The organism is Kitasatospora sp. NPDC054795 (genome assembly GCF_053611565.1).
Genome location: NZ_JBSHAP010000054.1, coordinates 1 through 57671, shown reverse-complemented (window position 1 = coordinate 57671; position 57671 = coordinate 1). Strand labels below are relative to the sequence as shown.

Genomic DNA, 57671 nt, shown 5'->3' with positions numbered 1-57671 from the left:
AGGGCTTCCTCGGCGGACCGGTCGACGGGCGCCGCCACGACGGTGTTGTCCGGCACCAGCGGCGCGTACGGCGGCGCGACCAGCTCCGCGCGTCCGGCGACGGCGGCCTCGGCGAGCAGTTCCTCGTCCGACCGGTCGGCCACGGACGGGTGCGCGGCCGCCCATGCCCGCAGCGCCTCGGCGGCCCGCTGCGCCGCCCCGGCCACCCGTGCCTCCGGGCCGCGCAGCCGCAGCCGCAGGTGCGGTCCGAACCGCCAGTGCCGCTCGACGTGGGCGGCCAGCCCCTCGGCCGCCGCCTGCCGGGCCAGCGGCAGGACGGCTTCGCGCAGCGCGCGGGCCTTGTCGGGCCGGTAGTGGTACAGGACCACGTCCCAGGCGGTCACGGCAGCTCGGCCCTCGGCCGGGTCACTCATCGGGCGCCTCCTCGGCGATGGCGGTGCGGACGGATTCGAAGGCGCCGGCCGCCGGCGGGCCGCCCCGGCCGGGCCGGTACGTCTCCACCACGAGTTCCACGGCCCGGGTCGGCTCCGGCTGCCCCGCGATGGCCGGGAGGGCCTCCTCCAGGACCGCGCCGTGCGGGTGCCGGGTGAGCCACTTGGCGAGGTGGCGCAGGTGCAGCGGATTGCCGAGGTCGACGGGCTGCGGCTTGGGGGCTCGCAGGTGGGCCACGAAGGCGTCGCCGGGCGTGCCCGCGGGGTCGGCCGCGGCCGGTGCGGGGTGGAGGAAGAGCTGCTCGGGCAGGTCGAGCCGGGCCCGCCAGCGGGCGACGGCCGCGGCCGGGACCCCGTCGGGGCCGGGGTCGGCGGCGAGGTCGGCCCGCAGGGCGTCGAGCACTCCGGCCGGCAGGAGCCAGCGGCGGCGGGCGAGGACGACGTGCCGGTGGCGCAGCCGCGGGGTGCGCAGCACGCTGCCGCCGGGCGCGGCGAGGGTGGTGCGCGGCAGCAGCGGGCGGAAGTCGACGACCCCCTCGGGGTGGTCGTTGAGCAGCGGGCCGAGCCGCTGGGGCAGCATGACCGGTGCGAGGAAGCCCAGGTAGAGGACGTCGAGCAGTTCGCCGGTGGTGCGCAGCCGCAGCCGCAGCTGGTCGTCGACCGGGTCGTGCACGAGGTCGAGGTCGGACTCGGCGAGGCCGGTCCACTGTCGGTCGGGGCCGATCTCGTCGGCGAGCAGTCGCGGGTGCAGGTTGGCGTTGAAGCCGCCGACCGGCCGGATCTGGGCGGCGCGGGCGCCGGCGCCGAGTCCGGACCGCAGCTGCCGGGCGACCTCGGTGGCGGCCTGCGGGGCCAGGCCGTCGAGGAAGCGGCTGGTGAAGCGCCCCCAGCCGCCGTAGACGTGGTTGACGCACAACAGGCCGTCCGTGGAGCCGTGTTGGACGAACCAGGAGTAGCTGAGCGGGCGGGCCGCGGTCCAGTGGGGCAGTCGGGCGGCCAGGGCGCGTATCCGCTCGGCGGGGAGCACGAGTTCGCCGTCCTGCTCCGGCAGGTTCGCGAACTCCTCGCGCAGCGCGGCCAGTTCGCCCGGGGGTGTCGGATCCGCCCAGGAGTCCGCCAGGTCGGCAGCGAAGTCCCAGGGGGCGTCGCACACCCCGCCGACGCCGTAGCGGGCGACGAAGCGGTCGCGGGCCGCCCGTCGCATCAGGTGGGCGTGGTCGAACAGCTCGGCGAACACGGTGAGTTCGGCGAGCGCCGCCCGGTCGGTCGCGCCCGGCCGGGGCTGCGGCGGAGCCGGCGCGTGGACGTCCTCGCTGAGGACGCTGAGCGGCGCGGCCTCCTGCGGCACCGGCCGGCCGGCGTCGGCCAGCAGCCGCCGCCAGCGCTCGGCGAGGACGGCCAGCAGTGCGGGGCGGTGCGCGCCCGGGGTCACGGCCAACTCGGCGTTCTGCCGTTCGAGTTGCTCGATCCGGTGGGCCAGCTCGGCGTCCTGCGGCCACTGCCGGAGCCACCCGGCCAGGCTGCGGAGCGGGTGCCGGTCCTGCGGGTCGACCGGTTCGGTGGGCACCAGCAGCCGGGCCGTGACGAGCTGGTCCACGAAGCGGTGCGCGCCCGGGTCGTCGCCCGGCCGCCCGAGGGCCTCGGCGAGCCCGGCGGCGAGCCGGTCCGGCGGGGCCGGGGTGGCCGCGAGCGAGGCGAGCAGCGCCAGCTCGGGCCGGGCGGCGAGTTCGACCTCCTCCTCCCGGGTGACCAGGAAGCGCCCGCCCGCGAACAGCGCCTCCGCGCGGGCGTAGCGGGCCCGGCCGTCGGCGACCCGGGCCGCGCTGCTCATCCGGTGCGGCAGCGTGCGGCTGCGGCGGGGGTCGTCGAGCAGGGCCTGGACGAGCGCGGTGACCAGCGCCCGGTTCTCCCGGACGCAGGCGCGGGGCTCGCCCGCCGCGGCTTCGCCGTCCTCGGAGAACCAGCCGACGGCGGTGAACCAGGACAGCGGGCTGGTCTTGGCGGTGGCCCGCAGGGCGTGCCGCAGCACGGCCGCCTCCTCCTTGCGCGCCCGGCCGCGCGGTTCCCCGGTCGCGCCCGCCGTGTTGGCCACCGCGCGCAGCAGGTCGGCGCTGCTGAGCGCGACGGCCCGGTTGAAGGCGGGCTCCCGGCAGATGTCCGCGAGGGCGGCCCGTTCGGCGGCGAGGGCGGGTGGGACGGCGTCGGCGAGCGCGTCCAGCAGCCGGGCCCGCAGCCGTCGCAGCTCCAGCCACTCGGCGAGCCGCGGGACCCGGCCCGGCAGGTCGGCGAGCCGGTCGAGCAGCGCCGCCCGCGGCGTTCGCCCGTTGTGCAGGTCGCGGCGCAGCGGCAGCACGACCCTGCGGTGGAACTCCTCGTCGTGCCCGGCCCGGCCGGCGTACAGGTCGTCGCAGAGGGCCGGCCGCAGGGCCTCGGCGGCGGCCTCGGCGGCGGCGAGGTCGCGCAGCAGAGCCCGGGTGTGCGCCGTGGCGGCGGACTGGGCGGGTCGGGCGAGCACGGTGGAGCGCACCAGGGCGTGGCGCGCGGCGTACGCGGCCGGAGCCGGTTCGGGGGCCGGCGCCCGGGCGTCCCGGGGCAGGGCGGCGCGGTTGGGCATGGGCGGTTCCCTCCGGCGGGGCCTGGGGCGCGTCTCGTGGGACTGGTCGGTTCCGGCCGCGGCGCCGCCGGCCCGTCCGGGTCCGCGCGACAGGTCCTGCGGACGCGCGGCAGGCGCTGCGGACGCGGAACAGGCACTGCGGACGCGGGACGAACCCGGCGCGTCCGGTGGACGCGCCGGGTCCCTCCTGGCACCGTGGCCGCGGCCCCGAGGGGCCCGGCCGACGGGTTCGGGCTGCTCCTTACATGTCCTGCGGCTGCGCGCAGGAGGACGAGGCCTGGCAGGAACACGAGCCCCAGGAGGCGCCGTTCTCGGGCAGCGCGACGGTGTCGCGCAGCGAGGTGACGGTTAGCTCGCTGAGGTCGAGGTCCTGAAGGTCGAGGCTCTCGATGCGGGACGCGGTGATGTCGGACATGGCGTTCTCCCTCACGTTGGCAGGCCTGCCGGTCGAACCGGAAGGACGGGCCTGCGATCAGATGTTGCGGGATGTGCCGGGCCCCCCGTGGGTGCGCCGCCTGCGGGTCGCTCGGACCCGGGCTTCGCTCCGCCCGACGGCGACTCTAGGCGGCGGGCGGCGGGCGGCGATACGGGCCGCCGTCACCTTGGCCGGAGCCCGCGCCATGTCGGCTCAATACCGTTTCCACTCAAGCGGAACCCCAGCCCTCACGGATCCCCGCCCCGTCGGCGGGTGCGGTCCGCCGGGACGGGGACCCTGCCCGTCACCTCGGCCAGGACCGCCGACGGGATCCTCGAACGGCTCGCGTCATGCTGTGGGCGGGTTCCCGGCGCAGGACATCAGGCGCTCCGGCCGGCGCAGGCCGCGGCGGTCACCAGGCGGGTGAAGGCGGCCTCGGAGGAGGGCAGCCCGGCGGGGTGCCGTCAACGTGGGCCTCGTGGTCGCCGAGGAGGACCCCGGCGCCGGACCGGGAGTCGACGCCCGGGACGGTCACGGGGGCGCCGAGGCAGAGAACGGCCCGGACCGACGGCCCACGTATCCCTTTGCGGCACAGCGAAATTGACGAAGTGTCACTATCCGGACCCGACCGGACGGGCCTCCGTCCGGTCGGGTCCGGTCAGCGCAGCGGCAGCAGTCCCGGCACCGGGCCGCCGCGCCGGGCGAGGCGGCGCAGGAAGGTGGTGACGCCGGGCGTGCCGACCGCCCAGGCCCGGGCCTCCGCATCCGGCCGGCGGCCGGGCAGCAGCGGCCGGTCGGGCGGGCCGCCGGCCCGGGTGAGGATCAGGGCCGCCAGTTCCTCGGCGGCCGCCCAGTGCCGGGCCTCGCCGGTGGCCACTGCGAGGTCGACGAAGAGGTCCCCGACGCCCGCGAGACCGCAGCAGCGGAACACCTGCGCGGTCCTCGGGGCGAGCGTCCGGCAGGTGTCGGCCGCCTCGGCGGCCAGGGCGATCAGCGCGTCGTCGCCGTCCCGCCGTCCGGCCTGGACCAGCAGGGTGCCGAGCCCGGCCAGACCCCGGCACCAGGACAGGTAGCGGCGCGTCGCCCCGGGCGCGCGAGCGGCGGCGACGATGCGCGGGAGGTCGGCCGCGAGTCCGTCCACGATCTGCCGGGCGGCGTGCCGGGACGCCTCGTCGGGCATCGCGAGCAGGAAGTGGGCGACGCCCGCGCGTCCGTGGGCGAAGCCCTCGGCCAGGGCCGCGGTGCCGGGGTTGGGCTCCTCCCCGAGGTCGTCCAGTGACCGGCCGGCCAGGTCGGCGGCGCAGTCGGCCGCCGCCGCGCGGTGTGCGCCGGCCACCGGGCCGAGGGCGGCGAGCAGCAGGTGCCCGGTGCCGATGCCGGCGGTGCCGCCGATCTGGTCCACGCCCGTCCCCTCGTACCGGCGGTGCCGCGGGGGCTCGGTGCCCAGCGCGGCGGCCGCCTCGGCGAGGAACAGGTCGACGCCCGTACGGCCCTGGTACAGCGAACCGTCGAGGTGGTCGAGGGCCGGGTGGGCGGCCGTCCAGCGGGCCAGTTCGGCGGCGGCGGCCCGGGCGTCCGGGCGCTCGGGGTGCTGGAGCAGTTCGAGGCCGAGGCCGGCCGCGCCGTCGTACAGCGAGAGCAGGGTCCGGGCGCGCTCCGCGCCGGGGTCGGCGGCGACCAGTTCGCGGGCCATCCGGACACAGGTGGTGACGGTGTGGTCGAGGGCCTCGGCCGGTCGGCCGCCGCCCCGTCCGCCCCGTCCGCCGGGGACACCGGGGACACCGGGGACACCGGGGACGCCGGGGACGCCGGGGACACCGGGGACGCCGCGCCGGACCGGGCGGGGTCCCTCCCGCAGCCGGGCCGCCGCGGCGGCGCGGCGTACCGGGTCGAAGCTCAGCAGGCCCTCGACCAGGTCCGCCGCCGGGTGCCCGGGCTCCGGGAGGGCGGCGCGCAGGCAGGCCAGGGTACGGTCGCGGTTGGTCGCCGGGTCCTGGTCGATCACCACCGGGTCGAGGCCGGTGAGGGCGTGGTGCAGGGTGGCGCCCAGAGCGTAGTGGTCCTCGGTCGGGTCCTCGCCGGTGGCGCCCGGCAGGCCGTACCCGGCGGTGGCGCCCGGGGGGCGGTCGCCGGCCAGGGCGCTCACGCCGAAGTCGACCAGCGCGGGCCGGCCGTCCGGGTCGAGCACCACGTTGGCGGGCTTGAGGTCGCAGACCACCACGCCGCGGGCGTGCACCGCGTCCAGCACCCGCAGCAGCCGGCGCGCCAGTGTCCACCAGTCCCGTCCGCCCGCTGTCCCGGCGGCACCGGCACCGGGGTCGGCGTCGGCGTCGTACGGACCGGCGGTGAGCACCTCGCGGCGCAGGTCGATCCGGCCGCGGGCGGCACTGACCAGGTACTCGTCGGTGCCGTGCCGGAAGTAGTCGACCAGTGCGGGCACGCCGGAGATCCCGGCCAGCGCGTCGAGCACCCGCTGCTCGTGCCGCAGCCGGCCGCGCGCGTCGGTGCCCGTGCCGTCCTCGGCGACGAAGGCCCGGGCCTGCTTGACCACCACCTCGCGCCCGGTGGCGAGTTCGACCGCGCGGTAGACGTGGCCGCTGGGCGCCCGGGTGATGCCGGCGGTGATCCGGTAGCGGCCGGCCCCGACCCGGGTGGTCGCCGGACGGGCGAGGGCGCCGGCCGCCTCGAAGGGGTCGTCCGCCCAGGGCGGCCGGCGGTAGCGGGCCTCGGCCAGTCCGGGGAACAGCGAGCCGTCCGGCCCCGCCATGCCGGCCTGCGCCTCGTCGTCGGTGACGCGGAACGGCCCGTAGCGGTAGTGCACCGGGGCGTCGGGCCGGACAGGACGGTCGCTCACCACGGCGGGGCCTTCCCGGCCGACCAGTGCCTGCGCCAACTCCAGCCCCAGGGCGCGGACTTCCTCCGGCCGGGGGTAGACCGTGACGGCCTTGCCGACGGCGGCCGCGCCGTTCCGGCCGCTGTTGAGTTCCCACAGTGCCGCGGTGCTCACCGCGAACTTCACGTCGCAGACGCGGCCGAGCAGGATCGGGAGGGCGGTGTCCAGCAGGTCCGCGAAGCCCTCCGGGCGGGCGGACAGGTGGAGTTTCCAGCCGTGGGCCAGCTCCGGCATCCGGGGGTCCGGGAGGTACCACCACTGGCCGTCGGTGCGCAGCGGGCGGTGCGGGCCGGGCGCCCGGGCGGCCAGTTCCTCGGCCCGGCGCCGCAGTTGCTCATGTCCCAGGACCGCCGAGGACTGCCCCAGGACCGCGGCGGAGCCGGGGTCGGGCGGTGTGCTCATCGTTCCGTCCTTTCCCGGTCCGCCGTGGTCCGCCGTGCTTCGGGATCCGAAGGGATCAGGAGTTGAACTCACAGGGGAAGCGGGTCGGGACGTAGGTCACCCACGGGTCGTCGATGCAGGCGACGGGGGTGAGGTCGGCGTCGAGCTCGTCCTCGAAGACGATGGCGTCCTCGTCGATGTCCAGCAGGCCGGCGTCGCGAACGTCGGTCATCAGGGCACTCATGGGGGTCCTCCCAATGATTGGGGTCTTTGGGTCCTGCTTGCTGAGCGCGCTCATGCTAGCCAGACCGCCCCACCCGGGACAGGGCGCCGACCGACCTGCCGGATCGCCTACGACAAAGGGAGGTTCCGTTTGTGGACGCCGGCTCCGACGGCTCTCACCGGGGCCGCACACACCGGATCGGCACCTCCGGGACCGGAGGCGTTCGCCGACCGGCGGGCGATCAGCCGCGCACGCGACCGGTCAGCCGCGCAGGCGGCGGGCCCGGAGGTACTCGCGGGCCAGCAGGCGCAGCGCGGCGGGCTTGGCCGGCCCGGCCGAACGGCGCAGCAGGGCGCCGAGGTCGGCGCGGGCGGCGGCGCTGGTGAGCTCCTCCACGCCGACGATGCAGCGGACCATCGGCCGGTGGGCGGGCGGCACCCGGTCGATGACGGCCCTGCCGTCGGCGAGCGTGCGGTCGGCGCGGTCGAGCAGGGCGGCGAGCAGGGCCCGGACGGCGGGCAGGTCGCGGGCCCGCTCCAGGTCGGCGCGGGTGACGCCGTGTTCCTTCAGGGTCTCTTCGGGGATGGTCAGCCGGCCGTCGGCGAGGTCCTCGGCGAGGTCGTTGACGCAGTCGAGCCGCTGACTGCCGTCGATGAAGGTGCGGCAGGCGGCGCGGTAGCCGGCCTGGTCGCCGTCCGGGCCGATCAGGCCGGCGACCACCATGAAGCCGGGCAGCGAGTACCCGTCCACGTAGGCCTGGTAGTCCTCCTCGGTGGCGAATCCGGTGAAGTCCAGGTCGGCCCCGGTCGCGGCGAGGAAGTCCAGCACCCGGTCCCGCAGGACGGGGTGGGCGGCGACGCTGTGCAGCAGCGGGCGCAGCTCGGGGTCGTCGGTGCGGCCGGCGGCGAGGCCGTCGGTGACCTGCTGCCGCCAGTGGGCGGACGCGGCCCGGCGTTCGGCGAGCGGGCCGCTGTCGAGCAGGGTGTCGGTGCGGTGCATGAAGGCGGCGGCGGTGATCACGTGCGGGACCATCCGCGCGGGCAGCAGCAGCTCGGTGGCGAGCGCGGCCTCCCGCCGGTAGCGGGCCATCTGCTGCCGCTGCCGGCCGTAGTCGGCCCGCAGGCCGGCCTCCCGCACCCCGGCCGCGTCCAGCGCCCGCTCCCACCTGCCCACTCGGTCCACCCCATCGTTCGTTCGACGGGGCCGAGCGTAGTCGGTGGGAGCGGGAGGACCTATTCGGGGGCCCTGCGGCCCCGGGGTCGCGGCGGCGGCGGTCAGCGCTGGCGGATCGTGGCGAAACCGCAGGCCGGGGTGCAGAGGGTGACGATGCCGCTGTAGCGGTGGGTGGTCCGGCCCCGGGTGACGCTGTGCACGGTGTGCTTCTCCCGCAGGTTGAGTTCCCGGCAGCGCGGGCACGCGGCGCCGACCGGATCGCCCCAGGGGCGGTTGGGGTTGAGCTTGGCGATGGAGACGACCATCAGGACGGCGGCCACGCCCGCGCCGCCGAAGCCGATCACCCGCCACACCCCGTTGCCGGACTCCCGACGGTCGATCATCTCGTCGTAGGAATAGGTGCCCCCGCCCCCGCGGCTGGACCAGATCCGGCACTCGCTGTGCCGGGTCATCGTCTTGCCGTCGCAGGTCGGCGGGGTGTCAGGGTCCGCCTTCCCGACCACCAGGGCCAGGAAGAAGCCGAGTGCGATCAGCAGGCCGAAGACGACCACGGCGACGGTCCGGCTGCGGCCGGTGTGCCGCCGCTTGCGTTCGTTGTACGCCGTATCGATCACAGCCTGGGCCATGTTGCCCCCGTCGACCGCCACTGGTCTTCTCCCGTAGTCCACGTCGCCCGCCGGGCCCGGGTGCCGGGCCGGACGGGGCCCCCGTCCGGGGGCGAGAAGAACCCACCACGAACGACGCCGACTTGTCCGGGACTTGGGAAGATCTTGACCCTTCGGCGGTCCGCCCGGCCGTCCGCTCAGTCGCCGACGGCGACCGAGGTCAGGTAGGAGCCCGCCCGGGCCGGGTCGAAGTACCACTCCTCCAGGTCCGCCGGCTCGTCGAAGGCGTTGGCGAACCGGTGAGCCACGGCGGGCGACCGGCCCCCGGCGCCCAGGATCTGGAGGACGTGCGGGGGCGGTGGGGCGAGCAGTTCGTTGCTCCAGGTGGTGGCGGGGGCGGCGAGGTGCCAGAACCTGTCGAAGGCCTCCTGCTGGAAGGCCCGGTCGAAGGGCCTGTCGCCGTGCTCGAGGATCGCCGCGAGGTAGACGGCGGCGCACTTGGCGGCGTTGTTGGAGCCCTGGCCGGCGATCGGGTCGTTGAGGACGACCACGTCCGCGACGCCCAGCACCGAGCCGCCGCCGGGCAGTTCGCCGATCGGGTGGCGCACCGCCGGGGTGAAGCGGCCGGCCAGGGTGCCGCCCGCGTCGGTGAGTTCGACGCCGGAGCGGGTGCGGTCGTACTCCCAGGGTGTGAAGGTCTTCATCAACTCCAGGGTCACCCGCAGGTGTTCGGCCGGATCGCGGATCCCGTCGAAGGCGTCCGCCGGGCCGCCCGGGCGGGCCTCCCAGATCATGATGTCGCAGGGCCCGGCCTCGGTCAGGGCGGGCACCATGAACAGCTCGCCGACACCGGGCACCAGGTTGCAGCGCACCGCCGGGTAGTCGTGCTCGGGGCGCGGCCCGAGCCCGTGCACATAGCTGGCGGCCAGCGCGCGCTGCGGCCGCTCGTACGGGGAGCGCGCGTGGTCGCGCTCGAACAGCGAGGCCAGCGCGCCCTTTCCGGAGGCGACCAGCACCAGGTCGTAGGAGCCGGCCAGGTTCTGCAGGTCGGCCGCGGTCACCTGGCGCAGCTCCACCCGGCCGCCGCGCCCGGCGAACAGCTCCAGCCAGGTGGACATCTTCAGTCGCTGGTCGACGGACTGCGCGCGGGCGTCCAGCCGGGCGACCCAGTCGATCGCCCGCTCCGCCTCCGGCCCGGCGACCGACACCCCGAGGCCCTCGATCCGGGGCGCCCGGTCGGCCCACAGGTCGAGACCGAGGGCGCGCTCGGTGCGCAGCGCGGAGTCGAACATGCACTGGCTGGACATCACCCGCCCGCCGCGCACCTCCTCCGGGCCGCGGTCGGTCAGCACCGTCACGTCGTAGCCGTGGGCCTGCAGCCCCAGGGCCAGTTGGAGTCCGGCCTGCCCGGCGCCGACGATCAGAATTCTGCGCATCGCCCCTGCTCTCCTGGTGGTACGTCCCGGACGGCGGCCCGCACGGCCCGGCCGCCACCGGACTGCTTACCAGTCATCGGCACGCCCGTCCACGGGCCGTGCCGTGCCTGTCCCCCGCCCTCCTGCCGGAGCTCCCGGGCCCGGCGGGACGGCAGGGCGTCACCCCGTGACCAGCTGCCGTCCGCTGACCTCCTCCGGGCGGATCCGCACCCAGCGCGGCCGGTCCCCGCCCGCCCAGGGGGCCGCGCCGGGCAGGCCGGCCAGACGCTCCAGTTCCGCGGGGTCGTCCACGTAGTGCGCGGGGCCGAGGGCGAGCACGCTCCAGCCGCGCCCGAGGTACTCGTCGATGTGGTCGACCTGGAAGGAGACCGCGGCCCCCTCCTCCGGGGAGGCGGCGCCCTGCTCGCCGGTGCGGTAGGCGAAGGAGCCCCGGTCCACCACGTAGTTGACCGGCAGCACCACCGGCCCCGGCTCGACCGGCAGGGCGATCCGGCCGATGCCGTGGTCGCCGACCAGCTGCCAGCACTCCTGCTCGGTGAGGTCGAGCAGCCGGGGGCGCGGGCCGGGGCCGCCCTGGCCGGGCGGGGCGTCGGCGCGGCCGGAAACCAGCTCCTCGGGGGTGCTGTCGAGGGCGGCGGCGATCCGGACGAAACCCCCGGGGTCGAAGGAGGGACCGGCCTCCAGCAGGCACCGCAGGTAACGGGGAGCCATCGAGGCCCGGTGGGCCAGGGCCTCCTCGCCGAGGCCCAGTTGCTCGCGCCGTTCGGCGATCCGACGGGCCACGGCGGCGGGGTCGGGGGTGTCGTTCACAGGGGTGACTCCTCGGCTTGCCGGGGGCCGTCCGGCCGCGTCCGGGCGTTGACCAGGCCGGATCCATCCAAGCGCCCGGCCTGCGGCAAGTCGAGCAACAGCACGGCCCCGTGCGTGTCGGTCCGCGCCCGGGGCCCGCCGCCGCCGGCGTGCGGTCGGCCGGCCGGCCGGTGCCACCCGACCGAGGCGCCGCACCCCGACGCCGCCGGGCGGGCCCGGGTCGCCGCGCTCGTCGGGGCGCTGCCGGAGTGAGCCGGACCGGGCCGTTCAGCGGCGGGCGGGCGGGCTCGCGCCGGCCCGGCGGCGGTCCCACCGGGCCGGGGCGAGCGCGGCGAGCATCACCGCCGCCGTGAGCACGAACGCCCACGGGTAGCCCGTCCCGCCCGCGACCGCCCCGAAGGCGACCGCGCCGATCCCCATGCCGCCGTCGTACGCGACGTTCCACAGCGCCGTCACGGTGCCGTAGCCGGCCGGCGGCACCCGCGCGTACATCAGCGCCAGCGTCGCGTTCTGCGCGACGCCGAACCCCGCGCCGAACCCCGCGGCCCCGGCCACCACCGCGACCGGGCTGCCTGTGGCGGCCAGCAGCAGCACCCCGCCCGCCGAGACCAGCAGCGCGGGCAGCACCAGCCCGGCCGAGCCCCGGCGGTCCCCGTACCGCCCGGCCAGCCAGCGGGTCAGCGTCGCGGCACCGGGCTGGACCAGCAGCGCCACCGCGACGGCGGCGGCGGACGGCACGGCGAGCGGCAGGAAGGTGACCAGGATCCCGGCCGCCAGCGCCGTCGCGCCGAACGCCGCGGCCGGTCGCAGCAGCGCGCCGCTGCGCAGCCCCTCCCGCACCCCCACCGCCGGCCCGCCGGCCCGGGTGCGGTCCGGCAGCGCCGGGACGGAGGCGACGGCGGCCAGCGGCGCCGCCGCCCCGATCACGAACACCCAGCCCCAGCCGAGGTGCTGGCCCAGCCAGACGCCGAGCGGCAGGCAGGCCAGGGCGGGCAGCCCGGAGACCAGGCCGACCAGCGCGAGTCCCTCCCCGCGCCGCTCGGCCGGGATCAGCGCGGCGGTCAGCGCCCCGCCCGCCACCAGCGCGACCGCGAAGCCGAGCCCGCGCAGCAGGCAGACCGCCACCACCGCCGCCATGCCCCCGGTCCACGCCAGGACCGGCGTGGGTGCGCCGAGCAGCACCAACCCGGCCGCCAGCACCGGGCGGTAGCCGAAGCGCGCGGTCAGCCACGGGGTGGCCAGTTCGCCGACCACGGTGGCCAGCATCAGCGCGCCGGTGGCCAGGCCCGCCGCGTGCTCGCCGCCGCCGGACTCCTGGGCGTACAGCGGCACGGCGGAGAGCAGCAGGTTGAACCCGACGGAGGTGCCGAGCAGGGAGACGAAGCGCAGCAGCAGTGCCCGCGTCAGCAGTGGCGGCCGGGCGCAGCCGGAGCCCGCCGCGGAGTCGATCGTCGTGGTCACCCAGCGACGCTACCGGCCCGAACAGCCTGCCGGTAGGGCTTACTTCGGGCCCGCGGCACCCACCCCGCCGACGCTCCGTCGGAATCCCCGCGCACGACGCTGTCCACCGCCCCGGCCCGAGCGCATACTGGCCAGCGCGGCTCGCACCGGGCGACGGGGCCATTCCGGTCCCCGGCCCGGCCGCGCCGCGACGGGGGAGGCCGGAATCGTGGCAGTTGTCGTGATCGTCGCCGTGGTGCTCCTGCTCTGGCTGGCGACCGGTGTGCGGGTGGTCCAGCAGTACGAGCGCGGTGTGGTGTTCCGGCTCGGCCGGGTGAGCGGGCAGGTCCGCCAGCCGGGACCGAGCCTGCTGCTGCCGGTGCTGGACCGGATGCGCAAGGTCAACGTCCAGGTGGTCACCATGCCGGTGCCGGCGCAGGAGGGCATCACCAAGGACAACGTCTCGGTGAGCGTCGACGCGGTGCTGTACTTCCGGGTGGTGGACCCGGTCAGGGCCACCGTGGACGTCCAGAACTACTCCTTCGCCATGCTCCAGGTCGCCCAGACCTCGCTGCGCTCCGTCATCGGCAAGAGCGAGCTGGACGACCTGCTCTCCGGCCGGGAGAACCTCCACCAGGGGCTGGAGGTGATGCTGGAGAGCCCGGCCACCGGCTGGGGCGTACAGATCGACCGGGTGGAGATCAAGGACGTCAGCCTGCCGGACTCGATGAAGCGCTCGATGGCCCGCCAGGCCGAGGCGGACCGCGAGCGCCGGGCCCGGATCATCACCGCCGACGGCGAGTTCCAGGCCGCCACCAAGCTCGCCGAGGCGGCGGGCAGGATGAGCGAGACCCCGGCGGCGATGCAGCTGCGGCTGCTCCAGACCGTGGTCGAGGTCGCGGCGGAGAAGAACTCGACGCTGGTGCTGCCGTTCCCGGTGGAGCTGCTGCGCTTCTTCGAGGCCTCCGCCGCCGCCCGGGCCGCCGACCCCGGGGCATAGGCCGGACCTATGGCCCCATAGATCACCACCGCCTACTTCGCAGGTCATCCGTAGGGTTTGCTACAAAGGTTCGGCTAACCTTTGTTGCATCGCGCCCGACCGGAGGACCACTCGTCATGCCCCGCCCGATCCGAGTCGCGATCGTCGGAGCCGGCCCCGCCGGCATCTACGCCGCGGACGCCCTGCTGAAGTCCGACGCCGCCCAGGACCCCGGTGTCTCGATCGACCTGTTCGAGCGGATGCCCGCTCCGTTCGGCCTGATCCGCTACGGGGTCGCGCCCGACCACCCACGTATCAAGGGCATCGTCACCGCCCTGAACCAGGTGCTCGACAAGCCCCAGGTCCGGCTGTTCGGCAACGTCGACTACCCGAACGACCTCGCCCTGGACGACCTGCACCGCTTCTACGACGCCGTGGTGTTCTCCACCGGCGCGACGGCCGACCGCGCCCTGGACATACCCGGCATCCACCTCGACGGCTCCTACGGCGCGGCCGACTTCGTCTCCTGGTACGACGGCCACCCGGACGTGCCCCGGACCTGGCCGCTGGAGGCCGAGAAGGTCGCCGTCCTCGGCGTCGGCAACGTCGCCCTGGACGTCGCCCGGGTGCTCGCCAAGACCGCCGACGAACTGCTGCCCACCGAGATCCCGCCGAACGTGTACGAGGGACTGAAGCGCAACCGGGCCGTCGAGGTGCACGTCTTCGGCCGCCGCGGCCCCGCCCAGGCCAAGTTCAGCCCGATGGAGCTGCGCGAGCTGGACCACTCCCCCACGATCGAGGTGATCGTCGCCCCCGAGGACATCGAGTACGACGAGGGCTCGATCGCCGAGCGCCGCTCGGTCAAGCACGTGGACCTGGTCGCCTCGACACTGGAGAACTGGGCGATCCGCGACGTCGGCGACCGCCCCCACCGGGTGTACCTGCACTTCTTCGAGTCCCCGGTGGAGGTGCTCGGCGAGGACGGCCGGGTGGTCGGCCTGCGCACCGAGCGCACCGAGCTGGACGGCACCGGCAATGTGCGCGGCACCGGCGGCTTCACCGACTGGGACGTGCAGTCGGTCTACCGGGCGGTCGGCTACTACTCCGACGAGCTGCCCAAGCTGCCCTTCGACCCGGCCTCGGGCACCGTTCCGCACCAGGCCGGACGGGTCCTGGACGGCGACGGCTCGCACCGCACCGCCACGTACGTCACCGGCTGGATCAAGCGCGGCCCGGTCGGCCTGATCGGCCACACCAAGGGCGACGCCAACGAGACCGTCGCCTGCCTGCTGGACGACCACGCCGCCGACCGCCTGCCCGGCGCCGTCGAGCCGGAACCGGCGGCCGTCGAGGAGCACCTGCGCGCCCAGGGCGTGCGCTTCACCACCTGGGACGGCTGGAAGCTGCTGGACGCCCACGAGCGCGCGCTCGGCGAGGCCGAGCAGCGCGAGCGGGTCAAGGTCGTCGAGCGCGAGGACATGCTCCGCCACAGCGGGGCCTGAGCCCCCGCGGGGCCCGGGCCCGGACGTCCGAGGGCCCGGGCGGCGCCCGACGGGATCGCGGACGCTGTCGGTGATTCGCGGTCCTGATCATGTCGCCCCGCCGAGCCGGTGCTCGGCGGGGCGATCCGGAGTGGGCGATCCGGAGTGCCGGCACAAGGGCCGCCGGGGACGGCTCACAGACCCGGCACGTGGTAGCCGTTGAGGCGCCAGAGCGCGGCGCTGTACCAGAGCAGGGCGATCAGGACGAGCAGGGCGCCGCCTGCCGTGGGCAGGGCCCAGCCGGGCAGCCGGCGGTGGCGAACCACGATGACCTTGGCGACGAACGCGCCGTAGAGGAAGCATCCGGCGAACGAGTGCACGGCGATCCGGCCGTCCGTCAGCTGCACGCCGTAGGCCGTGAGGCAGTGATAGGCGATCGGGAGGGACAGCAGGAACGCGGCCAGGCCGACCAGCCGGTGCCCGGTCCGGACCGACCGGGGTGCGGTGGGCAGGCCGGGCAGCCGGCCGTACATCCGGAGCGCCAGCAGGAGCTGGACCAGCGCGAGGCCCAGCAGGGCGGTGCCGAGCTGGGCCTTGAGCTGGTTGGCGTCGTCGAACCGGCGGCCGAAGAGGCTGCTCGCGTAGTCGGGTGTGTGCGCCCGGCCGTACCAGAAGAGGCCGGCCGTCACGACCACCGGCAGCGCTGCCCACAGGAGGCCGGAGGCCCGCCGAGGCCGGGACGACCGTTCGACGCCGGTCATCCGCTCAGCCGCCCTCGACCTTGTTGCCCGAGGTGTTGACCACGTACCACGTGGCACCGAAGGCGCTGGACTCCTCGCCGTTGGTGTCGCCCTGCGCCGTGTCGCCCTCGAAGTAGTAGAGCGGGTGGCCGTTGTAGACGATCTGGGTCGTGCCGTCCTTGCGGGTGCTCGTGGAGAGCTTGGCCTGGTCGACGCCGTTGGCGGCGGTGGGGGTGCCGGTGGTCAGGGCGGGGGGCCAGGCGGTGGCGCAGGCGTCGTAGCAGGTCGAGGTGGGCGAGGTGTCCGCCTCGAACAGGTAGAGCGTCTTGCCTCGGGCGTCGACCAGGATGTTCTGGTACTTGCCGACGGTGGTCGCCGAGACCGTGGCGGCAGCACCGCCGGCTCCGGCGGAGGGGCTCGGGCTCGCGCTCCCCGTCGGGGTCGCTTCGGCGGGCTGACTGCCGGAGGGGCTCGCCGCGGAGGTCGCCGCGGAGGTCGGGCTTTCCGCGGGCGTCGACTTCTTGCTGCTGGAGCAGCCGCTGCACACCACGGTGATCAGGGCGACGACGGCGGCCGTGGCGGTCACCGTACGGGAAATTCTCATGGGCTTCTCTCCGGCCGGGGTGGGAACTGGTGCCACCACTTCAGCGCGAACAGGCCCGGTCGCTTCACCAGGCACGCCAGCAGGCGGACAGGGCGAGGGAACCGTTGACCCTGATGGCCGACAGCAGCGGCTCGCGGCCCGGTCCGCCCGCCCGTCAGGGACGGACGATCGGCAGCAGCAGCTCGTCCACGATCTCCGCCGGATCGAGCCGCACCGCGTCCCCGCCGCACATCTTGATCCGGTACAGCATCAGCGCCGGCACCAGGTCGGTGACCAGCGGGGTGACCGCCCCGGGGCGGACCTCGCCGCGGGTGGTGCCGCGGTCCAGCACCTCGGCGATCAGCGCGGTCGTCGGCTGGACGACCCGCTCCAGCACGATCTCCAGGAAGGCGTGCGCCCGCTGGTGGTCGAGTTCGCTCATGACGGCCCGCACGGCGGAGCCGATCTCGCTGACCATCGCGGCGCGCAGCCTGGTGACCACCTCCAGCAGGTCCCCCCGCAGGCTGCCGGTGTCGGGGGCCGGGCCGGACGGCGGCAGGCTGGCCCGCAGCGCGTCCTTGACCAGCTCCTCCTTGGAGGACCAGCGGCGGTAGAGCGCGGCCTTGCCGGTCTGCGCGGCGGCGGCCACCCCCTCCATGGTCAGCCGGGCGTAGCCGTCGGTGGTGAGCTGCTGGAGGACCGCCTCGTAGATGGCGCTCTCCAGCGCCTCGCCGCGCCGCCGCAGCGGGGCGGCCGTCACCGGCCCGTGCCCGGTGTCCGTCTCAGCGGTCATGGTTGCGCACCTTCTTAAGTCGCCTTTCCTCGGTCCCGTCGCTCCGCGCGTTCGGCCGCGGTTCCCGGGGAGGTCCCGGGCCGGCCGCGCGAACGGTGAAGCAGTTCCCCTGTCGCGGAGATCACCTGGACTCCACTGTCGATGTTAGTGAACGAACCCGTTCCCGGCGTCGCCCCCGGCGCACGATCCGCTCTGGTGTTCGAGTTACGATGGGTTCCCCCCTCGATACGCTTCGAGAAGAGGCTCCCCGAGCCCGGACCCGCGCCGCCCCCGGCGCACCCCTTCCGCACGACAGGACCGGGACAGGACCGTGGCCCCATGCGGCTGGGGCGGGACCGGCGGTGGCATGGAGGAGCAGGTCGAAGTGGACCCGCCTGCGGAACCCCGTGGAGGACCCTATGACCGAGAGAACGGCCGGCATGGCGCTGGCAGCCGCGGGCGCCGCCGCGGTCTTCGCCGTGGTGAGCATCGTCGCCGCCGCCAGGGCGTGCAGGTGCCGGATCTCCGGCGCCGAGAGCGCCCCGGAAGCGAAACGGCCCCACGGCCCCAGCTCCGGCACGACCGCCACCAGCCACGGTCGCTGCACACCCCCGAACGTCTGTTGACCCCTCTCTTCCCCGTTTCCCCTATCCCTGGAATTCCCGTCCCGCCCCCGGCCGTCACCCGTCGCGCCGGGGGCCCTTTCACGTGCCGGGCACCCTCCCCCGGGTGCACGCGGTGCCCCCACCGCACCGGACGGCTGCGGACGACGGGCCACTCGCCGTCACCGGCCCGCGGGCCGGCGCGGGAGCACCGCGTGCACCCGGGTACCGCGCCGCAGGGCGTCCACGGTGCAGCTGCCGCCGATCTCCGCGGCCCGCTCGGACATCGACTGCAGTCCCACTCCCGGGTGCACGGGAAGCCCGTGGCCCGGGCCCTGCCCGTCGTCCTCGACGTCGAGCACCAGCCGCCCGGTCTCCGCCCGGACGGACACCGTGGCGCGGGCCGCCTGCGCGTGGCGCAGCACGTTGTTGAGCGCCTCGGCGGTGATCCGGTAGACCGCGACCTCGACGGCGGCGGGCAGCGCCGGCAGCGGGTCGGGCTCGAGCCGGGTGGTGACGGCGAGGTCCGGGCCGCTGAAGGTCTCGGCGAGGCGGCTCAGCGCCAGGGACAGGCCGTAGTCGCCCAGGGCGGTGGGCCCGAGCCGGTCGGTGATCCGCCGGACCTCCCGGACCGCCGAGGCGAGGTCGTCCGCGACCCGGTCCAGCACGCTGGAGAAGAGCGCCGGGTCGTCCACCGCGGCGGCGGCCTGCAGCCGCAGCCGCAGGCCGGCCAGCATCGGGCCGAGGCCGTCGTGGATGTCCCGGCGCAGCTGGCGGCGCTCCTCCTCGCGGGCCGCGACGATCCGCTCGCGGCTGGCCCGCAGGTCCTCCATCAGCTGGAGCGAGGCGACGGCGGGCGCGGCCTGGTCCGCGAGCGAGCGCAGGATGTCGCGGTCGCTGTCGTCGAGCACGCGCTGGCCCTGCCGCGGGGCGACGGTGAGTCGTCCGATCTGGTCCCCCCGGTGCACCAGCGGGAAGCCCTCGCCACTGCCGGAGAGCTCCCCAACGGCGGCCAGCGGGCGTTCGCCACTACGCGTGGATACGGTCAACTCCACGCCGGGCAGCCGAAGTTCGTCGCTGACGGTACGGCACAGCACGGCCGGCACCTCCTGCGGGTCGACGGTCTGGCTGACCCTCCCGGCGAGACTGCGCAGCACCTGGTAGGGCTGCGCGCGCGAGCCGTAGTACCAGCGGTCGACGAGGCCGGAGGCCCCGCGCACGCCCCGGGGCAGGCCGATCGCGAGCAGGAAGACCGCGGCGACCACCACCAGGGCCCCGAGGCCGCGGCCGGGCATCAGCATGGTGGAGAGCAGACAGGCCACCACCACGAACACCATCGCCAGCCCGGCGGCCACCAGCAGGCCGACCAGGACCCGCCGAGCCGCCCGGTCGAGCCGCCAGGAGCCGTCCCGGACCACGACGGCGGCCAGGGTGATCGTCCACAGCGCCGACGTGACGGCGAACGCGATGTACGCGGGCGTGCTCTGGTCGAAGAAGTAGCCGAGTTCGGCTCCGCCCCACAGCAGGTAGACGCCGAGGGCGATCAGGACGTTCTGCCGGCGCCGCCGCGACACCCCGCGGATGCGGGCGAGCGGGACGAGCACCACCAGGACGGTCAGCACGACGTACACCACGAGCTGGGCGTCGAGCAGCCGGTCGTTGAGCGCCCCCAGCCAGTTCGCGAAGGCGCTGCCGGCGAACGGGTTGGGCCGGCCGAACACGGTGGCGTCGGAGAAGGAGTAGCCCGCCGGGGCCAGCCTCCACAGTCCCACGGCGGCGATCGCGAACCACCACCACCTGCTCGGCAGCGTCCCGTTCGGCAACCACAGCGGCAGCGCGTGCCACAGGGTGGCACTGACCGCGTAGCCCACCGACACCAGGACCACCACGGCCCCGACCACCTTGGGGGTGCCCCCCTCCACCCACAGCGGCGCCTCGGCTGCGAGCGGGACGATCAGCGTCGCCCCGTACGCGAGCAGCACCCAGCCGAGCTGGTTCCCGGGCCGGTGGGCGTGCAGCAGCACCCCGCCGGCGACGGACGCCAGGCCGTAGCCGAGAACCGGTAGGAGACGGGCGGGCGTGGAGATCCCGGGCGTTCCGAGGTGGCTCACCACGTACCCGGCCCACAGACCGCCGGCCACGAGGCAGACGAGCGCGCACAGCCCGGCCGCGGCCAGCTGCCGCTCCGCCGGACCGGACCGTGGCCGCCACCAGGCTCTGTGTGTGCTGTCCGCAGCCATGTCCGCCCTCTCTTCGCCGGGCACCTCCGGATCTCTGCAGTCTGCGCCACCTGTTGTCCCGGGCGCATGAGGCAGCAGCCCCGCCGGCCCCGTGTCGGCCCCGCAGGCGCGGCGGCGGGCCCGCAGGCACGGCGGCGGGCCCCCGGGCCGGTCAGACGGGCGGGTTGGGGCGGGTCAGGCCACGGTCGTAGGCGAAGATCACGGCCTGGACGCGGTCCCGGGCCCCGATCTTCGACAGCACCCGGCTGACGTGCGTCTTGACGGTCGACTCCGCCAGCACCAGGCGCTGGGCGATCTCGTTGTTGGACCAGCCGTGGGCGATGGCAACCAGGATCTCGCGCTCGCGATCGGTCAGGGCGTCCAGCCGCGGATCCGCGACGGGCTCGGCGCCGGGCGGGCGGACCGGCAGGCGGTGGGCGTAGGCGTCGAGCAGCCGCCGGGTGATCGCGGGGGCGACCACGGCGTCGCCCCCGGAGACGGCGCGGATACCGGCCAGCAGTTCCTCCGGACGGGCGTCCTTGAGCAGGAAACCGCTGGCACCGGCGCGCAGCGCGGCGTGCGCGTACTCGTCGAGGTCGAAGGTGGTCAGCACCAGGATGCGGGAGCGCCCGCCGGTCGCGACGATGCGGCGGGTGGCCTCGATCCCGTCCATGCCGGGCATCCGGATGTCCATCAGGACGACGTCGGGGCGCAGGTCGGCGGCCAGCCGGACGGCCTCGCCGCCGTGCGCCGCCTCGCCGACCACCTCGGTGTCGGGCTGGCTCTCCAGCAGCATCCGGAAGCCGTAACGCTGCAAGGGCTGGTCGTCCACGATGAGGACGGTGGTCACGTCGGGCCGCCTGTCGGGTCGGGGGTGAGGTCCGGGTCCGCTCCGGGGCCAGGGTCCGCGGTGGGGCCAGGGTCCGCGGTGGGGTCCGCGCCGGTCGGGTCCGCGCCGGAGGTGGGGTCCGGCCCGGGGGTGAGGTCCAGAACGGCCTCCACGGTCCATCCTGCACCGGGGACGGGACCTGCCGTGACGGTGCCGCCGTACAGGGCCGCGCGTTCGCGCATCCCGGCCAGGCCGTGGCCGTACCCGTCCGTACGACCGTGCCAGCGGGGGCCGCCGGGCCGGCCGGTGTCCTCGACGCGGATCCGCAGCCGCTCGGCGTCGACGGTCAGCGTCACATGGGCGCGGGTCTCGGGCCCCGCGTGCTTGAGGGCGTTGGTGAGCGCCTCCTGGACGATGCGGTAGGCCATCAGCTGGACGCCGCGGTCCGGTCGGTCCAGGGCGCCGGCGGCCGTGTACACCACCTGTGGCCCGGCGGCGCGGATGCGGGCGCACAGCCCGTCGAGGTCGGCGATGCCGGGCTGGGGCGTGTACTCGGCGGCCTGGTCCCCCTGGTCGCGCAGCACGCCGAGCATCCGCCGCAGTTCGCCGAGCGCCTGCCGACTGGTGTCCCCGATCAGCAGCAGGGCCTCCCTGCCGCGTTCGGGGTTGGCCTGCGCCGCGTACGCGCCGCCGTCGGCCAGGGTGACGATGACGGACAGGTTGTGGCCGACGATGTCGTGCATCTCCCGGGCCACCCGGGCACGCTCGGTCGCGGTGGCCAGCCGGCTGCGCTGGTCGCGCTCGATCTCCAGTCGGGCGGCCCGCTCCCGCAGCCCGGCGAGCTGGGCGCGCCGGACGCGCACCGCGATGCCCAGGGCCACGGCCGCCGTCGCGGCGCTGAACAGGAAGAACAGGGCGTCGCCGACCGGCAGCCCACCACCGGAGACGGCCACCGCGACCAGGGCCACGGCCACCGCCATGGCCGCACAGGACCACGCCAGGTGCCGCAGCCGGCCGTGCAGCGCCAGGCTGTAGAGGGCGACCAGCAGGGCGGCGTCGGCGCGCAGACCGACGTCCAGCGACCACTGCAGGACGAAGACGGCCATGATCGCGGCGAAGGCCGCCGTGGGCCGTCGGCGGCGCCACAGCAGCGGCAGCACCAGGCCGGCCTGCAGGGCCAGGGTCTGCGGCAGCGGCAGCCGGGCGAGCACGATCCGGTGCTCGCGCCCGCCGGCCTCGACGTGACCGGGAAAGAGGTCGGGCAGGCAGAACAGCAGGAAGGCGACGGCCACCACCGCGGCGTCCAGCACCCAGGGGCGGTCGCGGTCCCCCTGTCGAAGCCGCTGGCCGATCCGGGCCAGGCGGGCGTACAGCGGGTGGCCGGACAGGAGGTCGGTGGCCGGCGCGTCGGCGGCCCGGGGGTCACCGGCCCGGGAGTCACCCGCTCGGGGGTCGGAGGCCCGGGGATCGTCGGCCCGGGCACCTCCGGCCGCGAACGGGCTCGTGGTGGCGGTGTGCTCGCTCACCGGTGGCACCTCCCTGGTCGGCCGGGCTGTCGAGGTCGTGGGTGCGGCGCCGGTTGGTCCCGGCGCCGCGATGGATCGTCTCCGCTCCGAGTCTCTCAGGCGTCGGTGCGCACCAGCCGCACGGCCGCCGCACCGAGGGCGAGGACCATCCAGCCGAGGAAGACGGCCAGCCCCACCGTCGGCGAGAGCGTGGTCGAGTCGTGGTGCAGGGCGAACATCGCCTCGCCCGCGTGGCTGGGCAGGTAGGGGCTGAGGTGGCTCTGCCAGGAGCTGGGCAGCAGCGCGGTCAGCCCGGGGACCAGCATCAGCGTGGCCACCAGCACCGCGATGCCGCCGGCCACCGAGCGCAGCAGCGCGCCGAGCGCGACGCCGATCACACCGACCAGCGCGAGGTAGAGCCCGGCGCCCAGCAGGCCGCGGACCACCCCGGCGTCGGAGAGGGTCATCGCCACCCGGGTGCCGGAGAGGACGCCGCTGTCGGCGACGAAGACCGCGAACACCCCGACGGTGCCGAGCACCAGCGCGATCAGCCCGTACACGGCGGCCTTGGACCAGAGCACCGGCAGTCGGCGCGGCACGGCGGCCAGCGTCGAGCGGATCATGCCGGTCGAGTACTCGCCGGCGGCGACCAGCACGCCGAGGACGCCGAGGGCCAGTTGGGCGAAGTTGGTGCCGAACAGGGAGAGGCTCAGTGTGCTCGCGCTCGCGAAGTCCCGGTCCATCGGACGGCCGGAGGTCATCCGTGACTTGAACTGGTAGGCGGCGATCAGGCCGAAGCCGACCAGGAAGAGCAGGGCCAGCCCGAGGGTGATCCAGGTGGAGCGCAGCGACCACAGCTTCGCCCACTCGGAACGCAGCACCCGCACAGCCGTCACCCGGTACGCGGGGCGCGTGGGCCGCAGGTCGCCGGAGGCGGGCATCGGGCTCGGTGCGATGGTGGTCATGCCGCACTCCTCGGGGTCTCGCCGGCGGGGGCGCCGGCGGCGGTGGTGGTCGTGCCGTGGTACTCGACGGCGTCGCGGGTCAGGTCCATGAACGCCTCCTCCAGGGAGACCGTCCGCGGGGTGAGTTCGAACAGGGCGATGCCCCGCTCGGCGGCGGCCAGGCCGATCTCGCGGGCCGTGCGTCCGCTGACCAGCAGTTCCTCCGAGCCCGCCCGGCCGGTGACCTCCACACCGGGGCCGGCCAGCGCGGTGCGCAGCCGGGCCGGGTCGGCGCTGACCACCTTGACCACGTCGCCGCCGGCCTGGCGGACCAGGTCCTGCACGGTGGTGTCGGCCAGCAGCCGGCCCCGGCCGACGATGATCAGGTGGTCGGCGACCAGGGCCATCTCGCTCATCAGGTGCGAGGAGACGAAGACGGTGCGGCCCTCGGCGGCGAGCGAGGTGAGCAGGTTGCGGATCCACAGCACGCCCTCGGGGTCGAGGCCGTTGACCGGCTCGTCCAGCATCACCGTGGCCGGGTCGCCCAGCAGGGCCGAGGCGATCCCGAGCCGCTGGCCCATGCCGAGCGAGAACGCCCCGGCGCGCTTGCGGGCCACCGACGACAGCCCGGTCAGCTCGATGACCTCCTCGACCCGTCGGCGCGGGATGCCGTGGGTGTGGGCCTGGGCCATCAGGTGGTGGAAGGCCGAGCGGCCCGGGTGGATCGACTTGGCCTCCAGCAGCGCGCCGACCTCCTGGAGCGGCGCCGCGTGCTCGGCGTAGCGGCGGCCGTTGACCCTCACCGAACCGCTGGTGGGGGCGTCCAGTCCGACGATCATCCGCATTGTGGTGGACTTGCCCGCGCCGTTCGGCCCGAGGAAGCCCGTCACCGTCCCCGGCCGGACCGTGAAGTCCAGCTGGTCCACGGCCGTCTTCTCCCCGTACCGCTTCGTCAGCCGGTGCGCCTCGATCATCGCTCACCTCTGTGCTCCGGGGCCGGTCCGTCCGGCCGCCCTCGTGCACCACGCTACGTGCGGAGTCGGCTCCGATCCGTGGTACCGGAGTCCGATCATCGGCGCGCCCGTAGTACCGCGGTACCACCCCGACACCCCACCGCAGCAGCCGGTCGGCGATGCTCCGCCAGCACGGCCCGGACGTCCGCCAGGAGCGTCCGGTGGTCCTCGCCGTACGTCACCACCGCCGCGTACACCGCGTCGACCGCGGCCCGCAGCGGGTCCGGCCCGGCCGCGCCGAGCAGGGCGGGCAGCGCCAGGTGCGGCTGCGACAGCGGCCGGTCGGGGTCGAGCGGGCCGAGGCGGGCGGTGCGGGTGACGACCGGTGCCGTCCCCGCGACCGACAGCGCCGCGACCAACGTCCCCGCCACCAACGTCCCCGCGACCGATGTCTCCGGGTGCTCCGGCCGCTCCGGGGCCGTCACGGAGAAGGACGCCTGCCGCCGCACGGGCACGGACATCGGCCGCGGGGCGTTCGGGTCCGCGTGCGGCGGGCGGAAGGGCTCGCGCTCCGGCGCGACGGCCCGGTGGACCGTCCGGGCGGGGACGCGCGGGTCGTCGGCCAGGGTCTGCCAGGGACCGGCCGGGTCGTCGAAGGGCGGCGGCAGCGGGCGTCCCTCGTCCAGGGCGGTCAGCGCGGCGGCGATCCAGTCGATCCCGACGAGCCCGGCCGCCGTGCAGGCGCGCCGGGCCGCGAACCGCGCCACCGAGCGCTGGACCCGCGGGCCGGCGTCGTCCAGGGCGTGCAGCAGGGGTGCGTCGAACTCCAGCAGGCCCCGCGCCTGGCCGGCCAGCTCGCGCAGGGCCTCGCTCGGCCGCCGTCCGCCCCACTCCCACGACTCGGCGGCGGCCCGGTTCTCCTGTTCCGCGCGTTCCCGCGCACGGCGGGACCGGAGCTCCTCCGCGGCGCGTTCCTCGGGCGTGGGGGGCGGCGGCAGCCGCCGGGCGTAGTCGTGCCAGTACGCCGCTGTCCGCGAGGTCTGCCGCAGGACGCGGTCCGGCTCGGGCGGGGCGGGCCAGAACTGGAGCGCGTAGCGGTCCGCCCGCGGCTCACCGGACGCCCGGGTGTCCCGCCGGTGCCCCTCGTCGATGCCCCGGGCGCAGTAGCGCACCCGGTGATCGGTCTCCGCCAGGTCCAGCTCCCGGACGGTGCCGCCACCCCATTCCACCAGCAGGCACCGGTCCGTGGCCGGACGGAAGGAGGTCTCGACCACGTCCTCCCACTCGTGGTCCAGCGGCGGGGCCTGCTCGTGCACCTCGACGGTGAAGCCGACGGCACCGGTGTGCAGCCCGGTGGTCAGCCAGAGCGACCCGGGGACGGCCGCGCCGCAGAGCCCCGCACGCTGGCCCGCGAACGCCTTCGCCAGGTCGGGGCCGGGACCATCGGGGTCGCTCTCCACGTAGATCTGTCCGTAGTGGACCCGGACCTCGCCGTCGACCGGCCTGCGCACCTTCACCACACCCTCCCCACCCTCCCCGGAAGCAGTACGGCCCGAGCGTAGGCGCGGCCACCGACAACGGGCCGCCGCTCGCTCCGGGAGGCGGCGGGGGCGGCGTCCGCCGATACTGGGGCCGCCCGGATTCTTCTGGAGGAACCATGGACTACGGTCTCGGCGTACGGCTCGACCGGCCGTTCGCGCAGGCGGTGGAGACGGTCACCGCCGCGCTCAAGGAGCAGGGCTTCGGCGTCCTGACCACCATCGACGTCCGGGCGACGCTGCGCGAGAAGATCGGCGCGGAGATCGAGGACTACCTGATCCTCGGCGCCTGCAACCCCGCCCTCGCCCACCGCGCGCTCCAGGCCGACCGCCGGATCGGGCTGCTGCTGCCCTGCAACGTGGTGGTCCGGGCGGACGGCGGGGCCACGGTGGTGGAGGCCGTCGACCCGCAGACCATGGTCACCCTGGCCGGCCCGGGCGGCGGGCTGGGCGAGGTCGCCGAGGAGGCGGCGCGGCGGCTGACCGCCGCCCTGGACGCGCTGCGCGGATGAGGAGCAGACCATGACCGCACCCGTCGTCGCCGGATTCGACGGCTCCTCCGAGAGCCGCGCCGCCACCGAGTGGGCCGCCCGCGAGGCGCAGCGCCGCGGCTGCCCGCTCGATCTCCTGCAGGCCTGGCCGTGGCCGCACCACGACGTGGTCGGCAGCGAGGAGACCTACCGGCACGCACTGGACCAACTCGCCCTCCGAGCCGATGAGTTGCGCCCGCTGGCCGGTGTCGGACCGGTCACCTCGGCGATCGTCCCGACCGATCCGGCCGAGGCACTGGAGGCGGCCGGGAACTCGGCCGGCCTGCTCGTCCTGGGCTCGCGCGGGCTGGGCGCGGTGCGCGGCTTCCTGGTCGGCTCGGTGAGCCATGAGGTGCTGCGCCGGGCGAGCTGTCCGGTGGTGCTGGTCCGGGCGGAGGCGGTCGAGTCGGACGGCCCGGTGCTGGTGGGCGTCGACCTGACCCACCCGATGGACGACGTGCTGGCCTTCGCCTTCGACGCGGCCGCCCGGCGCCGGGCCCCGCTACGGGTGGTGCACGTCTGGTCGCCGCAGATCTCCAGCCAGTACACGGCGCTCCAGGCCGTCGGCGGGCTGGGCGAGCTCGCGTCCGTCGACCGGGCCCGGTTCGCCGAGCAACTGGCCCCCTGGCGGGAGCGCCACCCCGAGGTGTCGTTGACCGCCGACCTGATCCAGGGCAGCCGCTCCGTCGATCTGGTGGACGCGGCGGACGGGGCCCGGCTGCTCGTGGTCGGCCGCCGCACCCGCCGCACCCTGTTCGGCGCCCACCTCGGCCCGGTGGCGCACGCCGCGATCCACCACGCGGTCTGCCCGGTCGCCCTCGTCCGGCACGCCTGAGCGGCGAGGGGGCGGCGACGACACGGCGGCCGGGAACGTCCGACCGGGACGACGCCGGAGCGGCGGCCGGCCCTACGCGGGGCCGTCGGCCGGCACGTGCGCGGCGTAGAGCCGCTGGAGCAGCCCGTTGAGGTGCCGGCGTTCGGCCGTGGTCAGGGCGCCGAGGAACCGCTCCTGCTCGGCGGCGGCCGCGGCGGCGATCGTCCCGACCAGGGCGCTCCCCCGGTCCGTCAGGGTGACGACGCGGCGGCGCCGGTCGGTGTCGTGCGGACGGCGTTCGGCGAGCTGCCGGTCCGCCAGCTGGTCGAGGACCGGAACGAGGTTGCGGGCGTCCACGGCGACGAGTTCGGCCAGCCGCCGCTGGACCACCGGACCGTGCCGGTCGAGGGCGACCAGCACGGCGTACTGGCCCTGGGTCAGCCGGTGCTCACCGAGGAAGGCCGCCCAGGAGCGGGCCGTGAGGGATCCCAGCCGCGCCAGCAGGAAGCCGGTGCCGCGTTCGAAGGCCGGTCGCTCCGGTGCGTCCAGTGCACCGGGTGAGCCGGGTGAGCCCGGTGCGTCCGGCCGGTCGTTGTCGCCGCTCATGGGGCCAGCCTAGTCAATGGACATGCCCCATGTCGTTTGATAGACATGAATCATGTCTATTGAGCTGCGCCACTCGACCGTGGCCATCGGTGACCGCTCGCTCCACGTGGTGGAGTCCGGCCCCGCCGACGCCCCTCCCTTCCTGTTCCTGCACGGCTGGCCGGAGTCCTGGCGGACGTGGCTGGGGGTGATGGAGGCGGCCGGCGGCGAGGCCCGGACCATCGCCGTGGACCTGCCCGGGATCGGTGGCTCCACCGGGGCCGTCGAGGGCGGGTCGAAGCGCCGGCTGGCCGGGACGGTCCACGACCTGGTCCGGGAACTCGGTCTCACCGGCACCACCCTGGTGGGCCACGACGCCGGCGGGATGGCGGCCTACGCCTACCTGCGGCGGTTCACCGGCGTCGAGCGCGTCGTCGTGATGAACACCGTGATCCCCGGCGTCGACCCGTGGAACGAGGTGCTGCGCAACCCGTACATCTGGCACTTCGGCCTGCACGCGGTCCCCGACCTGCCGGAGGCCCTCGTCCAGGGCCGGCAGGCGGCCTACTTCGACCACTTCTACGACGTGCTGTCGGCCGACCCCGCCCGGATCACCCCCGAGTCCCGCGCGGCGCACACCGCCGCCTACGCGAGCCCCGCCGCACTCACCGCGGGATTCGATCTCTACCGCGCCTTCCCCCAGGACGCCCGGGACAACGCCGAGGCCGCCGCCGTCCCGGTCGACACACCGCTGCTGTACGTCCGCGGCGACCGCGAGGGCGGCGACGTCGAGGCCTACGCCCGGGGCTTCCGTGCCGCGGGCGTCCGCGAACTCACCACCGCGGTGGTCGCCGACGCCGGGCACTTCGCCCAGGAGGAGCAGCCCGCCGCCGTCTGGGCCGTCCTGCGCGACTTCACCGCCGTACGGCCGACGCCCTGAGACACGCCGCCGGCGCGCGCGGGACGGCCCGGCCGGGCGCGGTCGGCAGGGGACAAGGCCCCTGGTCGGCCCGGCCGGGCCGGCCGCTCAGCGGGTGCCGCGCCGGCGGGTGATGCGGGTGAGCACCGAGCCGGACAGCAGCGCGGCGGCACCGACGGCGCCGACCGCGGCGCCGGCCCGCCCGTGGGAGCCGGTCGCCGCGAGCTCGGCCGGGGCCGCGGCGGCGCCACCGGCAACGCCCGCGGCCTCGCGGATCTGGCGGACGATGTCGTCGGGGTGGGACATCATCGACACGTGCGAGGAGTCGATCTCGACGGTGCGCGACTTGGCGCGCCTGGACTCGAAGCGCTCCAGGTCGGGGGCGATGGCCCGGTCCTGCCGGGAGACGACGAACCACGACGGGATGTCGCGCCAGGCGGCGGCGGTGGCCTTCTCGGCGAACCCGACCTGGGAGACGGGGCGCTGCTCGGCGGCCATCAGCCGGGTGCGGGACTCCGGCAGGTCGGCGGCGAAGACGGCGCGGAACTTCTCGTTCTGGATGTAGAGGTCGGCTCCGCCGCCGCCGGTGCCCGTGAAGGGGACGGGGTTGAGCGCGGTGGCGAGGTCACTGCCCGCGAACTTCGTCGACAGTTCGGCCGGGGACTCGCCCACGTCGGGCGCGAACGCCGACACGTAGACCAGAGCCCTGACGTTCGGGTTCCCGGCGGCGGCCTGGGTGATGACGGCTCCGCCGTAGGAGTGGCCGGCCAGCACGATCGGGCCGCTGATGCTCTTGAGCAGACTGGCCACGTAGGCGGCGTCCTCGGCCAGACCGCGCAGCTCGTTGGGCGGGGCGAGGACGGTGAACCCGTCGTCCATGAGGCGCGTGGCGACGTCGTTCCATCCGGAGGCGTCCGCGAACGCGCCGTGCACCAGGACCACCGTCGGCCTCCCGCCGCCGCCCGGCCCGCCGTCCTGGGCGGCCGACGCGGGCGGCGCGGTGGCGGCGACCGCACAGGTCGCGAGCGCCACCACGGCGGCGGAGGAGATCGAACGGCGGGACAGCGATATGCCCATGGTTCCTGCCTTTCAGCGAGGTGAGAGGGGGTTGGAACCACCCTGCCCACACCCCTGCCCGGGCAGCACACCACGCTGCGCACACGGGTGAATCCGCACCGCTGTTCGAGTTTCCGTGCGGCGGCATCCGGTTTCGACGGCGTTCCGCACCACGTCGATCGACGCGGGCGGACCACCGTTCGGCCCAGCGCGTTCAGAGCTCCCCGGATCTGAACCGGGCGGCCTCGTCCTCCAGGTCCGCCAGGTCGGGCGTGCGGTGGCGGACGGCGCTCACCCACTGGTGGACGAGTGCCCAGAGTTCGGCGAGGCGGCCGGGAACCGGGGCGCCGAGGAGGGTGAGGAGGCCGGTCGCCGCCGGGTCGCCCTCGTCGCAGGCGGGGCAGAGAGCGGTCTCCTTGAAGCCGGTCACCTGCTTCCCGGCCTGATTCGGCCAGGAGTGCGGGTAACGGGCGGTCAGGAGGGCCGGGATTCCGCAGCGTCGGCAGGGCGGGAGGACAGCGGTGCGGACCATGACGAGGGGAGAGGTTTCGTTCGGAGGCGTCATGCCGGACCCACCCCGGCCTCGCCACCGGCCCCGGCACCGGCACCGGACGCGGTCCCGGTGCCGGACGCGAAGGCGGCGGCGCGCACGCTCGCACGCGGGGCGCGGATCGCGGTCCTCGGGGAGTCGCGGCCGCCGCCCCCGGATGGGAAGGACCCGCCGATCCGGTCGGGCGGCAGCACCTTGACGGTGCGCCCGCCCCGCGGGCGGGCACGGCCCGGGCTGCGGGAGGAGTCCTTGACGGCGTTCGTGGCCTTGGTCCTGCCGAGGGTGTTCACCCGTACGGTCTACCCGTCGCCGCGCGTGTCGATGACACGGCGGACGGTGCGGTGTGCCGCCGGTCCTCGACGAGCCGGCCGCGCGCGGGAGTTCCGGCGGAGCGTACCGGGTCGGTTCGCGCCCGGGCCGGCGACGGCGTGTCTCAGGGCGGCGCGGTGGTCACACTACTGCGGAGAAGATCGCGACGGGCAGCACGAGCTGCCCGTGCGACCACCACGCACACCGGAGGCAGTGACCGTGAAGCGTGTCGGCATCATCGGAGTGGGCGAGATCGGCCGGGCCATCGTGACGGGCCTGCGCCACGGGGACGACCCGGGGCCGGAGGTCCTGCTCCCGCCGCGGGGCGCGCGGACCGCGGCCGAGCACGAGACCCCGGGCGGGAGCAACGAGCGCATCCGGACCAGCTGGTTCGACCAGGCCGGCTCCGGGGCCCTGCGCACCGCCCTCGACGGCCTGGTCGGCGACCTCCGCAGCGCCACCGGTAGGCCGGGAACCCCGGAATCCCGCGGTCCGCCGGCTCCCGCGGGAGCCGGCGGATCGGGGCTCGGCCGGGTCGCGGCGTATCACGTCCGGCTGACGACAGTTAGCATGACGGGTATGGCGCCGGTCATTGGCGTCGGTTCGCACAGATTCCACAGTGGTGTCGAGGAGTTGACGATGAGTCGCGCATTCCCTCTGTTCCGGACGACCGATCCCGTCCCCGAGGAGGAGCGACGCACCATCCTCGCCGCACCGGGGTTCGGCAAATTCTTCACCGACCACATGGCCACGGCCACCTGGACGCCCGCCGAGGGCTGGCACGACCGCAAGGTCACCGCGCTGGTGCCGTACTCGCTGCACCCGAGCGCCGCCGTGCTGCACTACGCCCAGGAGATCTTCGAGGGGCTCAAGGCCTACCGCCACGCCGACGGCAGCGTCTGGCTGTTCCGCCCGGAGTTCAACGCCCGCCGCTTCGCCCGCTCCGCCGAGCGGCTCGCCCTGCCGGTGCTGCCTGAGGAGGACTTCCTCGACAGCGTCGGGGAACTGGTCCGCGCGGACGAGGCGTGGGTGCCGGACTCCGCCGACGAGAAGAGCCTCTACCTGCGGCCGTTCATGTTCGCCTCGGAGGCCTTCCTCGGCGTCCGGCCCGCCGAGCAGATCGCCTACTCGGTCATCGCCAGCCCGGCCGGCCCGTACTTCCCCGGCGGCGTCACCGGCATCACGCTCTGGGTCAGCAGCAACTACACCCGCGCCGGGCGGGGCGGCACCGGCGCCGCCAAGTGCGGCGGCAACTACGCCTCCAGCCTGGCCGCGCAGTTGGAGTCCCGCAAGCACGGCTGCGACCAGGTGCTGTTCATGGACGACACCGGCGGCGAGGGCGACCTGGAGGAGTCCGGCACGATGAACCTGTGCCTGGTCACCTCGGCCGGCGAGCTGGTCACCCCCGCGCTGGGCAACATCCTCGACGGGGTCACCCGGGACTCGATCCTGGCGCTGGCGGGCGAGTTCGGGCTGACCCCGGTGGAGCGCTCGATCGCCCTCTCCGAGCTGCGGGCCGGTGCCGCCGACGGCACGATCACCGAGGTGTTCGCCGCCGGGACGGCCGCGGTGGTCACCCCGATCGTCGGATTCAAGGGCGAGGGCTACGAGTTCACCGTCGGCACCGGCTCGCCCGGCAAGCAGACCGTCGCGATCCGCGAGCACATGCTGGACATCCAGTACGGGCGCGCCGAGGACATCCACGGCTGGATGCGGCGGGTGGTCTGACCACCCAGGGCGGCCCGACCGGGCCGCCCGACCCGCCGGGGCCCGTTCGGCGCCGGGGCCCGTTCGGCTCCCGCGCCCGCCCAACTCCCGGGCCCGCTCAGCTCTTGAGCCGACTCAGCTCTTGAACCGGCCCGACTCCTCCTCGGGCACGACGACCTCGCGCTTGAGGATCTTTCCGGTCGGCCCCTTGGGCAGCGCGTCGACCGTCCAGACCAGCCGCGGGTACTTGTACGGCGCCACCCGCTCCCGGACGAAGCCGCGGATCTCCTCCGGGGTCGCCGAGGCGCCCGCGCGCAGGACCACGGCGGCGGCCACCTCCTGGCCGAGCGTGGGGTGGGGGACGCCGATCACCGTGGCCTCGGCGACCGCCGGGTGCTCGTACAGCACGTCCTCCACCTCCCGCGGGTAGACGTTGAAGCCGCCGCGGATCACGACGTCCTTGCGGCGGTCGACGATCCGGAAGTCGCCCCGCTCGTCGCGGGTGCCGAGGTCCCCGGTGTGCAGCCAGCCGTCCCGGACGGTCTGCGCGGTGGTCTCGGGGCGGCGCCAGTAGCCCTTCATCACGTTGTGGCCCCGGATCACCACCTCGCCGACCGTGCCGTCCGGCACCTCGGTGCCCGACTCGTCGACGATGCGCATCCGCACCCCCTCGATCGGGATGCCGATGGTGCCCGCGATCCGCTCGCGGTCGCTCCGGTTGGCGCAGGCCAGCGGCGAGGACTCGGACAGCCCGTAGCCCTCCAGCACCACGCAGTCGAAGTCGGTCTCGAAGCCGCGCAGCACCTCCGGCGGCATCGACGCGCCGCCGCCCAGGCACACCCGCAGCGAGGAGACGTCGTACCCGGCGCGCTGCGGGTGGGTCAGCATCAGGGTGTACATGGTGGGGACGCCGAGGAAGACGCTCACCCGGTCGCGCTGGATCACCGACAGCGCGGCCCGCGGGTCGAAGCGCGGCACCAGGGTCATGCAGGCCCCGACAGCCACCGCGCAGTTGAGGCCGATCACCTGGCCGAAGGAGTGGAACAGCGGCAGCCCGCCGAAGATCACGTCCCGCTCGACCATCCCCAGCACCTGGACGCCGGCCCGGACGTTGGCCACGATGTTGCGGTGGGTCAGTTCGGCGCCCTTGGGTGCCCCGGTGGTGCCGGAGGTGTAGAGGATGACCGCGGTGTCCTCTCCCCCGCGTCCCGCGGTCCGCGGCGGGCCGTCCGGCTGTTCCGCGAGCGTCGCGGCGAGCGCGGAGGGCTCGACCGGGACCAGCAGGGTGCCGGTGCGCCGCGCGCCCTCGACCGCCTGCTCGGTGCCCGCGTGCCAGGCGAGCAGCACGGCCGCCCCGGCGTCGGCGAGGCAGTGCTCGATCTCCCGGGCCTTGAGCAGCGGGTTCATCGGGACGACCACCGCGCCGGCGCGCAGGATGCCGTAGTACAGCACCGCGAACTGCGGCACGTTGGGCAGCAGCACGGCGACCCGGTCGCCGGGCGCGACACCGAGTCCGGCCAGCCAGTGCGCGGCCCGGGCGCTGCGCGCGTCCAGGTCGGCGAAGCTCAGCACCTCCTCGTCGAGCCGCAGGACGGGGTGCTCCGGACAGCGCGCGGCGGTCGCGGTGAGCAGGTCGGGAATGCCGTGCGGGTCGCCGGGGAGGCCGGGCGGCCGGCCGGGGCCGCCGTGCGGCGCGTCGGCGTTTCTGTCGGACGGGTCGGGGACGGCGGACATGCGGGCGCTCCTCGGGGCGGCGGGACTCGGGCTCATCGTCATACGGCCGGTCGGACGCCGCCGCGCGACGCGGTGCTCTCGCCGGTGCGCTCACCGACGCTCTCGCCGGTGCGCTCACCGACGCTCTCGCCGGAGCCCGCGGCGGCGGCGAGCATCCACGGCACGATCCGCTCCACCAGCCCGCGGTTGTGCCGGATCCAGCGGAAGTGGTCCAGCGGGCGGCCGTCCGCCTGTTCGGCGGTGTAGCTCCAGCGCTCCACCCGGGCCGACGGCAGCTTGGCGCACAGGTGGTCGACGGCCCGCGGCGGCGCGAGCTCGTCGCCCTGCACGTCCACGGCCAGCACCGGCAGGTCGACCCGGGCCAGCGCCCGTTCGTAGTCGGTGACCGCGCCGCGCACCCGGTAGCGGCCGGTGCGCATCTGCCGCGCCCAGTCCCGCATCAGCCGGGCCGACTCGCGGCCGCCGAAGCCGAACCGCTCGCCCGGCCAGTACCCGACCACCGCCGAGGCGACGATCGAGAACTGGCTCAGTGCCAGCCGCCGCAGGCCCGCCCTCGGGCCGAAGGTCCGGTACCAGGCCGATCCGCTGGCCACCAGCACCGCGCCGGCGAGCCGGGGCCGGAGGACGCCGCAGTGCACCAGGCCCAGCTGTCCGCCCAGGCTGTGCCCGAGCAGGAGGCGCGGCGCGCCGGGGAACGCCCCGGCGACGGCGTCGAGCACCGCCCCGAAGTCGTGCTCGACCAGCTCGCGGAAGCCGAAGGCGACCCCGTGCCGCGGCACCGGCCGGCTCTCGCCGTGGCCCCGCAGGTCGCAGGTGGCCACGCTCAGACCGGCCGCGTGCAGGGCGCGGACCAGCGGGGTGTAGTGCCGGGCGGCCGTTCCCATCGCCGGCAGGACGATCACCACCGGGGCGGCCGGTTCGGTCCGGGCCAGTGCCCGGACGGTGAGCCGGGCCCCGTCGGGCGCGGCGATCTCGGCGATCACGGGGAACCGGGAGGTCTTCACGCCCGCGCCTCCCGGTCGGCGCCGGCGCCCGGCCGCCAGCCGATCACCCCGGCGCCCCAGGTGATGCCCGCGCCGAAGGCGGCGAGGCCGAGCAGCTTCGGGCCGTCCAGCAGGCCCTCCTCGCGGGCGTGGGTGAGGCCCAGCGGGATCGAGGCCGCCGAGGTGTTGGCGACCCGGTGGACGTTCAGGTAGAGCCGCTCCGGCGGCAGCCCCACCTCCTTGCCGACCGCGCGCACGATCCGGGCGTTGGCCTGGTGGGCGACGAACAGGTCGAGGTCCTCGCAGGTCAGGCCGCGCCGGGCGAGCACCTCCCGGGTGGCGGCGGACATCTTCTCCACCGCGTGGTCGAACACCTCCCGGCCGTCCATCCGCAGTTTGCGGTCGTCCCGGTCGGCGTAGAGCAGCGGGATCTGCTCGCCGTCGCTGCCGAGCGAGAAGCACGGTTCGGGTGCGCCGGGCACGTCGGCGATCACGGCGGCGCCTGCGCCGTCGGCCAGCAGCACCGCGGTGCCGCGGTCCTCGTGGTCGGTGATCCGGGTCAGCGCGTCGGCGCCGCAGACCAGCACCGCCCCGGCCCGGCCGGTCTCGATCAGCGCGGCGGCGTGGTCCAGGCCGTAGACGAACCCGGCGCAGGCCGCGTGCAGGTCGAAGGCGGTGGCCTGCGGCATCCCGAGCCGGGCGGCGACCTCCACCGATACCCCGGGGGTGACCCGGTCGGGGGTGATGGTGGCGACCACGACGTGCCGGATGCTCGCGGCGGTGCGCCCGGCGCTGCGCAGCGCCTGCTCGGCGGCGGCCACCACGAGGTCGGCGAGACGGCCGTCCGGCGCGAGGAAGCGGCGCTCCTCAATGCCGGTCCGTTTGACGATCCACTCCGGGGAGGCGCCGATCCGCTCGAAGTACGCGTTGGGGACGACGCGTTCGGGCAGTGCCGCGCCCACGCCCACGATGGCGGCCGTCATGCCGCGCCCCCTTCCGCGAAGGCCGGGCCGGTGCCCATCCGGACGGCGTGCATCCCGCCGTCCGCGTGCAGGATCTCCCCGCTGACGGTGGCCGCGAGGTCGGAGAGCAGGAACAGCACCGGTCCGACCACCACGGCCGGGTCGCCGCGGTCCCAGCCGAGCGGGGCCTCGGCCTGCCAGCGGTCGGCGATCCGGTCGAAGGTGCTGATCGCCTGCCCGGCGACGGTCTCCACCGGGCCGGCCGCCACCAGGTTGACCCGGATGCCGGACGGCCCGAGGTACATCGCCAGGTAGCGGCAGACCGCGCCGAGGGCCGCCTTGCTCACGCCCATCCAGTCGTAGCCGGCCCAGGCGCCGCTGGCGTCGAAGTCCAGCCCGACGACACTGCCGCGCCGTCCGTCGGCGGTGAGCAGCGGGGCGAGCGCGGTGGTCAGCGAGTGCAGGGAGACGGCGGCGGTGTGCAGCGCCTGTCCGGCGGCCTCGGGCGGGGTGGTGAGGAAGTTGCCGCTCAGCGCCGTCTGCCGCGCGGCGGCGACGGCGTGCAGCACGCCGTCGACCCCGCCCCAGCGCTGCTCCAGTTCCTTGACCAGCCGGGCGAAGTCCTCGGGCCGGGTGACGTCCAGTTCCAGCACCTCGGTGGGGCGGGGCAGGACGTCCGCCGCCTTCTCGGTGATCCGCCGGGCCCGGCCGAAGCCGGTGAGCAGGACCTCCGCGCCCGCCTCCTGGAGCGCCCTGGCGGTGTGCCAGGCGATGGAGTCCTGGTTGAGCACCCCGGTGATCAGATAGCGGCGTCCGTGGAAGCCGAGCATCACTCCTGGCCTTTCGTCGTACCGATCGCGTCGGCTGCCGCCAGCACCAGGGCCGCGTTGTGCCCGCCGAACCCGAAGGAGGTGGAGAGCCCTGCCCGGCGGCCGCCGGGCAGGGTGGGGTCGGCGAGCGCGGTGGCGCGGTGGATCAGGTTCAGCGGGCCGAGCTTCTCGTCGGGCTCGCGCAGCCCGACGGTGGGCGGGGCGGTGGCATGGCGCAGCGCCTGCAGGGTGGCGATGGCCTCGACCGCGCCGGCCGCGCCGAAGAGGTGGCCGGTGCAGGACTTGGTGGAGGACAGCGGGATCCCTTCCAGGGCCGGTCCGAGGGCCAGCCGCAGCGCCTCGCACTCCGAGCGGTCGTTGAGGACGGTGCCGGTGCCGTGGGCGTTGAGGTAGCCGAGCTGTCCGGGGGTGACCCCGGCCGCGTCGAGCGCCAGCGTGACGGCGCGGGCCGCGGGCTCGCCGGTCGGGTCCGGGGCGGTGAGGTGGTGGGCGTCGCAGGTGGCGCCGTAGCCGAGCACCTCGCCGAGCACGGTGGCGCGGCGGGCGGCGGCGCCCTCGGCCGTCTCCAGCACCAGGATTCCGGCGCCCTCGCCGATCAGCAGGCCGTCCCGGTCCCGGTCGAAGGGCACCGAGCGGCCGCTCTCGGACAGCGCGCCGGCGGTCCGGAAGGCGGCCCGCACCAGGTCGGAGGTGGAGGCCTCGGCGCCGCCGACCACCACCGCGTCGGCGGCGCCGGCGGCGAGCAGCAGCAGGGCGGTGCCGATCGCCTGGGTCGCGCTGCTGCAGGCCGAGGCCAGGCAGAGCGCCTCGCCCCGAAAGCCGTACCGCTGGGCGATCTGCGAGGCCCCGGCGTTGGCCATCATGGCGGGCACCATGAGCGGGGAGACGAAGTCCCCGCCCTGCTGCCGGAGCACCTCGGCCTGGCTCTCGAAGCTCGCCGTCCCGCCGAGCGCGCAGCCGACCACGCAGGCGACCCGCTCGGCGGGGTAGGGCGGCGGGCCGTCCGTCCATCCGGCCTGGGCCAGGGCCTCGGCGGCGGCCACGAGCGCGAGCTGGGTGAAGCGGTCGGTGCGGCGGATCTGCTGGCGCGACAGGTGGTCGGCGGGCCGGAAGTCCCGGCACAGCCCGAGCCCGTCGGCGAGCCCGCTCTCGCCGGCCACCGCGCGCCGGTGCAGCTCGTCGGCGCCCACGCCCAGCGGGGTCACCGCGCCCAGGCCCGTGACGACGGCCCGGGGCGTCACTCCAGCCCGGCCTTGTGGCGGCACAGGGCGAGCACCTCGCCGACGGTGTACAGCCGGTCGAAGTCCTTGGGCTTCACCGGGATTCCCAGCTGCTTGCGGATGGACTGGCTGAGCTCGACCATGTCGAGCGAGTCGATCTCCAGCTCGTCCAGGGCGGCGTCGTCGACGATGCCCTCGCGTTCGACGCCGAGGTCGACCAGGGCGTCGACGACGAAGTTCTCGATGGCGGTGCGGTCCAGTGTGTCGGGCATGGCTCTCCTCGGCCGCGCGGGGCGGCGGTGGCGGTGCGGGGGACGTACGGGCGGTGCCGCGGGGGCGGTGGCCGGGGACGGCGCGGAGGGGCGGTGGGCTCAGGCCGTGGTGCCGGCCTTGCTCGCGTGGTACGGGGCCCAGTGCCACTGGCGCCAGTAGCTCTCGGCGATGTCCAGCCACTGCTCCAGCCGGGCCGCGTCGTCCAGGAAGCGGTTGGCGCTGACCACCAGCCAGCTGTAGACGGCCTGGCTGTCCCGGCAGCCGCCGCAGTCGCCGGAGGTGCAGCAGAACTGGAGCGACTCGTAGTCGGCGCCCCAGACGTTGAAGCCGGGGATGACCGGGTTGCCGTTGGCGACACGGTCCTCGTGCTCGGGGGCGTCGACGCTGAGGCTGGGGCAGACGTCGTAGCCGAAGCGGCCGCCCCAGTGCGTCCGGCCGGTCACCAGGGTCCGGATGAAGTACGGGTGGCTCACCACCGCGTGCGGGTAGAGGTCCTTGACCCGCTGCGCCTCGTCCAGCACCCGCTGCTCGTTGGCGATCTTCAGCGGGGTCTCGGTGCCGTGCTCGCTGTAGAAGTTGAAGGTGACGATGTTGCCGTTCTCGGCGATCTTCCGCACGGTGGGCTCGATGTGCTCGACCCCGGCCTCGGAGAGCGCGTAGATGAACAGCACCCGCTGGTCGTCGCGGTAGTGCTTGAGCGCGGTGTCGAACAGGCCGGTGAACTTGGAGCCGTTGACCCGGATCGCGCGCAGGTCGTCGTCGAGCGGGCCGCCGCCGAAGATGCTGACCGCGATGGCGATCTTCTCGAAGCCCTGCTTGGGCATCGGGCGCAGGCCGTTGGTGGAGATGGTGATGTACGGCAGCTGTTCGACGAAGGCCTCGACCCGGCGCGGGACGAGGGTGGGCTCGCCGCCGATCAGGGTGGCCTGGTTGACGCCGTCGTCGGCCAGCTTGCGGGCGAAGGCCCGGATGCGGTCCAGGTCGGAGAGTTCCTTGACGGCCGTGTCGAAGCCGCCCTCGAAGTACCAGCAGCCCTTGCAGCGGATGTTGCAGGTGTTGGTGAGGTGGACCTCGCAGGACCGGACCTCGCGCCCCAGCCGGCGCAGCCGGTGCAGGCGTTCGGCCAGGTCGGGCCGGTCGGCGAGGAGTTCGGCGGTTCGCGCCTTGGCCTCGCGCCGGCTCAGCGGGCGCTGTTCGATGGTGACGGGTGTTGCCATGGCGGTGGGCTCCTCGGGAGTCACGGGATCGGCGTGCTGCTGCGACTGCTACTCCGGGAGGCGCAGACCCAGGTTCTTGATGCGCGGGGTGACCTTCTCCCGCCACAGGTCGCAGGCCTCGCCGTTGGTGGTCTGCCGCAGGCCGAAGCGGACGGCCAGCCTGGCGCGCTCGGAGCGCGGGCTGCCGAAGATCCGGATGAAGGTCGGCCACAGCCGGTCCAGGGCCTGCTGGAGCTGCTCGCGGCCGTCGTCGGTGGCGGCGAGGTTGCGGCACACCCGGGCGCCGTGGGCGATGTGCACCTTCTCGTCGAGGATGATCGTGCGCACCGCGTCGGCCCAGGGGCGGTAGCTGCTCTGCGCGAACTCGGAGATCATCACCATGGCCGTCTCCTCCCCGATGTAGGAGAAGATCCCGCGCTCGGCCCAGGTGGTGCAGTTGTGGAACTCCTGGGCCCGGAACAGGTTCCGCTCGGCCAGGGTCTGCTTCTCCATGTAGCCGGTGTCCACGCCGATCTCGGCGAGGACCCGCTTGCCGATCTTGTAGTGGTCGTACTCCTCGGCGGCGCGCTCGGCGCAGACCTGCCGCTCCTCCGCGTCGGGGGCCAGCGGCAGAAAGACCTGCACGTAGTCGTCGCCGCCGGAGAGCTCGCCCTCGGTGTTGACCACCATGCCGCGGATCGCGATCTCCCGGTACTCCTCCGGCATCGCGAGGAACTCGTCGGGCGTGCGGACCACCACCGCCTCGTCGTCCAGAATGGAAATCCCCATGGCACAACACCCCGTCTCTGAAGCAGGAATCCGAAGCAGGACATGGTCGGGCGGGAGCGGCCGCGGCGGTTTCCACCGAGGCTCTCGATGACGACCACAAGGAAAAGGGCGCCGCCCCCCAGCGGCCGGCGGAGCCCCGTGGCGGCTCCGCTGAACTTCCTCGGAGCGTAGGTGCTGCTTTTTGGCCCGAACAAGGTCCCTCACGAATCGTGCCGGACGGATTCGGCCACCCGACACCGCCGGAGGGACTGGTTCCGGCCACCGCGACACCGGCACGACATGCGCAATTATCTTTCCCGTAACGGATCTTGGCGGTTGACCACGGAGAACGAAGCTGGCCGGAAGCAGGCCTGGACCACTCCCGGCGTACCGCCGGGCCGACGGTTACGCTGGCCCCCATGACCACCGACTCGAACACGGCGGTCGCCACCGTCGACGTCCTCCTGGGCCCCGACCGGCTCAATGAGCTGATCACCGACCAGTTCCCCGACTACGCCGCCTGCCGGGTGACCGACGTGGACGGCCACGCCCTGACCATGGCGGTGGACGGCGACCGGCTGCGCACCCGCCCGGGCGGCACCGTCTCGGGCCCCGAGCAGGCCGGGCTGTGCGACCTGGCCGCGTTCCTCCTGATCAACGCCCGGCTCGGGCCCACCCTGATGGCGCTGACCAGCTCGCTGCAGATCAGCTTCCTCAACCGGCCGCGCCCCGGGACGCTGCGCGTGCACGCCAGGACGGCCAAGTTCGGGCGCCGGCTGTGCGTGGTCCTGGCCGAGCTGCTGGACGCCGACGGCGTCCTGGTGGCCAGCGCCACGCTGACCTACGCGATTCCACAGGCCCGGCCCGGGACGGCCTGACCGCCCCCTCCTCGGCACCCCTTCTCGGCGCGCCCCTTCTCCCACCCCGAATCGCTGCACACCGGCCCACTGCACGCCGGCTCTCCGCACACCGGTTTCGCCCTGCCGCCGTTCCGGCCCCGGCGGCCGGACGAATCCGACATTACAAATACGGGGTGGGGTATATTGGCAGGGCGGCCCCAGCCCTGGGGGCCCGGAGAACGGAGAACGAGATGTGCCGACGAGTCGCCTGCCGCACCTGCGGGAAGCCGACCTTCGCCGGGTGCGGGATGCACGTGGAGCAGGTCCTGGCCGGGGTGCCCGCGTCCGCCCGCTGCGGCTGCGCGGCCCGGGGCAGCGCGGGCAAGGGCTGGTTCGGCAGGCTCTTCGGCCGCCGCTGATCCCCGCCTCGACCGCCCCGCCCACCTGTCCGTACGCCAACAACCGGCCAGGGTGGCGCGAAAGATGACAGTAAGTCGGCCGAGTGCGCGATCTTTTGGACAGGAAATGATCTAAGCATTGATCTGACACCCGTTCACCCTCTAGGTTGCGGTGCAATGTCACACTGAACCGCCATATATGGCGTGCCCGGGGGGACCACGGTGCCGGACACTGCATTGGAAGCAACGCACCAGACCACGAGCAAGCTGCCCCGGGTCTTCTACCGGCTGGCCGCAGGCGATGCCCTGAACATGTACGGGAGCCAGCTCGACCTGGTCGCGCTGAGCCTGTTCGCCTACGAGGCCGCCGGCAACGCCCTCGGCACGGCCGGGTACCTGGTCCTGCGACTGGGCGGCGGCCTCGCCGGCGGGCTGGTCGCCGGACGACTGGTGGCCCGGCTGGAGCGGCGGCGGCTGATGACGGGCTGCGCCCTCGCCCAGGCGCTGGCGCTGGTCGTCGTCGCCCTCGTCCCGGCCTCGATGCGCATCCCCGTGCTCTACCCGCTCGCCCTGGTCCTCGGCGGCGCCGCCGCGGTGGCCTCCGTCGCGCTGCGGACCAGCATCCCCGAGATGGTCGGCGCCGAGCGCCGCGCCCGGGCCAACAGCCTGATGGCGAGCTGCCGTTCGACGGCGATGGTGCTCGGCTTCGCCTCCGCGGGCGTGGTGGTGGCCTGGGCCGGGTTCCGGGCCGCGCTGCTCATCGACGCGGCCAGCTTCGTCCTGTTCGGGGCACTGGTGATCCGGCTGCCCCTGCCCACCCGGGCCGCCCCGGCGGAGGAACCCGCGCCCCGGCCGGAGGAGCCCGCGCCGGCAGCCGGGAAGCGCGGCCCCCGGTGGCAGGCGCTGGTCGTCCTGCGGGCCGCTCCGGTGGTGGGCGCCATGGCGGGGATCCGACTGCTGGACGCCTTCGGCTCCGCCGCCCACAACATCAGCCTTCCGGTCTTCGCCAACCTGTCCTCCCCCGACAACCCGGCCGCACTGCTCGGCACCTTCTGGGCCACCTGGGCGATCGGCAACCTCGGCGCCCAGCAACTGGTCTCCCGGTTCATGCTGCGCCGGGGCATCGAGCCCGGCGAGCGCGGCTTCGCGCTGGGCACCTGCCTGATGTCCGCCTGCTTCATCCTGGTCTTCACCGACCTCCCGACCCCGCTCTTCCTGCTGGTCGCGATCGGTGCCGGCCTCGGCGACGGCTTCACCGAGATCTCCTACACCACCCGGATCCAGGCCCTCGCCGACGAGCGGCGCGGCGAGGCCTTCGGCATCCTCGCGTCCGCCGAGAACGTCGGCATGGGCACCGGGATGCTGCTGAGCGGCTCACTGCTGGCGGTGGTCAGCCCGCTGACCGTGGTCGGCGTCTCGCACGCCGTCCCGATCGTGCTGGCGCTCGCCTTCCTCGTCCTGGTCGCCCGCACCCGCCGCCGCTGAGCGGCCCGCCCACCGGCCCCCGCCACCACCCCGGCGTCCCGCGCCGTACGCGGCACCGGCCCGACGCACGCACCACACCCGCCGCACCCCCACGCCGTACGCGACACCGCTCCTTCGCACCACCCTCCGGCGCCCGCGCCGTACACGACACCGCGCTTTCCCCCGTACCGCCCCGGCGCCCCCGCGCCGTAAGCGCCACCCGTCTCCGCTCCCCTCCCTGACCCGGGGCGGCCCACACCCGCGCCCCGGCACCGATCCGAAAGGTGCCGAACGTCATGAGCCCCACCGGTCCCGACCACGGCCGGCTGCGAACCCTGGAAGCCCGACTGCTGCTGCGCCCCGAGATCGCCGACTGCGCGCTGCTGCCCGTCGAGCGCGGGAACGGCCGCCCAGGCCTGCTGGCCTACCTGGTGCCCGCCGTCGACGGCGATCCCGAGGCCCTGCGCCGCCGGGCCGCCGCGGCCCTGCTGGACGCCGACCCGAGCGCCGAGGTGCACCTCCTGGACGGCATCGTCCGCACCCCCGAGGGCGAACCCGACGCCGCCGCCCTGGCCGCCGCACTCACCCGGGCGCCGGCCGCGCCCGGCCCCACCCTCCGTCACCTGCGTGAACTCACCGACCACTGGCGGCCGTTCGGGGAGGCGTCGGCGACGGCCGGCACCGCCCCGGCGGAGCCGGCGGCCGCGCCCGCGGGCCCCGGGACGGAGGCCGTCGGCGCCCCGCTGCCCGCCCCCGCGCCGGACGCGCCCCGGACGCTGCCCGAGGCGCTGCTGCGCGCCGCCGAGCTGCACCCCGACCGGGGGCTGCACCTGGTCCGGGCGGGCGGCGAGGCGACCCGGCTGACCTACCGTCAACTCCTCGCCCGATCGCGCGAGATCCTCGCCACTCTGGCCTCCGCCGGAGTGCGGGCCGGGGACCGGGTGATCCTCCAGGTCCCGGAGCCGGAGCTCTACTTCCCCACCCTGTGGGCCTGTCTGCTGGGCGGGGTGCAGCCGGTGACGGTGGCCCGCCCGCCGGACTACCACGAGCGCAACCCCGTCCTGGAGAAGCTCTGGCACGCCTGGCAGACCCTGGAGGAGCCGCCGGTGCTCGCCTGCGGGCCTGCGGTGGACGGCCTGGAGCGGCTCGGGGAGCTGTACCCGGCGCCGGGTCTGCGGGTGATCGCCGTCGACCGGCCCGTCGACGGCGACCGCCCGGCGGCCGCCGAACACGCCCCCGCCCCCGGCGACGTCGCGATCCTCCAGCTGTCCTCCGGCAGCACCGGGCGGTCCAAGGCGGTGCAGATCACCCACCGCGGCATCCTGGAGTACACCGCCGGAGCCGTCGCGAACGGCTGCGATCCGGCCGACACCACGGTCAACTGGCTGCCCCTGGACCACGTCGCCGGACTGCTGATGTTCCACCTGCGCGACGTGGTGCTGGCCGCCGACCAGGTGCAGGTGCCCACCGAACTCGTCCTCGCCGACCCGCTGGTCTGGCTGGACGCGCTGGAGCGCTACCGGGGCGCGCACTCCTGGTCGCCCAACTTCGGCTACCGGCTGGTCGCCGAGGCCGTCCGGGCCGCCGGGCCCGGACGCCACTGGGACCTGTCCGCGGTCAAGTCGCTGATCAACGCCGGCGAGCAGTGCACCGAGGCGGTGCTGGACGAGTTCCTGGCCGCCACCGCCCCGTTCGGTGTCCGCCCCGAGCACCTGCTGCTGGGCTGGGGCATGGCCGAGACCTGCACCGTGATCACCTACAAGCGCTACCACGAGGACGGTTCCCGCCGACTGGTGCGCACCGACTCGCTCAGCGGCCGGCTGGAGCCCGCCGACCCGGACTCGGCCGAGCGCGGCACCGGCTTCCTCAGCATGGGACGGCCCGCTCCCGGCACCCGGATGCGGGTCACCGACGACAACGGGCGGGCGCTGCCCGAGCACTGGGTCGGCCGGCTCCAGGTCCGCTCCGGCCGGGTGACGCCGGGGTACCTGAACAACCCGGCCGCCAACCAGGAGGCCTTCGTCGGCGACGACTGGTTCGACACCGGGGACCTCGCCTTCCTGACCGACGGCGAGGTGGTGCTCACCGGCCGTCGCAAGGAGATCATCATCGTCAACGGCGTGCACTACTTCTGCCACGAGCTGGAGGACGTGGTGGCCTCCGTGGCGGGAGTGCGCTCCGGCCACGTCGCGGCCTTCGGGGTACCGGACGAACGCACCGGCACCGAGCAACTGGTGATCGCCTACGTCCAGAGCGACCCGCAGGCCCCCGCGCCGCCCGTCGCCGCCGAGGTGCGACAGCTGCTGGCGGCCCGCCGGCAGCCCGCGCCCGCCCTGGTACTCCCCGTCCCGGCGGCCGATTTCCCCCGCACCACCAGCGGCAAGATCCAGCGCACCGCGCTGCGCCGCCGGCTGCTGGACGGCGAACTCGACGACCACGTCGTGACGCTGGACCTGGCCGAGGCCAACTCCCGGACGCTGCCGGACTGCGTGCGGCGGCTCGGCTGGGAGCCCCGCCCGGTTCCGGAGGCCGTGGCCGCCCCGTTGGCGGACGAAACGATCCTGCTGCTCGGGCCGTCCGGCCCCGGCACCCTCACCGAGGCCCTGGCCGCCGCCCTGCCGAACGCCCTGGTGGTGGACCGGCCGCCGACCACCGACCCCGAGGACTGGCTGCGGGCCCTCGGGGACCGGACCGCCGACCGGCTGGTCTACCTCTGGAGCGCCGCGGCCGACGGACCGGACCGACCGGACGAGTCGCTGCTCGCCCTGCTCCGGGCGCTCCCGACCCGGGCGCCGGTCCGCGAGCTGGTCTCCGTCAGCGCCGGGCTGCACGCCGTACTCCCCGGTGAACTCCCCCGTCCCACCGCCGCGTTGACCGCGGCGCTGACCGCCGGGGCGCGGGCCGAACAGCTGGTACCCGCCGCCCGGCACCTCGACCTGCCGGGCGAGGCACCGGCCGCGGACCAGGCCTCCGCCCTGCTCGCCCTGCTCACCGATCCCCGACCCGAACCCGAATCCGCCTGGCGCGCCGGCCGCCCCTGGGTCCCCCGGCTGGAAACGGTCGAGGCCGCCTCCGGGCCGGCCGGGGCGGGCTGCTCGCTGCTCACCCCCGGCGCCCGCTACCTCGTCACCGGCGGCCTCGGCGGGATCGCCGCCGAGCTGCTGCCCGGGCTGCTGCGCGAGTACGGCTCCCGACTGCTGATCGTCGGCCGCAGCGACCTGGACGCCCCGACCGCCGAGGCCGCCGAACGCCGGGCCGCACTGCGCCGACTGGCCGCCCAGGGCGGTCAGGTCGGCTACCGCCAGGCCGATGTGACGAACCGTCAGCAGTTGGCGGAGGTCGTTGCCGAGGCCGAGCGGGAGTGGCAGGCACCGCTGGACGGCGTGCTCCACCTGGCCGGCGGCTACCGGCTCGCGCTCCTCGCCGACACCGGCACCGAGGGCTGGCGGGAGGCCGTCCGGACCAAGGCCGAGGGCACCGACCACCTCATCGAGCTGGTCAAGGAACGGCCCGGAGCACAGTTCGTCGCCTTCTCCTCGATGATCGGCCTCCAGGAGGCGGTCGGCTCCACCGGCTACGCCGCCGCCAACCGCTACCTGGAAAGCACCGTCGAGCGGCTGCGCCGCGAGAGCGGCACCCCGGCCTGGACGATCTCCTGGGGCCTGTGGCGCGGGATCGGCATGAACCGCGACACGGAGAACGAGCAGGCCGCCACCGGCCGGGGCATCGCCGTGCTGAGCGCCGCCCACGGGCGCCGACTGACCGCCCTGCTGCTGGCCGGCGCCCCGGGCCACCGGTACGCCGGTCCGGACCCGAGCTCCCCCGCCGCCCGGCGCCGGCTGCGCGCCACCGCGCCCCGCCCGGTGACCACCGCCGCCCCGGCGCCGTCCACCCCGGCGCCGTCCACCACGGCTCCGGGCACCGCGGCAGCCGGCCGGACCGCACCGTCCGGGCTGCGCCGACTCGTCCTGGACGCCTTCGAGTCCGTCCTGGACACCCCACTGGACCCGGGCCGCCCGCTCGCCGAACTCGGTATCGGCTCCCTCCAGTTGATGCGGGTGCACGGCGCGCTCAGCACCGTGCTGCCCACGCCCCCGGCGCCCACCGAACTGTTCCGCCACCCCACCGTGGACGCCCTGATCGAGCACCTGGCCGCCGAACCGGCTTCACCCACCGCTGCGCTCCGCTCCCCCGCCGCCGGCACCGACGCCGGGCCGGGCGACGACCGCCGGGTGGCGATCGTCGGCCTGGCGCTGCGCCTGCCCGGCGCCGACACCCCCGAGCAGTACTGGCGGAACATCGTCGAGGGCGTCCGCAGCACCACCCGGTTCACCGAGGAGGAACTGGCGGCCGCCGGACTGCGCCCGGAGGAGTACCGCCACCCCGACTTCGTCCCGGTCACCGGGGCGCTCACCGACGTCGACCGTTTCGACGCCGAGGCGTTCGGCATCAGCGGCACCGAGGCCGCGCTGATGGACCCGCAGCAGCGCCTGCTGCTGGAGATCTGCCGCCAGGCCCTGGAGGACGGCGGCTACGACGCGCCGGACCCGGAGCTCCGGGTCGGGGTCTTCGCCGGCACCGGGATGACCCTGTACGCGCTGCGCAACTACTACCAGCACACCCTGGCCGCCACCGCCGACCCGGCCGACCCGGTGGCCGCCCTGCAGACCGCGATCGGCAACCAGGCGGACTTCGCCGCCACCCGGGTCGCCTACCGGCTGGGCCTCACCGGACCGGCGATCGGCGTGCAGACGGCCTGCTCCACCTCGCTGGTCGCGGTGCACCTGGCCGTGCAGTCCCTACTGGCGGGCGACTGCGAGCTCGCCCTCGCCGGGGCCGCCGCCCTGCACATCCCGCAGGCCGCCGGCTACCGCTACGAGGAGGGGTCGATCCTCTCCCCCGACGGCGCCTGCCGGGCCTTCGACGCCGAGGCGGGCGGCACGGTCGGCGGCAACGGCGTCGCCGCCGTCCTGCTCAAGCGCCTCGACCGGGCGCTCGCCGACGGCGACACCGTGCACGGGGTGATCCTCGGCTCGGCCGTCAACAACGACGGCGGCCGGAAGGTCGGCTACACCGCGCCCAGCGTGGACGGGCAGGCGGCCGTGGTCGGCCGGGCCCTGGACCTCGCGGGCGTACCGGCCGAGAGCATCGGCTACATCGAGGCCCACGGCACCGGCACCCCGCTCGGCGACCCGATCGAGTTCCGGGCGCTGGCCCAGGCGTTCCGGGCCCGGACCGAGGCCGCCGGGTTCTGCTCGCTCGGCTCGGTCAAGCCCAACATCGGCCACCTGGACACCTGCGCCGGAATGGCGGGCCTGATCAAGGCGCTGCTGGTGCTGCGGCACGGCACCGTCCCGCCGCTGGTGAACTTCACCAGCCCCAACCCCGCGCTGGAGCTGGCCGGCAGCCCGTTCCAGCTCGCCGCCGAGCGCCGGGACTGGCCGGACGGCCCCACCCCGCGCCGGGCCGGGGTCAGCGCCCTGGGCGTCGGCGGCACCAACGCCCACCTGGTGCTGGAGCAGGCCCCGGCCGCCGCCGCGGTGCCCGCGCCGCGACCGGCCCCGACCGTGCTGCCGCTGTCGGCCCGCACCGCCCAGGGCCTCACCGAGCTGGCCGGACTGCTCCGCGACCGACTGGACGCCGAACCCGCCCTCGCCCCCGGCGACCTGCCGCTCACCCTCGGCGCCGGCCGGCGCGCGCTGCGCCACCGACTGGCCGTCACCGGCCCCGACCCGGCCGCCCTGCGCAAGGGACTGGACGCCTTCCTGGCGGGCCGGCCCACCGCCGGCGCGGCCCACCGCGAGACCGGGCGCGGCGAGGTCCGGCCGGTGCTGCTCTTCACCGGCCAGGGCTCCCAGTACCGGGGCATGGCCGCCGAACTGCACGCCGCCTTCCCGGTCTTCCGCGCCGTCCTGGAGGAGTGCGACCGGCTTCACCGCGAGGCCTGGGACGAGCCGCTGCTGCCGCTGCTGCTCGACCCCGCCGCTCAGGGCACCGAGGACACCTGGACCACCGAGGCGGCGCAGCCCGCGCTGTTCGCCCTCCAGGCGGCCAACCTGCGGCTCTGGCAGGAGCTCGGCGTGCGTCCCGCCGCGGTCGCCGGGCACAGCGCCGGGGAGTACGCGGCCTTCCACGCGGCCGGCGCGCTCGACCTGGCCGACGGGATGTTCCTGACGGCGCTGCGCGGCCGGCTGATGCACCGGCTGACCGAACCGGGCGCCATGACGGTCGTCTCGGCCGGCCCGGACCGGCTGGCCGGGCTCGGCGACTGGCTGCCCGGGGTGGACCTGGCCGTGGTCAACGGCAAGGGCCAGTGCGTGCTGGCCGGCCCGCCGCGCGAGATCGCCGCCGCCGAGGCCGTACTGGCCGCCGACGGGGTGACCACCGAACGCCTGGCCGCCGACCGGGCGTTCCACTCCCGCCTGCTCGACCCGATGCTCGACCCGTTCCGCGACCAGCTGGCCCGGCTGCGCCTGCGGCCGCTGGCCGTCCCGCTGGTCAGCAACCTCGGCGGCGAGGTGCTGGCCCCCGGGACCGTCCCGACGCCCGAGTACTTCCTGCGGCAGACCCGGGAGACCGCCCGGTTCGACCAGGTGCTCGCCGCGCTGGACGGACTGGGCCACGAGCTGTTCCTGGAGCTCGGCCCGCACCCGACGCTGACCGGCATGGGCCGCCGGGAGCTGCCGCACCGCCACTTCGTCGCCGGCGGCCGGCGCGGCGCCTCGCCGGAGCAGCAGTTCGACGCCGCCGCGGCCGCGCTGTGGTCGCACGGCGTGCCGCTCGACTGGGCCCGCTTCGCCGCCGCCCGGGACTGGCCGGACGGACCTGCCCGCCGCGTCCCGCTGCCCACCACCGTCTTCCAACGCCGCCGCCACTGGTTCACCGCCCCTGTCCGGCCCACCACCGAGGACCCCGCCATGCACCAGGACCCACCCCAGCAGAGCGCGCCGGCCGCGACGCCGGCCGCCGCACCGACGCCGAGCCCCGAGGAGCTCGCCGAGCAGGCCGTCCTGCGCCAGGTCGTCGAGCAGACGGCCCGCCAGCTCGGCTACGACGAGGCCTCGGTCGGGACGGACGAGCCGTTCTTCGACCTGGGTGCCGACTCGCTCTCGATGATCAACATGATCCGCGACCTGGAGCGCGCGTTCCGGGTCCGGGTGTCGATGCGCGAACTCTTCGAGGCGGCCGACACCCCGGCCCGGCTGGCCGGGCTGATCGCCTCCCGGCTGGAGCCGGCGGTGCTGGCCACACTGCTGCCGGCCGCCGAGCCGGAGCCCGTGGCGGAGCCCGTGCCCGTTCCGGTCGCCGTTCCCGTTGCCGCGCCCGATGCCGATGCCGTTGCCGTCCAGGCCGCCCCGGTGGCCCAGGTCGCACCCGCCGTCCACCCGGCCCCGGCCGTCCAGGCACCACCCGTCCTGGCCCCGGCCGCGGTGCCGGTTCCCCAGCCCGTGCCCGTCGCGCCCACCGCCCCGCAGGCGGTGCCCACCGCGCTGCGGCCGGTGACCGACGGCACCGGCCTGATCGAGCGCCAGCTCGCGCTCCTCGGCCAGTTCTCCGACCTGATGCGCGACCAGCTCGGTCTGCTGGCCGGCGGCGCACCCGCACTCCCCCCGGCGCCCGTGCCCGCGGCCCTGCCCCCGGCGGCGGCCGTACCCGTCACCGCCCCGGTCCCGACGCCCGCCGCCGTGCCCGCCCCCGCCGTCGAGGCGCAGACCCCCGCGCCGGCCACCCCCGCCGCCAAGGCGTCCGCCCCGCAGGTGCACGGCCCCCGGGTGACCGTCTCCCGAGAGTCCGGCATGGCCTCCGGCGGCCTGACCGACCAGCAGCGCGCCCACGTGGACGAGCTGGTCGCCCGCTTCACCGCCCGCACCACCGCCTCCAAGGCGATCACCCGCCGCCACCGCCGCACCCTGGCGGACAGCCGAGCCGTGGTCGGCTTCCGCTCCGGCACCAAGGAGATGCTCTACCCGCTCGCCGCCCGGCGGGCCCGGGGCTCCCGGCTGGAGGACGTCGACGGCAACGCGTACGTCGACATCACCATGGGCTTCGGCGTCCTGCTCTTCGGCCACGACCCGGAGTTCGTCTCCGAGGCCGTCCGCGAACACCTGTCCTCGGGCCTGCGGCTGGGCCCGCGCGGTCCGGAGACCGGCGAGGCCGCCGAGCTGCTGGCCGAGCTGACCGGCACCGAGCGGGTCGCCTTCGCCAACTCCGGCACCGAGGCGAACGCCGGGGCGATCCGGCTGGCCCGCGCGCACACCGGCCGGGACAAGATCGTCATGTTCGAGGGCTCCTACCACGGCCACTCCGACCAGACCCTGGGCCGGACGCTGGGCCGCGGCGCCGACCGGGAGACCGTCCCGGTGTCCATCGGCATCCCCGGCAGCGCGGTCGCGGACCTGCTGGTGCTGCGGTACGGCGACCCGGAGAGCCTCAAGGTCATCGAGGAGCACGGCGACCGGATCGCCGCCGTCCTGGTCGAGCCGGTGCAGAGCCGCCACCCCGGCCGCCAGCCCGCCGACTTCGTCCGCTCGCTGCGCGAACTGACCACCCGGCTCGGCATCGTGCTGGTCTTCGACCAGATGCTCACCGGCTTCCGGCCCCACCTTCGCGGCGCCGAGGGCTTCTGGGGCGTCACCCCCGACATGTCCACCTACGGCAAGGTGCTGGGCGGCGGCTACCCGATCGGCGCGATCGCCGGGCGGGCCGACATCATGGACGGGATCGACGGCGGCCACTGGGACTACGGGGACGACAGCTACCCGCCCAAGGACACCACCTTCTTCGGCGGCACCTACATCCAGCACCCGCTGGCGATGACCGCCGCGGGAGCGGTGCTGCGCCACCTCAAGGCGGCCGGCCCCGGCCTCCAGGAGCGGCTGAACGCCCGCACCGACGAGCTGGCGGCCACCCTGAACGGCTTCTTCGAGGAGGAGGAGTTCCCGCTGCGCCTGGCCCACTTCGGCTCGCTCTTCCGCTTCGAGCCCCGGGCCGACATGGAGCTGCTCTTCCCGCACCTGCTGACCCGCGGGGTCTACGTGTGGGAGTGGCGCAACTTCTTCCTCTCCACCGCCCACACCGACGGCGACCTGGAGTTCGTGATCGACGCGGTCCGCGAGTCGCTGCGCGACCTGCGGCGCGGCGGCTTCTTCCCGGCCTCGCCCGGCGTCCGCCTGCCGGCCCCCCGGCCCGCCGCCGAACTCCCCGGCCCCGCCGAGACCGTGCGCGCCCAGGCGGAGCCGATCCCGTACCAGCCGGTCAGCGACCCGCAGCGGCCGGTGGACTTCAGCCTCTACTTCTTCGGCGACTACCCGCTGGACTCTCCGGAGGACGAGAAGTACCGCATCGTCCTGGAGAGCGCCCGCTTCGCCGACCGGCACGACTTCCACTCGGTCTGGCTGCCGGAGCGCCACTTCCACTCCTTCGGCGGCATCTTCCCCAACCCCTCGGTGCTGGCCGCCGCCCTCGCCCGGGAGACCAGCCGGATCCGGCTGAACGCGGGCTGCGCCGTGCTGCCGCTGCACCACCCGGTGCGGGTGGCCGAGGAGTGGTCGGTGGTCGACAACCTGTCCGGCGGCCGGGTCGGCCTGGGCTGCGCCAGCGGCTGGCACCCCAACGACTTCCTGTTCTTCCCCGAGAACTACGGCGGCCACAAGGAGCTGATGCACCGGCAGATCGACACCGTCCGGGCACTGTGGCGCGGCGAGCCGTACCAGGGCCGCAACGGCAACGGCGAGCCGATCGAGGTGACCCTGCACCCGCGCCCCCTGCAGGACCTGCCGCCCATGTTCACCGCGATCGTGGGCAACCCGGACAGCTTCCGCGAGGCCGCCCGGCACGACCTCGGCGTCATCACCAACCTGATGACCCAGGACATCTCCCAGCTGGCCGAGAACATCGAGGTCTACCGGCGCACCCGGGCCGAGCACGGGCTCGACCCGGAGGCCGGCCGGGTGGTTGTGCTGGTCCACACCTACCTGGGCACCGACCTGGCCACCGCCCGCGAGCAGGCCTACCGGCCGTTCTGCAACTACCTGCGCTCCTCGCTCTCGCTGTTCGGGCAGATGGCCAACAGCCTGGGCCTGACCCTGGACTTCAAGAGTGCCCGCGAGGACGACCTGGAGTTCGTGCTGGAGCGCGCGTACGAGCGCTACTGCGCCTCCCGCGCGCTGATCGGCACCCCGGAGAGCGTCCAGGGGGTGCTGTCCGAGCTGCGGGCGGCCGGCGCCGACGAGATCGCCGCCTTCGTGGACTTCGGGCTCTCCCCCGACCTGGTGGCGGCCGGCCTGCCCCAGCTCGACGTCCTGCGCCGGGACACCCTGCGCGGCGCGCCGCTGTCCTACGCCCAGCAGCGGATGTGGTTCCTGCACCGGATGCTGCCCGACGGCGGTCAGTACAACGAGGTCAAGGCGATCGCCCTGGACGGCCCGCTCGACCCGCAGGCCCTGGACGCCGCGCTGCGCCAGCTGGTCGATCGCCACGTCGCGCTGCGCACCGTCTTCCGGGAGCAGGACGGCGAACCGTTCCAGCAAGTGCTGGCGCCGCCCGCCGGCCCGGTGCTGCATCGGATCACGGCCGACGGCGGCAGCCCGGACCCGGTGGCCGACCTGGTCGCCGCCGAGGGAGCCCACCGCTTCGACCTCGCCGAGGGTCCGCTGTTCCGGGCCCTGCTGCTGGAGCGGGACGCCGACCGGCACGTCCTGGTCCTCTCGATGCACCACATCGTGATCGACACCCTGTCCACCGTGGTGATCACCCGCGAGCTGGGCGAGCTCTACCTGGCCGCCCGGGAGGACCGGGCCGCCCGGCTCCCGTTGCTCACCACCGGCCCGGCCACCGAGGCAGCCCGCGAGCGGGCCCGGGTGGCCGCCGGCGAGTACGAGGAGAGCCTCGCCCACTGGCGCAAGGTGTTCGGCGGCGGTGACCTGCCGGTGCTGTCCCTGCCCACCGACCGGCCGCGCCCGGCGGTGCCGGACGGCCGAGGCCGCTCCTTCGTCCACCACCTGCCCGCCGAACTCTCGGACGGCCTGCGGGAGTTGGCACGATCCAAGCGCTCCACCCTGTTCATGGTCCTGCTGACCGGCTTCGCCGGCGTCCTGCAGCGGTACGCCGGCCAGGACGAGATCGTGCTGGGCACCCCGGTGGCCAACCGGGCCGACGGCACCGAGGACCTGGTCGGGTTCTTCGTCAACACCCTGGCGCTGCGCCTGGACCTCTCCGGAGAGCCGGCCTTCGCCGAGGCGCTCGGCCGGGTCCGCTCCACCGCGCTGGACGCCTACGAGCACCAGCAGCTGCCCTTCGAGGTGCTGGTGCAGGAGCTGAACCCGCAGCGCGACACCAGCCGCAACCCGCTGTTCCAGGTCATGGTCGAGTTCGAGAACCACATGGTCTTCGAACTGGACCTGCCCGGGGTGACGGCCCGTCCGCTGGACCACGTCGCGGACCGCTCCGCCTTCGACCTGACGCTCTTCCTGACCAGCCTGCCCGACGGCATCCGCTGCCACGTCGAGTACGCCGAGACCCTCTTCGACCGGGCCACCGTCGACCGGCTGCTCGGCGCCTTCGAGCGGCTGCTCACCGCCGCGGTCGCCGACCCGGAGCGCCCCCTCGTCGAACTCACCGCCGTGTCCGCCACCGAGGCCGACACCGCCCTGGAGTGCGGCCCCCCGGCCGTCCGGGAACCCGAGAACCCGCTGGCCACCATCGCCGCGACCGCGGCCGGACGGCCCGAGCAGACCGCGGTGGTCGCCGCCGACGGCACCGGGACGGACTACCGGACACTGCTGGCCCGGGCGGACGACCTGGCCGGCCGGCTGCTGGCGGCCGGCGTCCGCGAGGGCAGCCGGGTGGGCGTCCTGCTGCCCCGCTCGGTCGACCTGGTGGCCGCTCTGCTGGCCATCCTGCGCCTCGGCGCCGTCCACGTACCCGTCGACGTGCTGCAGGGCCCCGAGCGCTGCCGGCTGATCGTCGAGGACAGCGCGCCGGTCGTCCTGCTCACCACCACGGACGACGCCCCGGCGGAGCTCGGCCTGACCGTGCCGACGGTGCTCACCGCCACCGCCCCGGCCGGCGCCGCCGCCGAACTGCCCCCGCTGCCCGCCCCCTCGGCGCAGGCCCCCGCCTACCTGCTCTACACCTCCGGCTCCACCGGCCGGCCCAAGGGCGTGCTGATGCACTCCCTCGCCCTGGCCCACTTCGTGGCCTGGAACGTCGCCGACCACCCCGCGGCCCGCACCCTCCAGTACGCCTCCTGCGGCTTCGACGTCAGCGTCCAGGAGATCCTCACCACGCTGGCCGGCGGCGGCACCCTGCTGCTGATCGAGGAGGAGACCCGCTACGACGTGACGGCGCTGGCCGCCGTGGTCCGCTCCACCCGGGCCGAGCGGCTCCACCTGCCGTACACGCCGCTGGCCGCCCTGGCCGACGCGCTCGGCGAGGAGCCCGTTCCGCACCTGCGGGAGCTGATCTCGGGCGGGGAGCAGGTGCTGGTCACCCCCGGGCTGCGGGCCTTCCTGAGCCGCAACCCCGGCTGCCGGCTGATCAACCACTACGGCCCGACCGAGACCCACGCGCTGACGGCCGGCGAGATCGACCCGGACGGCCCGGAGTACGCGCCGATCGGCCGCCCGACCCCGGGCAGCCGGATCGTGCTGCGCGACCCCGCCGGACGCCGGGTGCCCGCCGGAGCGGTCGGCGAGATCCACGCCCTCGGCGTCCAGGTCGGCATCGGCTACATCGGCCGCGACGAGGAGAGCGCCGCCGTCTTCACCGACACCCCCGACGGCCCGAGCTACCGCACCGGCGACCTCGGCCGCTGGCGCCCGGACGGCCGGCTGGAGTACCTCGGCCGGGCCGACCGCCAGGTCAAGGTGCGCGGCTACCGGGTCGAGCCGGGCGAGATCGAGACCGTGCTGCGCGGCGTTCCCGGCGTGCACGCCGCCGCCGTGACGGCACGCCGCACCGCGGCGGGCACCGTGCTCGCCGGGTACGTCGGATGCTCGGCCGCCGACCTGCCCCGGGTCGCCGACCGGCTGGCCGACCTGCTGCCCGACTACATGGTGCCCGGGCTCTGGGCCACCGTCGGCGCCCTGCCGTTCAACGCCCACGGCAAGCTCGACACCGCCGCCCTGCCGGAGCCGCGCCCGCTCGGCGCGGACGAGCCCCAGGCCGCGCCGGCCACCGAGTTGGAGCGGACCGTGCAACGGCTCTGGGAGGAGGAGCTCGGCCGCCCCGTCGGGGTGGAGACCTCCTTCTTCGACCTGGGCGGGCACTCGCTGGCCGCCACCCGGCTGCTGAACCGGGTCCGCGAGGAGACCGGGCTGCGGATCGGCGTGCTCGACTTCTTCCGCCGCCCGACCGTCCGCGCGATGGCCGCCCACGAGCCGGCCGCCGAGCAGCACCCGGCCCCGGCCTTCGAGGAGGGGACGCTGTGAGCACGGCGGAGGACGTTCGAGGAGAGGACGCGGCGAGCACGGCGGAGGACGGCTGGGCGCGGCTGCTGCGCCTGCTCGACGAACGCGAGATCGTGCTGCGCACCACCGGCGAGCGGCTCGGCTACCTGGCCCCCGCCGGCGCGATGGACAAGGAGGTCACCGGCCTCGTCCGGACCCACCGCGACCGGCTGCTGACCACCCTGACCGGCGCCGGGGAGGCGCTGTCCGCAGCGCCGGCCGGGGTGACCCAGTGGCGGCTGCACAAGGCCCACGGCGACGCGGCCGACCCCGCGGTGTGGAACATCCTCCAGCGGATCACCCTGCGCGGGCCGCTGGAGCCCGGGCGGCTGGCCGCCGCGCTGACGGCGGTCACCGAGCGGCACGAGAGCCTGCGGACCCGGTTCGTGGACACCGAACTCGGCGGGCTCCAGCAGGTGCTGCCGAACACCAAGCTGGACGTCCCGGTCGAGGACCTGCGCGGGCTCGCCCCCGCCGAACGGGACGCGGCCCTCGCCGCGGCCCTGGAGGCCGAGGTCGGCCGCCCGTTCGACCTGACGGCGCCCCCGCTGCTGCGCGCCCGACTGCTGCGCCCGGCGGACCAGGAGTGGGTGCTGCTGCTGACCATCCACCACATCGCCCTCGACGGCTGGTCGCTGGCCACCGTGCTGGCCGACCTGAGCGCGCTCTACCGCACGGGCGGACCGCTGCCGGGAGAGGCCGGCCGGATGACCGACCACGCCTGCTGGGAGCGGACGGTCGTCAACCGGGCCTCCATGGCGGCGGCCGCCGACCACTGGGCCAAGGCCCTCGGCGGCGCCTCGCTCTCGGTGGACGTGCCCACCGACCGGCCCCGTCCCGAACGGCGCTCCGGACACGGTGAGACGGCCGAGTTCCGGATCCCGGCAGCCGTGGCCGAGGAGATAGGGCGCTACGCCGCCGCGCGCTCCGCCACCGCCTCGGCCGTCGTGGTCGCCGCGTTCGCCCGGCTGCTCGGCTCGCTCAGCGGCGCGCCGGAGGTGCTGATCCTGCTCTCCAACGCCAACCGCCGGCGGCCGGTCGACGAGCAGGTGGTCGGCCTGCTCACCAGCAGCATGCCGATCCTGGTGCCGACCCGGGGCGAGAGCGGGTTCGCGGGCCTGGTGGACCGCGCCGCCGAGGCGATCGCCTCCGCCCTCGACCACTCCCTGATGCCGTTCGGCCTGCTGGTCGAACCGCTGCGGGAGCGCGGCGTCCCCATGCCCGTCGGGTACCCGCAGATCGTGCTCGCCGTGCAGAGCACCCCGCCCATCGCCCTCGACCTCCCCGGCCTGACCGCCGAGATCGAGGACATCCCCGGCCACTCCGCCCGCGCCGACTGCGCGTTCTCGCTCACCCCGGACGCCGACGGCTACCTGGGTCAGGTCGAGTACGACGCCGACCTGTTCGACCCGGGCACCGTCCGGGGCTGGCTGGACGCCCTGGTCGCGGACCTGGCCCGGCAGTTGGAGGTCCCGCTCGCATGACACCCGGTGGGCCCCGGTGGACGGTACGCCGTCCAC

The 57671-nt window shown here is 75.2% G+C and carries 43 protein-coding genes (1 of these 43 running past the window's edge); 12 read left to right on the top strand and 31 right to left on the bottom strand.

All coding sequences use genetic code 11. The features are described from left to right. From ACWGJO_RS20750 to ACWGJO_RS20705, 10 genes are all read right to left on the bottom strand, one after another. On the bottom strand, window positions 1-413 hold the 5' end (the start) of the coding sequence (locus ACWGJO_RS20750) for a lantibiotic dehydratase C-terminal domain-containing protein (protein ID WP_452185686.1). 826 nt of this gene lie to the left of the window's left edge; the window shows 413 of its 1239 coding nt (coding positions 1-413); the start codon lies at window positions 411-413; the stop codon falls past the left edge of the window. After that, window positions 406-3045 (bottom strand): lantibiotic dehydratase, encoded by a 2640-nt coding sequence (locus tag ACWGJO_RS20745; RefSeq protein ID WP_452185684.1) that lies wholly within the window; start codon window positions 3043-3045, stop codon window positions 406-408. Before ACWGJO_RS20745 ends, ACWGJO_RS20750 begins: the two co-directional genes overlap by 8 nt. Window positions 3046-3286: 241 nt before the next feature. Continuing rightward, a complete protein-coding gene (locus tag ACWGJO_RS20740) occupies window positions 3287-3460 on the bottom strand; it encodes a thiazolylpeptide-type bacteriocin (protein WP_387690256.1) in 174 nt (57 codons plus the stop codon). 658 nt (window positions 3461-4118) lie between these two features. Next, window positions 4119-6755, bottom strand: coding sequence for a class IV lanthionine synthetase LanL (lanL, locus tag ACWGJO_RS20735; RefSeq protein WP_452185682.1), 2637 nt, complete (start codon window positions 6753-6755; stop codon window positions 4119-4121). A gap of 55 nt (window positions 6756-6810) precedes the next feature. Then, the gene (locus ACWGJO_RS20730; protein ID WP_452185680.1) at window positions 6811-6966 is read right to left on the bottom strand and encodes an SflA family class IV lanthipeptide; all 156 of its coding nucleotides are present in this window, start codon (window positions 6964-6966) and stop codon (window positions 6811-6813) included. 252 nt (window positions 6967-7218) lie between these two features. Then, window positions 7219-8130, bottom strand: a complete 912-nt coding sequence (locus tag ACWGJO_RS20725; protein ID WP_452185678.1) for a phytoene/squalene synthase family protein — start codon at window positions 8128-8130, stop codon at window positions 7219-7221. Window positions 8131-8231: 101 nt separating this feature from the next. After that, complete coding sequence (locus ACWGJO_RS20720) at window positions 8232-8777, bottom strand: hypothetical protein (protein ID WP_452185676.1); 546 nt, start codon at window positions 8775-8777, stop codon at window positions 8232-8234. A gap of 155 nt (window positions 8778-8932) precedes the next feature. Beyond that, window positions 8933-10171, bottom strand: coding sequence for a styrene monooxygenase/indole monooxygenase family protein (locus tag ACWGJO_RS20715; RefSeq protein WP_452185674.1), 1239 nt, complete (start codon window positions 10169-10171; stop codon window positions 8933-8935). Window positions 10172-10330: 159 nt separating this feature from the next. Then, a complete protein-coding gene (locus ACWGJO_RS20710; protein WP_452185672.1) occupies window positions 10331-10981 on the bottom strand; it encodes a helix-turn-helix domain-containing protein in 651 nt (216 codons plus the stop codon). A gap of 267 nt (window positions 10982-11248) precedes the next feature. Continuing rightward, complete coding sequence (locus ACWGJO_RS20705) at window positions 11249-12442, bottom strand: MFS transporter (protein ID WP_452185670.1); 1194 nt, start codon at window positions 12440-12442, stop codon at window positions 11249-11251. Between the two features lie 208 nt (window positions 12443-12650). On the opposite strand from ACWGJO_RS20705, the gene ACWGJO_RS20700 reads away from it, so the two are divergent. Both ACWGJO_RS20700 and ACWGJO_RS20695 read left to right on the top strand, forming a co-directional pair. Further along, complete coding sequence (locus ACWGJO_RS20700) at window positions 12651-13421, top strand: slipin family protein (protein WP_387690239.1); 771 nt, start codon at window positions 12651-12653, stop codon at window positions 13419-13421. A 116-nt stretch (window positions 13422-13537) separates the two neighbouring features. Beyond that, window positions 13538-14902, top strand: a complete 1365-nt coding sequence (locus ACWGJO_RS20695) for an FAD-dependent oxidoreductase (RefSeq protein WP_452185668.1) — start codon at window positions 13538-13540, stop codon at window positions 14900-14902. Between the two features lie 173 nt (window positions 14903-15075). On the opposite strand, the gene ACWGJO_RS20690 is transcribed toward ACWGJO_RS20695, so the two are convergent. The 3 genes from ACWGJO_RS20690 to ACWGJO_RS20680 all read right to left on the bottom strand — a co-directional run bounded on the left by ACWGJO_RS20690 (window position 15076) and on the right by ACWGJO_RS20680 (window position 16997). Continuing rightward, window positions 15076-15642, bottom strand: coding sequence for a DUF6529 family protein (locus ACWGJO_RS20690; RefSeq protein ID WP_452185666.1), 567 nt, complete (start codon window positions 15640-15642; stop codon window positions 15076-15078). 4 nt (window positions 15643-15646) lie between these two features. Beyond that, window positions 15647-16225, bottom strand: coding sequence for a COG4315 family predicted lipoprotein (locus ACWGJO_RS20685; RefSeq protein WP_452185664.1), 579 nt, complete (start codon window positions 16223-16225; stop codon window positions 15647-15649). Window positions 16226-16379: 154 nt separating this feature from the next. Continuing rightward, window positions 16380-16997 (bottom strand): TetR-like C-terminal domain-containing protein, encoded by a 618-nt coding sequence (locus tag ACWGJO_RS20680; protein ID WP_452185662.1) that lies wholly within the window; start codon window positions 16995-16997, stop codon window positions 16380-16382. Window positions 16998-17395: 398 nt separating this feature from the next. Between ACWGJO_RS20680 and ACWGJO_RS20675 the strand changes: the two genes are divergently transcribed. Then, complete coding sequence (locus ACWGJO_RS20675; RefSeq protein ID WP_452185660.1) at window positions 17396-17602, top strand: hypothetical protein; 207 nt, start codon at window positions 17396-17398, stop codon at window positions 17600-17602. A gap of 158 nt (window positions 17603-17760) precedes the next feature. Here the strand turns inward: ACWGJO_RS20675 and ACWGJO_RS20670 are convergent, their stop codons facing one another. From ACWGJO_RS20670 to ACWGJO_RS20645, 6 genes are all read right to left on the bottom strand, one after another. Next, on the bottom strand, window positions 17761-19818 hold the full coding sequence (locus ACWGJO_RS20670; protein WP_452185658.1) for a histidine kinase: 2058 nt from the start codon (window positions 19816-19818) through the stop codon (window positions 17761-17763). Window positions 19819-19969: 151 nt separating this feature from the next. After that, complete coding sequence (locus tag ACWGJO_RS20665; protein WP_359898427.1) at window positions 19970-20647, bottom strand: response regulator transcription factor; 678 nt, start codon at window positions 20645-20647, stop codon at window positions 19970-19972. Next, on the bottom strand, window positions 20644-22014 hold the full coding sequence (locus tag ACWGJO_RS20660; RefSeq protein WP_452185690.1) for a histidine kinase: 1371 nt from the start codon (window positions 22012-22014) through the stop codon (window positions 20644-20646). The genes ACWGJO_RS20665 and ACWGJO_RS20660 overlap by 4 nt, the downstream gene beginning before the upstream one ends. 233 nt (window positions 22015-22247) lie before the next feature. Further along, complete coding sequence (locus tag ACWGJO_RS20655) at window positions 22248-23096, bottom strand: ABC transporter permease (RefSeq protein WP_452185656.1); 849 nt, start codon at window positions 23094-23096, stop codon at window positions 22248-22250. Further along, window positions 23093-24049 (bottom strand): ATP-binding cassette domain-containing protein, encoded by a 957-nt coding sequence (locus ACWGJO_RS20650; RefSeq protein WP_452185654.1) that lies wholly within the window; start codon window positions 24047-24049, stop codon window positions 23093-23095. The genes ACWGJO_RS20655 and ACWGJO_RS20650 overlap by 4 nt, the downstream gene beginning before the upstream one ends. A 95-nt stretch (window positions 24050-24144) precedes the next feature. Continuing rightward, window positions 24145-25545: a hypothetical protein gene (locus ACWGJO_RS20645; RefSeq protein WP_452185652.1), complete on the bottom strand. Its 1401-nt coding sequence runs from the start codon at window positions 25543-25545 to the stop codon at window positions 24145-24147. Between the two features lie 140 nt (window positions 25546-25685). On the opposite strand from ACWGJO_RS20645, the gene ACWGJO_RS20640 reads away from it, so the two are divergent. Further along, complete coding sequence (locus tag ACWGJO_RS20640) at window positions 25686-26078, top strand: DUF302 domain-containing protein (protein ID WP_387690221.1); 393 nt, start codon at window positions 25686-25688, stop codon at window positions 26076-26078. Window positions 26079-26088: 10 nt separating this feature from the next. Beyond that, the gene (locus ACWGJO_RS20635) at window positions 26089-26931 is read left to right on the top strand and encodes a universal stress protein (RefSeq protein ID WP_452185650.1); all 843 of its coding nucleotides are present in this window, start codon (window positions 26089-26091) and stop codon (window positions 26929-26931) included. Window positions 26932-27003: 72 nt separating this feature from the next. Here ACWGJO_RS20635 and ACWGJO_RS20630 read toward each other — a convergent pair whose 3' ends face one another. Beyond that, the gene (locus ACWGJO_RS20630; RefSeq protein ID WP_452185648.1) at window positions 27004-27516 is read right to left on the bottom strand and encodes a MarR family winged helix-turn-helix transcriptional regulator; all 513 of its coding nucleotides are present in this window, start codon (window positions 27514-27516) and stop codon (window positions 27004-27006) included. Window positions 27517-27568: 52 nt separating this feature from the next. Here ACWGJO_RS20630 and ACWGJO_RS20625 point away from each other — a divergent pair, with 52 nt between their 5' ends. Then, a complete protein-coding gene (locus ACWGJO_RS20625) occupies window positions 27569-28435 on the top strand; it encodes an alpha/beta fold hydrolase (protein ID WP_452185646.1) in 867 nt (288 codons plus the stop codon). Between the two features lie 87 nt (window positions 28436-28522). Here the strand turns inward: ACWGJO_RS20625 and ACWGJO_RS20620 are convergent, their stop codons facing one another. From ACWGJO_RS20620 to ACWGJO_RS20610, 3 genes are all read right to left on the bottom strand, one after another. Continuing rightward, window positions 28523-29491, bottom strand: coding sequence for an alpha/beta fold hydrolase (locus ACWGJO_RS20620; protein ID WP_452185644.1), 969 nt, complete (start codon window positions 29489-29491; stop codon window positions 28523-28525). Window positions 29492-29684: 193 nt separating this feature from the next. Continuing rightward, on the bottom strand, window positions 29685-30035 hold the full coding sequence (locus tag ACWGJO_RS20615) for a DUF6300 family protein (RefSeq protein WP_387732436.1): 351 nt from the start codon (window positions 30033-30035) through the stop codon (window positions 29685-29687). Then, window positions 30032-30310: a hypothetical protein gene (locus ACWGJO_RS20610; RefSeq protein ID WP_452185642.1), complete on the bottom strand. Its 279-nt coding sequence runs from the start codon at window positions 30308-30310 to the stop codon at window positions 30032-30034. The genes ACWGJO_RS20615 and ACWGJO_RS20610 overlap by 4 nt, the downstream gene beginning before the upstream one ends. 658 nt (window positions 30311-30968) lie before the next feature. On the opposite strand from ACWGJO_RS20610, the gene ACWGJO_RS20605 reads away from it, so the two are divergent. Further along, on the top strand, window positions 30969-32057 hold the full coding sequence (locus ACWGJO_RS20605; RefSeq protein ID WP_452185688.1) for a branched-chain amino acid aminotransferase: 1089 nt from the start codon (window positions 30969-30971) through the stop codon (window positions 32055-32057). Window positions 32058-32171: 114 nt separating this feature from the next. On the opposite strand, the gene ACWGJO_RS20600 is transcribed toward ACWGJO_RS20605, so the two are convergent. From ACWGJO_RS20600 to ACWGJO_RS20565, 8 genes are all read right to left on the bottom strand, one after another. Further along, the gene (locus ACWGJO_RS20600; protein ID WP_452185639.1) at window positions 32172-33770 is read right to left on the bottom strand and encodes a long-chain-fatty-acid--CoA ligase; all 1599 of its coding nucleotides are present in this window, start codon (window positions 33768-33770) and stop codon (window positions 32172-32174) included. Window positions 33771-33808: 38 nt separating this feature from the next. Beyond that, the gene (locus ACWGJO_RS20595; protein WP_452185637.1) at window positions 33809-34774 is read right to left on the bottom strand and encodes an alpha/beta hydrolase family protein; all 966 of its coding nucleotides are present in this window, start codon (window positions 34772-34774) and stop codon (window positions 33809-33811) included. Next, window positions 34771-35736, bottom strand: coding sequence for a beta-ketoacyl-ACP synthase 3 (locus ACWGJO_RS20590; RefSeq protein WP_452185635.1), 966 nt, complete (start codon window positions 35734-35736; stop codon window positions 34771-34773). Before ACWGJO_RS20590 ends, ACWGJO_RS20595 begins: the two co-directional genes overlap by 4 nt. Further along, the gene (gene fabI / locus ACWGJO_RS20585) at window positions 35733-36545 is read right to left on the bottom strand and encodes an enoyl-ACP reductase FabI (protein WP_387690199.1); all 813 of its coding nucleotides are present in this window, start codon (window positions 36543-36545) and stop codon (window positions 35733-35735) included. The genes ACWGJO_RS20590 and fabI overlap by 4 nt, the downstream gene beginning before the upstream one ends. Continuing rightward, the gene (locus tag ACWGJO_RS20580) at window positions 36545-37786 is read right to left on the bottom strand and encodes a beta-ketoacyl-[acyl-carrier-protein] synthase family protein (RefSeq protein ID WP_452185633.1); all 1242 of its coding nucleotides are present in this window, start codon (window positions 37784-37786) and stop codon (window positions 36545-36547) included. Before ACWGJO_RS20580 ends, fabI begins: the two co-directional genes overlap by 1 nt. Then, complete coding sequence (locus ACWGJO_RS20575) at window positions 37783-38037, bottom strand: acyl carrier protein (RefSeq protein WP_452185632.1); 255 nt, start codon at window positions 38035-38037, stop codon at window positions 37783-37785. The genes ACWGJO_RS20580 and ACWGJO_RS20575 overlap by 4 nt, the downstream gene beginning before the upstream one ends. Window positions 38038-38136: 99 nt before the next feature. Further along, on the bottom strand, window positions 38137-39255 hold the full coding sequence (locus ACWGJO_RS20570) for a radical SAM protein (RefSeq protein WP_387690194.1): 1119 nt from the start codon (window positions 39253-39255) through the stop codon (window positions 38137-38139). A 48-nt stretch (window positions 39256-39303) separates the two neighbouring features. Beyond that, the gene (locus tag ACWGJO_RS20565; RefSeq protein WP_387690192.1) at window positions 39304-40023 is read right to left on the bottom strand and encodes a Phenylacetic acid catabolic protein; all 720 of its coding nucleotides are present in this window, start codon (window positions 40021-40023) and stop codon (window positions 39304-39306) included. A gap of 398 nt (window positions 40024-40421) precedes the next feature. Between ACWGJO_RS20565 and ACWGJO_RS20560 the strand changes: the two genes are divergently transcribed. The 5 genes from ACWGJO_RS20560 (at window position 40422) to ACWGJO_RS20540 (ending at window position 57635) form a co-directional block, all read left to right on the top strand. Next, the gene (locus ACWGJO_RS20560; RefSeq protein ID WP_452185629.1) at window positions 40422-40880 is read left to right on the top strand and encodes a PaaI family thioesterase; all 459 of its coding nucleotides are present in this window, start codon (window positions 40422-40424) and stop codon (window positions 40878-40880) included. A 212-nt stretch (window positions 40881-41092) separates the two neighbouring features. After that, window positions 41093-41260, top strand: a complete 168-nt coding sequence (locus tag ACWGJO_RS20555; RefSeq protein ID WP_452185627.1) for a hypothetical protein — start codon at window positions 41093-41095, stop codon at window positions 41258-41260. A gap of 216 nt (window positions 41261-41476) precedes the next feature. Continuing rightward, a complete protein-coding gene (locus ACWGJO_RS20550) occupies window positions 41477-42724 on the top strand; it encodes an MFS transporter (RefSeq protein WP_452185625.1) in 1248 nt (415 codons plus the stop codon). Window positions 42725-42999: 275 nt separating this feature from the next. Then, window positions 43000-56133, top strand: coding sequence for a MupA/Atu3671 family FMN-dependent luciferase-like monooxygenase (locus tag ACWGJO_RS20545; protein ID WP_452185623.1), 13134 nt, complete (start codon window positions 43000-43002; stop codon window positions 56131-56133). Beyond that, window positions 56130-57635: a condensation domain-containing protein gene (locus ACWGJO_RS20540; RefSeq protein ID WP_452185621.1), complete on the top strand. Its 1506-nt coding sequence runs from the start codon at window positions 56130-56132 to the stop codon at window positions 57633-57635. Before ACWGJO_RS20545 ends, ACWGJO_RS20540 begins: the two co-directional genes overlap by 4 nt. Window positions 57636-57671: the final 36 nt, after the last annotated feature.

Bases quoted from the DNA above. Each gene is read 5' to 3' on its own strand.
- ACWGJO_RS20745 (WP_452185684.1), bottom strand. From the start codon at position 3,045: ATGCCCAACCGCGCCGCCCTGCCCCGGGACGCCCGGGCGCCGGCCCCC.
- ACWGJO_RS20740 (WP_387690256.1), bottom strand. From the start codon at position 3,460: ATGTCCGACATCACCGCGTCCCGCATCGAGAGCCTCGACCTTCAGGAC.
- lanL (WP_452185682.1), bottom strand. From the start codon at position 6,755: ATGAGCACACCGCCCGACCCCGGCTCCGCCGCGGTCCTGGGGCAGTCC.
- ACWGJO_RS20730 (WP_452185680.1), bottom strand. From the start codon at position 6,966: ATGACCGACGTTCGCGACGCCGGCCTGCTGGACATCGACGAGGACGCC.
- ACWGJO_RS20715 (WP_452185674.1), bottom strand. From the start codon at position 10,171: ATGCGCAGAATTCTGATCGTCGGCGCCGGGCAGGCCGGACTCCAACTG.
- ACWGJO_RS20695 (WP_452185668.1), top strand. From the start codon at position 13,538: ATGCCCCGCCCGATCCGAGTCGCGATCGTCGGAGCCGGCCCCGCCGGC.
- ACWGJO_RS20690 (WP_452185666.1), bottom strand. From the start codon at position 15,642: ATGACCGGCGTCGAACGGTCGTCCCGGCCTCGGCGGGCCTCCGGCCTC.
- ACWGJO_RS20685 (WP_452185664.1), bottom strand. From the start codon at position 16,225: ATGAGAATTTCCCGTACGGTGACCGCCACGGCCGCCGTCGTCGCCCTG.
- ACWGJO_RS20680 (WP_452185662.1), bottom strand. From the start codon at position 16,997: ATGACCGCTGAGACGGACACCGGGCACGGGCCGGTGACGGCCGCCCCG.
- ACWGJO_RS20675 (WP_452185660.1), top strand. From the start codon at position 17,396: ATGACCGAGAGAACGGCCGGCATGGCGCTGGCAGCCGCGGGCGCCGCC.
- ACWGJO_RS20670 (WP_452185658.1), bottom strand. From the start codon at position 19,818: ATGGCTGCGGACAGCACACACAGAGCCTGGTGGCGGCCACGGTCCGGT.
- ACWGJO_RS20655 (WP_452185656.1), bottom strand. From the start codon at position 23,096: ATGACCACCATCGCACCGAGCCCGATGCCCGCCTCCGGCGACCTGCGG.
- ACWGJO_RS20650 (WP_452185654.1), bottom strand. From the start codon at position 24,049: ATGATCGAGGCGCACCGGCTGACGAAGCGGTACGGGGAGAAGACGGCC.
- ACWGJO_RS20640 (WP_387690221.1), top strand. From the start codon at position 25,686: ATGGACTACGGTCTCGGCGTACGGCTCGACCGGCCGTTCGCGCAGGCG.
- ACWGJO_RS20635 (WP_452185650.1), top strand. From the start codon at position 26,089: ATGACCGCACCCGTCGTCGCCGGATTCGACGGCTCCTCCGAGAGCCGC.
- ACWGJO_RS20630 (WP_452185648.1), bottom strand. From the start codon at position 27,516: ATGAGCGGCGACAACGACCGGCCGGACGCACCGGGCTCACCCGGCTCA.
- ACWGJO_RS20625 (WP_452185646.1), top strand. From the start codon at position 27,569: ATGTCTATTGAGCTGCGCCACTCGACCGTGGCCATCGGTGACCGCTCG.
- ACWGJO_RS20620 (WP_452185644.1), bottom strand. From the start codon at position 29,491: ATGGGCATATCGCTGTCCCGCCGTTCGATCTCCTCCGCCGCCGTGGTG.
- ACWGJO_RS20615 (WP_387732436.1), bottom strand. From the start codon at position 30,035: ATGACGCCTCCGAACGAAACCTCTCCCCTCGTCATGGTCCGCACCGCT.
- ACWGJO_RS20605 (WP_452185688.1), top strand. From the start codon at position 30,969: ATGAGTCGCGCATTCCCTCTGTTCCGGACGACCGATCCCGTCCCCGAG.
- ACWGJO_RS20600 (WP_452185639.1), bottom strand. From the start codon at position 33,770: ATGTCCGCCGTCCCCGACCCGTCCGACAGAAACGCCGACGCGCCGCAC.
- ACWGJO_RS20590 (WP_452185635.1), bottom strand. From the start codon at position 35,736: ATGACGGCCGCCATCGTGGGCGTGGGCGCGGCACTGCCCGAACGCGTC.
- fabI (WP_387690199.1), bottom strand. From the start codon at position 36,545: ATGCTCGGCTTCCACGGACGCCGCTATCTGATCACCGGGGTGCTCAAC.
- ACWGJO_RS20575 (WP_452185632.1), bottom strand. From the start codon at position 38,037: ATGCCCGACACACTGGACCGCACCGCCATCGAGAACTTCGTCGTCGAC.
- ACWGJO_RS20570 (WP_387690194.1), bottom strand. From the start codon at position 39,255: ATGGCAACACCCGTCACCATCGAACAGCGCCCGCTGAGCCGGCGCGAG.
- ACWGJO_RS20565 (WP_387690192.1), bottom strand. From the start codon at position 40,023: ATGGGGATTTCCATTCTGGACGACGAGGCGGTGGTGGTCCGCACGCCC.
- ACWGJO_RS20560 (WP_452185629.1), top strand. From the start codon at position 40,422: ATGACCACCGACTCGAACACGGCGGTCGCCACCGTCGACGTCCTCCTG.
- ACWGJO_RS20555 (WP_452185627.1), top strand. From the start codon at position 41,093: ATGTGCCGACGAGTCGCCTGCCGCACCTGCGGGAAGCCGACCTTCGCC.
- ACWGJO_RS20545 (WP_452185623.1), top strand. From the start codon at position 43,000: ATGAGCCCCACCGGTCCCGACCACGGCCGGCTGCGAACCCTGGAAGCC.